The organism is Paenarthrobacter sp. JL.01a, from assembly GCF_025452095.1.
In the GTDB taxonomy this organism is placed as follows: domain Bacteria; phylum Actinomycetota; class Actinomycetes; order Actinomycetales; family Micrococcaceae; genus Arthrobacter.
The window spans coordinates 392,864-448,223 of the sequence record NZ_CP104877.1 but is presented as its reverse complement, the minus strand read 5'-3'; the positions used below and the strand labels follow the sequence as shown (position 1 = coordinate 448,223).

The 55,360-nt window shown below is 63.6% G+C and carries 57 protein-coding genes, 4 tRNA genes and 1 riboswitch (1 of these 62 only partly in view); of the genes, 32 read left to right on the top strand and 29 right to left on the bottom strand.

The window, feature by feature from the left end:
- Positions 1-408 carry the 5' portion of an aromatic ring-hydroxylating oxygenase subunit alpha gene (locus N5P29_RS02250; protein ID WP_262277063.1) on the bottom strand. The gene continues 897 nt to the left of window position 1, outside the view, so the window shows 408 of its 1,305 coding nt (coding positions 1-408); its start codon is at positions 406-408; the stop codon falls past the left edge of the window.
- A gap of 169 nt (positions 409-577) precedes the next feature.
- Here N5P29_RS02250 and N5P29_RS02245 point away from each other — a divergent pair, with 169 nt between their 5' ends.
- Positions 578-1,510 carry a LysR family transcriptional regulator gene (locus N5P29_RS02245; protein ID WP_262277062.1) on the top strand — a complete coding sequence of 311 codons (933 nt, stop codon included), beginning with the start codon at positions 578-580 and terminating at the stop codon, positions 1,508-1,510.
- Between the two features lie 19 nt (positions 1,511-1,529).
- Here the strand turns inward: N5P29_RS02245 and N5P29_RS02240 are convergent, their stop codons facing one another.
- The 3 genes from N5P29_RS02240 to N5P29_RS02230 form a co-directional block, all read right to left on the bottom strand.
- Positions 1,530-1,757, bottom strand: coding sequence for a hypothetical protein (locus tag N5P29_RS02240; protein WP_144661830.1), 228 nt, complete (start codon positions 1,755-1,757; stop codon positions 1,530-1,532).
- A 2-nt stretch (positions 1,758-1,759) separates the two neighbouring features.
- Complete coding sequence (pdxS, locus tag N5P29_RS02235; protein WP_315973391.1) at positions 1,760-2,608, bottom strand: pyridoxal 5'-phosphate synthase lyase subunit PdxS; 849 nt, start codon at positions 2,606-2,608, stop codon at positions 1,760-1,762.
- 232 nt (positions 2,609-2,840) lie between these two features.
- Positions 2,841-3,521, bottom strand: coding sequence for a GntR family transcriptional regulator (locus N5P29_RS02230; RefSeq protein WP_262277061.1), 681 nt, complete (start codon positions 3,519-3,521; stop codon positions 2,841-2,843).
- A 131-nt stretch (positions 3,522-3,652) separates the two neighbouring features.
- Between N5P29_RS02230 and purU the strand changes: the two genes are divergently transcribed.
- The 10 genes from purU (at position 3,653) to N5P29_RS02180 (ending at position 17,129) form a co-directional block, all read left to right on the top strand.
- Positions 3,653-4,570 carry a formyltetrahydrofolate deformylase gene (purU, locus tag N5P29_RS02225; RefSeq protein WP_262277060.1) on the top strand — a complete coding sequence of 306 codons (918 nt, stop codon included), beginning with the start codon at positions 3,653-3,655 and terminating at the stop codon, positions 4,568-4,570.
- A gap of 45 nt (positions 4,571-4,615) precedes the next feature.
- Entirely contained in the window at positions 4,616-7,108 is a 2,493-nt protein-coding gene (locus N5P29_RS02220; protein WP_262277059.1) for a GcvT family protein, read from the top strand.
- Between the two features lie 116 nt (positions 7,109-7,224).
- Complete coding sequence (locus tag N5P29_RS02215) at positions 7,225-7,851, top strand: cyclodeaminase/cyclohydrolase family protein (protein ID WP_262277058.1); 627 nt, start codon at positions 7,225-7,227, stop codon at positions 7,849-7,851.
- Positions 7,848-8,735 (top strand): bifunctional 5,10-methylenetetrahydrofolate dehydrogenase/5,10-methenyltetrahydrofolate cyclohydrolase, encoded by an 888-nt coding sequence (locus N5P29_RS02210; RefSeq protein ID WP_262277057.1) that lies wholly within the window; start codon positions 7,848-7,850, stop codon positions 8,733-8,735. The genes N5P29_RS02215 and N5P29_RS02210 overlap by 4 nt, the downstream gene beginning before the upstream one ends.
- 11 nt (positions 8,736-8,746) lie before the next feature.
- Positions 8,747-11,065, top strand: coding sequence for an FdhF/YdeP family oxidoreductase (locus tag N5P29_RS02205; protein WP_262277056.1), 2,319 nt, complete (start codon positions 8,747-8,749; stop codon positions 11,063-11,065).
- Positions 11,066-11,224: 159 nt separating this feature from the next.
- A complete protein-coding gene (gene fdhA, locus N5P29_RS02200; protein WP_262277055.1) occupies positions 11,225-12,442 on the top strand; it encodes a formaldehyde dehydrogenase, glutathione-independent in 1,218 nt (405 codons plus the stop codon).
- A 122-nt stretch (positions 12,443-12,564) separates the two neighbouring features.
- Positions 12,565-13,800 carry a molybdopterin molybdotransferase MoeA gene (locus tag N5P29_RS02195; RefSeq protein WP_262277054.1) on the top strand — a complete coding sequence of 412 codons (1,236 nt, stop codon included), beginning with the start codon at positions 12,565-12,567 and terminating at the stop codon, positions 13,798-13,800.
- Positions 13,801-13,876: 76 nt separating this feature from the next.
- Complete coding sequence (locus N5P29_RS02190; RefSeq protein WP_262277053.1) at positions 13,877-14,683, top strand: IclR family transcriptional regulator; 807 nt, start codon at positions 13,877-13,879, stop codon at positions 14,681-14,683.
- Positions 14,684-14,862: 179 nt separating this feature from the next.
- Complete coding sequence (locus N5P29_RS02185; RefSeq protein WP_262277052.1) at positions 14,863-16,908, top strand: BCCT family transporter; 2,046 nt, start codon at positions 14,863-14,865, stop codon at positions 16,906-16,908.
- Between the two features lie 47 nt (positions 16,909-16,955).
- The gene (locus N5P29_RS02180) at positions 16,956-17,129 is read left to right on the top strand and encodes a hypothetical protein (protein ID WP_262277051.1); all 174 of its coding nucleotides are present in this window, start codon (positions 16,956-16,958) and stop codon (positions 17,127-17,129) included.
- A gap of 87 nt (positions 17,130-17,216) precedes the next feature.
- On the opposite strand, the gene N5P29_RS02175 is transcribed toward N5P29_RS02180, so the two are convergent.
- Positions 17,217-17,915, bottom strand: a complete 699-nt coding sequence (locus tag N5P29_RS02175) for a fasciclin domain-containing protein (RefSeq protein ID WP_262277050.1) — start codon at positions 17,913-17,915, stop codon at positions 17,217-17,219.
- A 413-nt stretch (positions 17,916-18,328) separates the two neighbouring features.
- Here N5P29_RS02175 and N5P29_RS02170 point away from each other — a divergent pair, with 413 nt between their 5' ends.
- Positions 18,329-18,901 carry a GNAT family N-acetyltransferase gene (locus N5P29_RS02170; RefSeq protein ID WP_262277049.1) on the top strand — a complete coding sequence of 191 codons (573 nt, stop codon included), beginning with the start codon at positions 18,329-18,331 and terminating at the stop codon, positions 18,899-18,901.
- Here N5P29_RS02170 and N5P29_RS02165 read toward each other — a convergent pair.
- Positions 18,898-19,674: an IclR family transcriptional regulator gene (locus N5P29_RS02165; protein ID WP_262277048.1), complete on the bottom strand. Its 777-nt coding sequence runs from the start codon at positions 19,672-19,674 to the stop codon at positions 18,898-18,900. The two genes, N5P29_RS02170 and N5P29_RS02165, sit on opposite strands and share 4 nt — an antisense overlap.
- 173 nt (positions 19,675-19,847) lie before the next feature.
- Here N5P29_RS02165 and N5P29_RS02160 point away from each other — a divergent pair, with 173 nt between their 5' ends.
- Genes N5P29_RS02160 through N5P29_RS02150 form a run of 3 tightly spaced genes read left to right on the top strand, consistent with a single transcriptional unit; the run spans position 19,848 to position 22,514 of the window.
- Positions 19,848-20,564 carry a CoA transferase subunit A gene (locus N5P29_RS02160; protein ID WP_262277047.1) on the top strand — a complete coding sequence of 239 codons (717 nt, stop codon included), beginning with the start codon at positions 19,848-19,850 and terminating at the stop codon, positions 20,562-20,564.
- A 34-nt stretch (positions 20,565-20,598) separates the two neighbouring features.
- Positions 20,599-21,303 carry a CoA transferase subunit B gene (locus N5P29_RS02155; RefSeq protein WP_262277046.1) on the top strand — a complete coding sequence of 235 codons (705 nt, stop codon included), beginning with the start codon at positions 20,599-20,601 and terminating at the stop codon, positions 21,301-21,303.
- Positions 21,300-22,514 (top strand): acetyl-CoA acetyltransferase, encoded by a 1,215-nt coding sequence (locus tag N5P29_RS02150; protein WP_262277045.1) that lies wholly within the window; start codon positions 21,300-21,302, stop codon positions 22,512-22,514. Before N5P29_RS02155 ends, N5P29_RS02150 begins: the two co-directional genes overlap by 4 nt.
- 79 nt (positions 22,515-22,593) lie before the next feature.
- Here N5P29_RS02150 and N5P29_RS02145 read toward each other — a convergent pair whose 3' ends face one another.
- Complete coding sequence (locus N5P29_RS02145) at positions 22,594-23,307, bottom strand: ankyrin repeat domain-containing protein (RefSeq protein ID WP_262277044.1); 714 nt, start codon at positions 23,305-23,307, stop codon at positions 22,594-22,596.
- Positions 23,308-23,339: 32 nt separating this feature from the next.
- Entirely contained in the window at positions 23,340-23,915 is a 576-nt protein-coding gene (locus N5P29_RS02140; protein WP_262277043.1) for a GlcG/HbpS family heme-binding protein, read from the bottom strand.
- 184 nt (positions 23,916-24,099) lie between these two features.
- Here N5P29_RS02140 and N5P29_RS02135 point away from each other — a divergent pair, with 184 nt between their 5' ends.
- Genes N5P29_RS02135 through N5P29_RS02125 form a run of 3 tightly spaced genes read left to right on the top strand, consistent with a single transcriptional unit; the run spans position 24,100 to position 26,485 of the window.
- Positions 24,100-25,269 (top strand): sensor histidine kinase, encoded by a 1,170-nt coding sequence (locus N5P29_RS02135; RefSeq protein ID WP_262277042.1) that lies wholly within the window; start codon positions 24,100-24,102, stop codon positions 25,267-25,269.
- Positions 25,266-25,892, top strand: a complete 627-nt coding sequence (locus tag N5P29_RS02130; RefSeq protein ID WP_262277041.1) for a response regulator — start codon at positions 25,266-25,268, stop codon at positions 25,890-25,892. Before N5P29_RS02135 ends, N5P29_RS02130 begins: the two co-directional genes overlap by 4 nt.
- A 26-nt stretch (positions 25,893-25,918) precedes the next feature.
- Positions 25,919-26,485 carry an HdeD family acid-resistance protein gene (locus N5P29_RS02125; RefSeq protein WP_262277040.1) on the top strand — a complete coding sequence of 189 codons (567 nt, stop codon included), beginning with the start codon at positions 25,919-25,921 and terminating at the stop codon, positions 26,483-26,485.
- Between the two features lie 22 nt (positions 26,486-26,507).
- Here N5P29_RS02125 and N5P29_RS02120 read toward each other — a convergent pair whose 3' ends face one another.
- Positions 26,508-27,641, bottom strand: a complete 1,134-nt coding sequence (locus N5P29_RS02120) for a variant leucine-rich repeat-containing protein (RefSeq protein ID WP_262277039.1) — start codon at positions 27,639-27,641, stop codon at positions 26,508-26,510.
- A 164-nt stretch (positions 27,642-27,805) separates the two neighbouring features.
- On the opposite strand from N5P29_RS02120, the gene N5P29_RS02115 reads away from it, so the two are divergent.
- The 3 genes from N5P29_RS02115 to N5P29_RS02105 all read left to right on the top strand — a co-directional run bounded on the left by N5P29_RS02115 (position 27,806) and on the right by N5P29_RS02105 (position 30,129).
- Positions 27,806-28,336 carry a hypothetical protein gene (locus N5P29_RS02115; RefSeq protein WP_262277038.1) on the top strand — a complete coding sequence of 177 codons (531 nt, stop codon included), beginning with the start codon at positions 27,806-27,808 and terminating at the stop codon, positions 28,334-28,336.
- Positions 28,337-28,401: 65 nt separating this feature from the next.
- On the top strand, positions 28,402-29,208 hold the full coding sequence (locus N5P29_RS02110) for an exodeoxyribonuclease III (RefSeq protein ID WP_262277037.1): 807 nt from the start codon (positions 28,402-28,404) through the stop codon (positions 29,206-29,208).
- A gap of 36 nt (positions 29,209-29,244) precedes the next feature.
- Positions 29,245-30,129, top strand: a complete 885-nt coding sequence (locus N5P29_RS02105; protein ID WP_262277036.1) for a DUF8083 family protein — start codon at positions 29,245-29,247, stop codon at positions 30,127-30,129.
- Here the strand turns inward: N5P29_RS02105 and N5P29_RS02100 are convergent.
- The 5 genes from N5P29_RS02100 to N5P29_RS02080 form a co-directional block, all read right to left on the bottom strand.
- Entirely contained in the window at positions 30,126-31,184 is a 1,059-nt protein-coding gene (locus N5P29_RS02100) for a LacI family DNA-binding transcriptional regulator (RefSeq protein ID WP_262277035.1), read from the bottom strand. The two genes, N5P29_RS02105 and N5P29_RS02100, sit on opposite strands and share 4 nt — an antisense overlap.
- Before the next feature lie 133 nt (positions 31,185-31,317).
- On the bottom strand, positions 31,318-31,551 hold the full coding sequence (locus N5P29_RS02095) for a hypothetical protein (RefSeq protein WP_262277034.1): 234 nt from the start codon (positions 31,549-31,551) through the stop codon (positions 31,318-31,320).
- Between the two features lie 35 nt (positions 31,552-31,586).
- Positions 31,587-32,471 (bottom strand): carbohydrate ABC transporter permease, encoded by an 885-nt coding sequence (locus tag N5P29_RS02090; RefSeq protein ID WP_262277033.1) that lies wholly within the window; start codon positions 32,469-32,471, stop codon positions 31,587-31,589.
- A 1-nt stretch (position 32,472) separates the two neighbouring features.
- Positions 32,473-33,492 (bottom strand): carbohydrate ABC transporter permease, encoded by a 1,020-nt coding sequence (locus tag N5P29_RS02085; protein ID WP_410007890.1) that lies wholly within the window; start codon positions 33,490-33,492, stop codon positions 32,473-32,475.
- 87 nt (positions 33,493-33,579) lie between these two features.
- Positions 33,580-34,872: an ABC transporter substrate-binding protein gene (locus N5P29_RS02080; protein WP_262277032.1), complete on the bottom strand. Its 1,293-nt coding sequence runs from the start codon at positions 34,870-34,872 to the stop codon at positions 33,580-33,582.
- 290 nt (positions 34,873-35,162) lie between these two features.
- On the opposite strand from N5P29_RS02080, the gene N5P29_RS02075 reads away from it, so the two are divergent.
- On the top strand, positions 35,163-35,564 hold the full coding sequence (locus tag N5P29_RS02075) for a helix-turn-helix domain-containing protein (protein ID WP_262277031.1): 402 nt from the start codon (positions 35,163-35,165) through the stop codon (positions 35,562-35,564).
- A gap of 5 nt (positions 35,565-35,569) precedes the next feature.
- On the opposite strand, the gene N5P29_RS02070 is transcribed toward N5P29_RS02075, so the two are convergent.
- From N5P29_RS02070 to N5P29_RS02040, 7 genes are all read right to left on the bottom strand, one after another.
- The gene (locus tag N5P29_RS02070) at positions 35,570-36,256 is read right to left on the bottom strand and encodes a DNA alkylation repair protein (protein ID WP_262277030.1); all 687 of its coding nucleotides are present in this window, start codon (positions 36,254-36,256) and stop codon (positions 35,570-35,572) included.
- 16 nt (positions 36,257-36,272) lie between these two features.
- Entirely contained in the window at positions 36,273-36,884 is a 612-nt protein-coding gene (locus N5P29_RS02065; RefSeq protein ID WP_262277029.1) for a hypothetical protein, read from the bottom strand.
- Positions 36,881-37,534 (bottom strand): DUF6286 domain-containing protein, encoded by a 654-nt coding sequence (locus tag N5P29_RS02060; RefSeq protein WP_262277028.1) that lies wholly within the window; start codon positions 37,532-37,534, stop codon positions 36,881-36,883. Before N5P29_RS02060 ends, N5P29_RS02065 begins: the two co-directional genes overlap by 4 nt.
- Complete coding sequence (locus tag N5P29_RS02055; protein WP_262277027.1) at positions 37,531-37,911, bottom strand: hypothetical protein; 381 nt, start codon at positions 37,909-37,911, stop codon at positions 37,531-37,533. Before N5P29_RS02055 ends, N5P29_RS02060 begins: the two co-directional genes overlap by 4 nt.
- Complete coding sequence (locus N5P29_RS02050) at positions 37,908-38,099, bottom strand: DUF2273 domain-containing protein (protein WP_144661797.1); 192 nt, start codon at positions 38,097-38,099, stop codon at positions 37,908-37,910. The genes N5P29_RS02055 and N5P29_RS02050 overlap by 4 nt, the downstream gene beginning before the upstream one ends.
- On the bottom strand, positions 38,096-38,542 hold the full coding sequence (locus tag N5P29_RS02045) for an Asp23/Gls24 family envelope stress response protein (RefSeq protein WP_262277026.1): 447 nt from the start codon (positions 38,540-38,542) through the stop codon (positions 38,096-38,098). Before N5P29_RS02045 ends, N5P29_RS02050 begins: the two co-directional genes overlap by 4 nt.
- A gap of 76 nt (positions 38,543-38,618) precedes the next feature.
- Entirely contained in the window at positions 38,619-39,137 is a 519-nt protein-coding gene (locus N5P29_RS02040) for a hypothetical protein (RefSeq protein WP_262277025.1), read from the bottom strand.
- 169 nt (positions 39,138-39,306) lie between these two features.
- Here N5P29_RS02040 and N5P29_RS02035 point away from each other — a divergent pair, with 169 nt between their 5' ends.
- Complete coding sequence (locus N5P29_RS02035; protein ID WP_262277024.1) at positions 39,307-39,942, top strand: DUF6318 family protein; 636 nt, start codon at positions 39,307-39,309, stop codon at positions 39,940-39,942.
- Positions 39,943-39,998: 56 nt separating this feature from the next.
- Entirely contained in the window at positions 39,999-40,889 is an 891-nt protein-coding gene (locus N5P29_RS02030) for a PKD domain-containing protein (protein WP_262277023.1), read from the top strand.
- Positions 40,890-41,171: 282 nt separating this feature from the next.
- On the opposite strand, the gene N5P29_RS02025 is transcribed toward N5P29_RS02030, so the two are convergent.
- From N5P29_RS02025 to N5P29_RS02015, 3 genes are all read right to left on the bottom strand, one after another.
- A tRNA-Phe gene (locus tag N5P29_RS02025) sits at positions 41,172-41,247 on the bottom strand.
- A 46-nt stretch (positions 41,248-41,293) separates the two neighbouring features.
- A tRNA-Asp gene (locus tag N5P29_RS02020) sits at positions 41,294-41,367 on the bottom strand.
- A gap of 84 nt (positions 41,368-41,451) precedes the next feature.
- Positions 41,452-41,524: transfer RNA gene (locus N5P29_RS02015), tRNA-Glu, on the bottom strand.
- A 245-nt stretch (positions 41,525-41,769) separates the two neighbouring features.
- Here N5P29_RS02015 and N5P29_RS02010 point away from each other — a divergent pair.
- Positions 41,770-42,711: a DMT family transporter gene (locus N5P29_RS02010; RefSeq protein WP_262277022.1), complete on the top strand. Its 942-nt coding sequence runs from the start codon at positions 41,770-41,772 to the stop codon at positions 42,709-42,711.
- A 64-nt stretch (positions 42,712-42,775) separates the two neighbouring features.
- On the opposite strand, the gene N5P29_RS02005 is transcribed toward N5P29_RS02010, so the two are convergent.
- Positions 42,776-43,699 carry a PfkB family carbohydrate kinase gene (locus tag N5P29_RS02005; protein WP_262277021.1) on the bottom strand — a complete coding sequence of 308 codons (924 nt, stop codon included), beginning with the start codon at positions 43,697-43,699 and terminating at the stop codon, positions 42,776-42,778.
- A 92-nt stretch (positions 43,700-43,791) separates the two neighbouring features.
- Here N5P29_RS02005 and N5P29_RS02000 point away from each other — a divergent pair, with 92 nt between their 5' ends.
- Positions 43,792-44,253 carry a metallopeptidase family protein gene (locus tag N5P29_RS02000; protein WP_262277020.1) on the top strand — a complete coding sequence of 154 codons (462 nt, stop codon included), beginning with the start codon at positions 43,792-43,794 and terminating at the stop codon, positions 44,251-44,253.
- Between the two features lie 10 nt (positions 44,254-44,263).
- Complete coding sequence (locus N5P29_RS01995; protein WP_262277019.1) at positions 44,264-45,184, top strand: cation diffusion facilitator family transporter; 921 nt, start codon at positions 44,264-44,266, stop codon at positions 45,182-45,184.
- Here N5P29_RS01995 and N5P29_RS01990 read toward each other — a convergent pair.
- Positions 45,181-47,838 (bottom strand): PEP/pyruvate-binding domain-containing protein, encoded by a 2,658-nt coding sequence (locus N5P29_RS01990; RefSeq protein ID WP_262278489.1) that lies wholly within the window; start codon positions 47,836-47,838, stop codon positions 45,181-45,183. The genes N5P29_RS01995 and N5P29_RS01990 overlap by 4 nt on opposite strands.
- Positions 47,839-47,888: 50 nt before the next feature.
- Complete coding sequence (locus tag N5P29_RS01985) at positions 47,889-48,926, bottom strand: universal stress protein (RefSeq protein WP_262277018.1); 1,038 nt, start codon at positions 48,924-48,926, stop codon at positions 47,889-47,891.
- Positions 48,927-49,343: 417 nt separating this feature from the next.
- Here N5P29_RS01985 and N5P29_RS01980 point away from each other — a divergent pair, with 417 nt between their 5' ends.
- On the top strand, positions 49,344-50,024 hold the full coding sequence (locus tag N5P29_RS01980) for an NAD(P)/FAD-dependent oxidoreductase (protein ID WP_262277017.1): 681 nt from the start codon (positions 49,344-49,346) through the stop codon (positions 50,022-50,024).
- A gap of 99 nt (positions 50,025-50,123) precedes the next feature.
- Here the strand turns inward: N5P29_RS01980 and N5P29_RS01975 are convergent, their stop codons facing one another.
- Both N5P29_RS01975 and N5P29_RS01970 read right to left on the bottom strand, forming a co-directional pair.
- Positions 50,124-50,909, bottom strand: a complete 786-nt coding sequence (locus tag N5P29_RS01975; protein ID WP_262277016.1) for an NlpC/P60 family protein — start codon at positions 50,907-50,909, stop codon at positions 50,124-50,126.
- 3 nt (positions 50,910-50,912) lie between these two features.
- Positions 50,913-51,101, bottom strand: a riboswitch (cyclic di-AMP (ydaO/yuaA leader).
- 150 nt (positions 51,102-51,251) lie between these two features.
- On the bottom strand, positions 51,252-51,884 hold the full coding sequence (locus tag N5P29_RS01970; protein WP_262277015.1) for a copper resistance CopC family protein: 633 nt from the start codon (positions 51,882-51,884) through the stop codon (positions 51,252-51,254).
- A gap of 114 nt (positions 51,885-51,998) precedes the next feature.
- Between N5P29_RS01970 and N5P29_RS01965 the strand changes: the two genes are divergently transcribed.
- The 4 genes from N5P29_RS01965 (at position 51,999) to N5P29_RS01950 (ending at position 55,168) form a co-directional block, all read left to right on the top strand.
- Positions 51,999-53,441, top strand: coding sequence for an NCS2 family permease (locus tag N5P29_RS01965; protein ID WP_144661785.1), 1,443 nt, complete (start codon positions 51,999-52,001; stop codon positions 53,439-53,441).
- Positions 53,442-53,529: 88 nt separating this feature from the next.
- Complete coding sequence (gene hutG / locus N5P29_RS01960; protein WP_262277014.1) at positions 53,530-54,480, top strand: formimidoylglutamase; 951 nt, start codon at positions 53,530-53,532, stop codon at positions 54,478-54,480.
- A gap of 52 nt (positions 54,481-54,532) precedes the next feature.
- Positions 54,533-55,030, top strand: coding sequence for a hypothetical protein (locus N5P29_RS01955; protein ID WP_262277013.1), 498 nt, complete (start codon positions 54,533-54,535; stop codon positions 55,028-55,030).
- Positions 55,031-55,094: 64 nt separating this feature from the next.
- Positions 55,095-55,168, top strand: a tRNA-Cys gene (locus N5P29_RS01950).
- The last annotated feature ends 192 nt before the right edge of the window (positions 55,169-55,360 follow it).

The window sequence follows — 55,360 nt, the reverse complement described above, 5'->3', positions numbered from 1 at the left end:
GCCTTCCGGCGAGTAGGTCCAGGAGTGGTAGCCACAGACCAGGTTTCCGGTGGAACCGGCGGCTTCGGTAAGGACGCGGGCACCGCGGTGGCGGCATACGTTGTGCAGGACGTTGACGTCGCCGTCGTCGTTGCGGAGGACGATCAGCGAGTACGGGCCGTAGTCCACCGTGATGTAGTCTCCCGGCTCCGGCAGTTCGGCAACGCTTCCGGCGAAGATCCAGTGCTGGCCGAAGATGGCTTCCATGTCGATCTTGAAGATCGTGGGGTCCGTGTAGAAGGGGGCGTCGAGGGAGTAGCCGGTGCGCCGGAACTCGAACAGTGCGCTGATCTCGGCCAGCTGCTCCGCAGGCAATGTCGAGGCGAGTTTTCCGCGTGAATTCAGGGGCGCGTTCACTTGAGCAGTCATGGGTTTCCTCCCGGGAGGCTGGGTAAATGTCTGATTCTTGGGGACCGCGGATGCATCGTCGCAAGCGGCGTTATCGAAGTCTTCGTAGTAAGAGATTAGGGACGATTGAACTGCAACAAAAGCGCAATATTTAGGAGATAACCCTGCACTTTGGGTGCATGATGGTCCCATGATCGATCAGAGGCTGATTACCCTGCGCGTGTTCGCCCGCTGCGGCACTGTTGGGGCCACAGCCGAACTCACGGGATATTCCCCTTCCGCCGTCTCCGCGCAGCTTCGTGAACTCCAGCGCGTGCTGGGAATGCAGCTGCTCACCAAGGACGGCCGGGGCGTGCGGCTGACGGCCACGGGACGCTTTCTGGTCAACGGTTCAGACAGCCTGATCGCCGAATGGGAGAGCCTGCGGGCAGCGGCCATGGAAGCCGGCGACCAGGTGCAGTCGCATTTCGGCCTGGGTGGATTCTCGACGGCGGCGGCCCAGTTGCTCGCGCCCCTCGCCGCTACGCTGCGCGCCAGCCGCCCTCATTTGGAGGTGCAGGTTCTGGAGGCAAATCCGTCACGGTGCTTCGACTTGCTGGTGGCAGAGCGCATTGACCTCGCCGTCATAGTTGCCATGCAGTCCGACACATACGGCGAAGACGACCCCCGCTTCGAACAAACGGTCCTCCTGGACGATCCCTTGGATGTCATCATTCCCGGAGACCACCCCTTGGCAGCACGCCAAACCGTGACGCTTGAAGAGTTGGCGTCGGAGCCTTGGATCACGGAGGCCGCAGGGTCTACTTACCACTCGCTGTTCACCGCGGCCTTCACCGCCGTCGGCGTGACACCACGGATCGCTCACGAGGCCGTTGAGTGGGAAACCCAGATCGCCTTCGTAGGGGCAGGGCTCGGCGTCGGCCTGCTGCCGCGGTTGGCGCCGCTGCACAACGCCGAAAATGTGGTCCGGTTGCGCATAACCGGCAAAGGAAAACCGGCCCGCCGCATCGTGGCGGCCGTACGCAGGGGCAGCATCGCTTCGCCCCTTATTAAGGAGTCATTGGAAATCCTGCAGAAGAGGGCCCAACGCATCCTCACTGCCAGGCCGGAAGACGAGGCCTGAGTTTGGCAGGCGTGCAGGGCTACACCCACACCTCGTACCCCGTGGACTGATCGAAAAGCTTCCGCCGGTCCGCCCCGTGAGCCGCAATCCAGAGGACGGAGTCATCGGCCGCCGCCTGCTCCACCACCCCGGTCATGACCCGGTCACCCTTCAACCACACTTCGACCACGTGGCCCGTCAGCTGGGCCCAGTCCTTGCGCAAGGCCCGTCCTTCTACGGTCCTGGCCGGCTTTGTCTGTCCGAACACGGCTACCACCCCCGCTCTGCGAGGCGGTGCGGCTGTGGGATGTCGTCGACGTTGATGCCGACCATCGCTTCGCCCAGGCCGCGGGAGACCTTGGCGATCACGTCAGGATCGTCGTAGTAGGCAGTGGCCTTGACGACGGCGGCGGCGCGCTCTGCCGGGTTGCCGGACTTGAAGATTCCCGAACCGACAAACACACCGTCCGCGCCGAGCTGCATCATCATCGCAGCGTCAGCCGGGGTCGCGATGCCACCGGCGGTGAACAGCACCACCGGAAGCTTGCCCGTCGCGGCGACTTCCTTCACCAACTCGTACGGGGCCTGCAGCTCCTTGGCCGCAACGTAGAGCTCGTCCTCGGGAAGGGCCGAAAGCTTCGCGATCTCAGCGCGGATCTTGCGCATGTGACCGGTCGCGTTGGACACATCGCCGGTACCGGCCTCGCCCTTGGAACGGATCATCGCAGCACCTTCGTTGATGCGGCGCAGCGCCTCACCGAGGTTGGTGGCACCACAAACGAAGGGAACGGTGAAGTTCCACTTGTCGATGTGGTTGATGTAATCCGCCGGGGTCAGGACCTCGGACTCATCGATGTAGTCCACACCCAACGATTGCAGGACCTGGGCCTCAACGAAGTGACCGATACGGGCCTTGGCCATCACCGGAATGGACACCGCGGCAATGATCTGATCAATCATGTCCGGATCGGACATGCGGGACACGCCACCCTGGGCGCGGATATCAGCCGGAACACGCTCCAGCGCCATGACAGCCACGGCACCGGCGTCCTCGGCGATGCGGGCCTGCTCGACGTTAACGACGTCCATGATGACGCCGCCCTTGAGCATCTCCGCCATGCCCCGCTTAACGCGGCTGCTGCCCGTGAGCGGAATGTGTTCGAAAAGAGGGTGTCGTGTAGTCACGTGATACTCCGGAGACTTGGGGGTGATCGCATCAAAATCGCCGGATCGGACGCTGGCCTGTTGCCAGGGAAGCCCTGATATCCGGATGATATATTAGTGAGGTCAAGTATGCAATCGCCCCGCGCCGGCGTCAACCACCCCGCCCACCCCGGAGGGAAGCGGTCAGCTAGGCCGCGAACAGCGCCTGACGAACCGCCTGCTCGAATCCGCTGACGTGGACCCGGGCAAGCTCCGCGGCCTCTTCTTCATTGCCGTCGATGACTGCACGCAGCAGGTCGAGGTGCTCGCGCACATGGTGTTCGAGGTTCGGCAAGCGATCCAGCACCATGCACCAGATACGCGTAGCCAGGTTGTCGTAGCGGATAAGGATGTCCTCGAGGTGAGGGTTCGCAGCCGCAGCGTAGATGCCCTGGTGAACGCTGGCATCCAGGCGCAAGGTCTCCACAACTGAGGCGGCTTTGACGTCAAAGCCCTCCACCGCCCGCATGACACCCCGCAACTGCTCCCGGGTGGCGGCAGAAGCGACCCGCGCGGCCCGGGCCGCCGCGAGCGGCTCGAGTTGGGCCCGGATTTCGGAGATAAAGGCCAGGTCCGTCACTTCAACCCGGGTGGCGAACGTTCCGCGCCGCGGATAGGTAATGACCAGACGATCGAGTTCCAAGCGCTTCAGTGCCTCGCGGACAGGCGTCCGCCCGACCTCCAGTTCCTTGGCAAGCTGATCGTCATTGAGGATGTCGCCGGGCTTGATATCAAGCATCAGGAGTCGGTCGCGCAACCGTTCATAAGCCACGTCAGCCAGGGATTTCCTGGTGGCATCGCCGATGTTCGCAAGAGTTCCAGTAGCCACAGCGCCAACTCCTTCTTCAAACCCGGGAAATCTATTGACCTGCCCGGGACACCAGTATACGCTGATTTCCAATCCTAATATATCAGTTCATATCCTAGGAATATATCTAGGCAAATACCTAAGGAGGACACATGACCCTCGTGGCTTCAGACTCACACCTCAGCACTCTTCCAGCTGAACGCGGCCAGCTCAACGGCGAGCAGGCGCAGAAGTTCGTACTCACATTGTCGTGCGTCGAACAGCCGGGCATCGTGCAGGCAGTCACCACCTTCCTCTTCGAACGCGGCTTCAACATCGAAGAACACCAGCAGTTTGACGACAGCCTGCGCCAGACGCTGCACCTGCGCACCGCATTTTCAGGTTCCCAGAGCTCCTCCCCGGAGCGGCTGGAGGACGAGTTCGCTTCGATCGCAGAACGCTTCGACATGAAGTTCAGCTTCCACGACGAGACCAAGCCACGAGTCCTGGTGATGGTCTCCAAGTTCGGGCACTGCCTCAACGACCTCATCTTCCGCTGGCGCGGCGGAAGCCTCGGCGGCGAACTGGTGGCCGTGGTTTCCAACCACGAGACCCACCGCGCCATGGCAGAGGCTGCCGGGCTGCCCTTCATCCACGTTCCGGTCACCCCGGACACCAAGGCCGAGGCAGAGCAGAAGCTCCTGGACCTGGTTGACGAATACCAGGCGGACCTGGTGGTCCTGGCCCGCTACATGCAGGTCCTCTCGGACGACCTCTGCCGCAAGCTCGAAGGCCGCGCCATCAACATCCACCACTCCTTCCTTCCCGGCTTCAAGGGCGCACGCCCCTACCACCAGGCCTATGACCGCGGCGTGAAGCAGGTAGGCGCAACGGCCCACTACGTGACGGCAGACCTGGACGAGGGCCCGATCATCGAGCAGGAAGTCATCCGCGTGGACCACAGCTACGGCCCCACGGCCCTTTCCACCGTCGGCCAGGACGCGGAAGCCCTCGCCCTGTCCCGAGCCGTCCGCTGGCACTGCGAACACCGCGTCCTGCTGGACCAGACCAGCACCGTCGTCTTCCGCTAAGCGCCCCGCACAAGCCCCGCCCGAATCACCGCAGGAGAAACTTTCATGGCATCCACGCCCCGCATTGTCATCATCGGAGCCGGGATCGTCGGCACCAACCTCGCCGACGAACTGGTCACCCGTGGCTGGAACAACATCACCGTCCTGGACCAGGGTCCCCTGAACATGCCTGGTGGTTCCACCTCGCACGCACCCGGACTGGTTTTCCAGACGAACCCCTCCAAGTCCATGGCCCTTTTCGCCAAGTACACGGTGGAGAAGCTCCTGTCCCTGACCGAGGACGGCCAGAGCTGCTTCAACCAGGTGGGCGGCCTTGAAGTCGCAACCACGGAAACCCGCCTGGCAGACCTCAAGCGCAAGCTCGGCTACGCCCAGGCATGGGGCATTGATGGCAAGATCCTCTCCCGGGAAGAGTGCAAGGAGCTCTACCCGCTCATCAACGAGGAAGACATCCTCGGCGGCCTCCACGTACCCACTGACGGACTGGCCCTGGCTGCCCGCGCGGTCCAGCTGCTCATCAAGCGCACTGAAGCTGCCGGAGTGAAGTACATCGGGAACACTGAGGTGACCGGTATCGAGCAGTCCAACCGCCGCGTCACCGGCGTCGAAACTGCCGACGGCGTGATCCCCGCGGACATCGTGGTGTCCTGCGCCGGTTTCTGGGGCGCAAAGGTGGGCGAGCTGATTGGCATGTCCGTTCCCCTGCTCCCGCTGGCGCACCAGTACGTCAAAACCACCCCGGTTCCCGCCCAGAAGGGCAAGAACGAACTGCCCAACGGCGCCCGGCTACCTATCCTGCGCCACCAGGACCAGGACCTTTACTACCGCGAGCACGGCGAGCGCTACGGCATCGGCTCCTACGCCCACCGCCCCATGCCCGTGGACTTGGACGAGCTCGGCACGTTCAAGCCGGAGAGCATCAGCGAACACAACATGCCCTCCCGCCTCGACTTCACTCTGGAGGACTTCCTGCCAGCGTGGGAGGCCACCAAGCAGATCCTCCCGGCACTGCGCGAAAGCGAAATCGAAGACGGCTTCAACGGCATCTTCTCCTTCACCCCGGACGGTGGCTCCCTGGTGGGCGAGTCCAAGGAGGTAGACGGGTTCTTCGTTGCCGAGGCCGTGTGGGTGACCCACTCCGCAGGCATCGCCCGTGCCGTGGCCGAGCTTCTGGTGGACGGCAAGTCCAAGATCGATCTCGGCGACTGCGACATCCACCGCTTCGAAGAGGTCCAGCTGACCCCCGAGTACGTCAGCGAAACTTCCCAGCAGAACTTTGTGGAAATCTACGATGTCCTGCACCCGCTCCAGCCCAAGCTGTCCCCGCGGAACCTTCGCGTCAGCCCGTTCCACGCCCGCCACAAGCAGCTGGGTGGCTACTTCCTTGAAGGTGCCGGTTGGGAGCGTCCGTACTGGTTCGAAGCGAACGCCGAGCTTCTGAAGGAAATGCCGGACGAGTGGCAGCCGCCGGCCCGCGACTCCTGGTCCGGAATGTTCAGCTCCCCCATCGCGGCAGCCGAAGCCTGGAAGACCCGTACGGCAGTGGCCATGTACGACATGACCCCGCTCAAGCGGCTGGAAGTCTCCGGCCCCGGCGCGTTGAAGCTCCTGCAGGAATTGACCACCGGTGATCTCGCCAAGAAGCCCGGCGCTGTCACCTACACCCTGCTCTTGGACGAAGCCGGTGGCATCCGAAGCGACATCACCGTGGCACGCCTGAGCGAGGACACCTTCCAGCTCGGCGCGAACGGCAACATCGACACCGCCTACTTCGACCGGGCTGCCCGCCACCAGACCGCCAACGGCGGCGCCGAGGACTGGGTCCAGGTCCGCGACACCACCGGCGGCACCTGCTGCATCGGCCTCTGGGGTCCCCTGGCCCGCGATCTCGTCAGCACCATCAGCAATGACGATTTCACCAATGACGGCCTCAAGTACTTCCGTTCCAAGGAAGTAGTGATCGGCGGAATTCCGGTCACGGCCATGCGCCTTTCCTACGTGGGCGAACTCGGCTGGGAGCTCTACACGAGCGCCGACAACGGCCAGCGCCTGTGGGATGCACTGTGGAAGGCCGGCCAGCCGTTCGGTGTCATCGCCGCTGGCCGCGCAGCCTTCAGCTCGCTGCGCCTTGAAAAGGGCTACCGCTCCTGGGGCACGGACATGACCACGGAGCACGACCCCTACGAATCCGGCCTTGCTTTCGCGGTGAAGATGACCAAGGAGAACTTCGTTGGGAAGGCAGCGCTGGAGGGCCGCAGCAAGGAAACCTCCAAGCGCCGCCTGCGCTGCTTGACGGTCGACGACGGCAGGAGCCTCGTGCTGGGCAAGGAACCGGTGTTCTACAAGGACCAGGCAGTGGGTTACGTCACCAGCGCGGCCTACGGTTACACGGTCCGCAAGCCCATCGCCTACGCGTACCTGCCCTCGGCTGTCTCACTGGGAGACTCCGTGGAAATCGAGTACTTCGGCCGCCGTATCCAGGCGACCGTCACCGAGGATCCGCTGTACGACCCCACCATGAGCCGCCTCCGGGGCTAGTCAGTCCTGCTGCCGCAACCGCGGCGTCCAAGACACACGGCCCGGACCCCCTTTCCCTCGCAACCGGGTCCGGGCCGTTGTCTTTCCCCTTATCTTTCTCCAGCCCAGGAAGACACATGATCAGTTCAGAAACAGTCAACGATTATCTGGCCAGGCTCGCCGCCCGCCAACCCACACCAGGCGGCGGAGCGGCGGCGGCGTTGCATGCAGCCCAGGGTGCAGCACTGGTTGCCATGGTTGCCCGGTACACCACCGGCGAAAAGTACGCAGAGCATGAAGGACTGGTCGCCCGTATCACCAGCGCAGCCGACCGGCTGGTAGCGGAGGCTTTGGGCCTTGCCGACGCCGATGAGCAGGCCTTCCAGGGCGTCATCGACTCCTACAAACTTCCTTCCGACACCGCTGAGCTCAAGGCCGCGAAGAAGGCGGCGATCGACGCTGCCTTGGTCCAGGCCGCACAAACACCGGCCCAGCTCATCAGGGTTGCCGGCGACATCGTGGACCTCGCTGCCGAACTTTTTGGCGCCGCCAACCCCAACGTCATCAGCGACGTCGCTGCTGCCGCTGACGCGGCCCGGGCGGCTGCCACTACCGCGCGGATCAACATCGACATCAACCTCGTTGCCATCAAGGACGATGCTGTCCGGACCGGACTTGCCGGGCAGACCGACGGGCTGGAAGAGAAAGTTGTCCTGTCCGCTGACACCCTGTCCCGCCGCGTCCGCGAAAGGATCCTCGCATGAGCGCAGAAGTGCTGTCCGGAAAGCCGCTGGCGGGCTTGATCAAGCAACGCGCCCAGGAACAGGCCCGCGCCCTCGAAAGCAGCGGACGCCACCCCGTCCTGGCCGTTGTGGTGGCCACGGACGATGAGTCGACTCTCTGGTACGTCCGGTCCATCGAACGCGCCGCCGAACGGGCCGGCATCGGTTGCAGGATCGTGGATCTTGGCCACGACGCCACGGAGCAGGTCCTGGCCTCGGTCCTCAGCGACCTCAGCGTGGAGTCTTCGGTCCACGGCATCATCCTCCAGACTCCCCTGCCTGCCGGGGTGAAGACGGATTCCGTGGTGGGTCTCATCGCCCCCGAAAAGGACATCGACGGCGCCAACCCCCTCAGCCTCGGCCGCCTGGCCGTCGGGCAACCGGCCTTTGCCCCCGCAACAGCACGGGCCGTCGTCGAGCTTTTGGATCACTTTGAGGTGCCGGTAGCGGGACGCAACGTGACCGTCGTCGGGCGTTCAGCAGTGGTGGGCAAGCCGCTGTCCTTGCTCCTTCTGGAGCGGGACGCCACCGTCACCATCTGCCATTCCAAGTCGGGGCCGCTGGAACGCTACACCCAGCCCGCCGACGTCGTGGTGGTTGCCGTCGGCAGGGCCGGGCTGCTGAAGGGAGGGCACCTCTCGCCGGAGACTGTAGTGGTCGACGTCGGAACCAACGTCCTGCCCGACGGCTCACTGGTGGGGGACGTTGACGAAGCCAGCGTCACCGGAGTCGCCGCCGCACTTACGCCGGTTCCCGGCGGCGTTGGTTCAGTCACCACCGCCCTGTTGCTCCTGCACACTGTCGAGGCTGCGAGCCGGCAGGAACCCGCCCAACTGGCCGCTGCCGCTTCCGCAGCCCGGATCTGAAGGGAAACCGCATGGCTACGAAAGCCCCCGACGGAAACATCGACGAGTCAAAGCTGACCGTCACCAAACCCAAGACCAAGGCCGTGGGCATCCCGGCTGTTGCCAACGCGCTGAAGATCTCCCTGGAACAGATGGGTCCGGTGCGCAGCGTTCAGACCCTGCTCGCCGTGAACCAGCTGGACGGTTTCGACTGCATGGGCTGTGCCTGGCCCGAGCATGAAAAGCGCAACGCCGCGGAGTTCTGCGAGAACGGGGCCAAAGCCGTCGCGGAGGAAGCCACCCGCCGACGCGTCACTCCCGAATTCTTCGCCAAGTACTCCGTCGCAGAGCTGAAAACCCGCGACGACTACTGGCTGGGACAGCAGGGACGCCTGACCCACCCCATGGTCTTGGAAGAAGGCGCCACCCATTACACCCCGATCGAATGGGACGCAGCCTACGAGCTGATGGCTGAGGAACTGCGCAGCTTGGAAAGCCCTGACCAGGCCGTGTTCTACACCTCGGGCCGGACCTCCAACGAAGCCGCTTTTGTCTACCAGCTCCTGGTCCGTGGCCTCGGCACGAACAACCTGCCGGATTGCTCCAACATGTGCCATGAGTCCTCCGGCTCCGCCCTGGTGGAGACCATAGGCATCGGAAAAGGTTCCGTCAGCCTGACCGACCTTGAAACGGCGTCGTTGATCTTTGTGGCAGGACAGAACCCCGGTACCAACCACCCCCGGATGCTCAGCGCGCTGGAAAAGGCCAAGAAAAACGGGGCGGTCATTGTCTCCGTCAACCCGCTTCCCGAGGCCGGGCTCCTCCACTTTGAGAACCCGCAGCACGTCCAGGGCGTAGTTTCCGGCATCAGGCTCACCGACGACTTCCTGCAGATCCGCGCCGGCGGGGACCAAGCCCTGTTCCAGGGCCTGGGCAAATACCTGCTGGAGGCCGAAACCGAGGGCCGGGCAACTCCCGGCCTGGAGGCCGTGCTGGACCACGCCTTCATCAATGACCACACAGTGGGCATCGACGAATACCTGCGCTACCTGGAGAAGGTGGAGTGGGACGACATCGTCGAAGCCACCGGACTCACACTCGAGCAGCTGCACGCGACCGGCGAACGCCTTCTGGCCTCCAATACCACGATCGTGTGCTGGGCCATGGGACTGACCCAGCACAAGCACTCCGTCCCCACGCTCAGGGATGTTGTGAATGTGCTGCTGCTCCAAGGCAACATCGGAAAGCCCGGTGCCGGCGTGTGTCCGGTGCGCGGCCACTCCAACGTCCAAGGCGACCGCACCATGGGTATCTTCGAGAAGATGCCGGAAACCTTCCACGACCGTCTGGATCAGGAATTCGAGTTCCGCTCACCCCGGGAACACGGCTTTGACACCGTGGCCGCCATCCGTGCAATGCGGGACGGAAACGTCCGCTTCTTCATGGGAATGGGCGGCAACTTCGTCCGGGCGGCCCCTGATTCGGAGGTTACCGAACAGGCCCTTGCCAACACCCGGTTGACGGTGCAGATCTCCACCAAGCTCAACCACTCACACCTGTCCACGGGCCGTCGCGCGTTGATCCTGCCGACCCTCGGCCGAACCGAAAAGGATGCCCAGCGCACGGGCGACCAGCGGGTCACCGTTGAGGACTCCATGAGTGCGGTGCACGCTTCCCGCGGCAGGCTCAAGCCCGCCAGTGAGCACCTCCACTCTGAAGTCGCGATCGTCTGCAACCTCGCCGACAAGCTGTTCACCGACGGCCACCGTCGCCTGCCCAACACCCCCAAAGCCTCCTGGTTGGCCATGAGGGACGACTACACGCTGATCAGGAAACACATCGAGGCGGTGTTTGACGGCTTCGAGGATTTCGAGGCCCGGATCCAGCACCCCGGCGGCTTCGTACTGCCGCATCCCCCGCGCGACGCCAGGAAGTTCCACACCGCCTCCGGGAAGGCCCACTTCACCGGCAATGAGCTTGAGTACATAAAGGTCCCGCCCGGCAGGCTGGTCCTTCAGACCCTGCGCTCCCACGACCAGTACAACACCACCATCTATGGCAAGGACGACCGCTACCGGGGAATCCACGGTGGCCGGCGTGTGGTGCTCATCAACGCCGAGGACATCCAGGAACTCGGATTTGCCGATGGAGACATGGTCCACCTGATCTCCGAATTCCAGGGGATCGATCGCCGGGCCGAGGACTTCCGCATCGTGTCGTACTCGACGCCGAAGGGCTGCGCCGCTGCGTACTACCCCGAGACCAACGTCCTGGTGCCCCTGGACTCTGTCGCTGACACCAGCGGCACGCCTACCTCGAAATCCGTGATCATCCGGCTGGAGAGGGCCTGAATGCTATAGAAAACGTCCATTTGTCCGTATGACCAATCGTTCAACGGTCCGTGAATGGTGCTTCGGTGTCCTGAAACCTGGGGAGGTATTTCTCATCGAAGCACCGCTTTCGGACCGTTGGGCGGGCAGTTCAACAACAGCAAGGAACAGGGAGTAACCATGTCAGGAAACAAAGCAGTCGCCTACAAGGAACCCGGTGTCGTCGAAATCATCGACACCGACTACCCAACGTTTGAGCTCAAGGATGGGCCCGGCGTCAACCCTGCCAACGTCGGCAGGAAAGTCCCGCACGGTGTCATTCTGCGGACAGTCACCACCAACATCTGTGGTTCTGACCAGCACATGGTCCGCGGGCGCACCACCGCGCCCAAGAACCTGGTGCTCGGCCACGAAATCACCGGCGAAGTAGTGGAGGTGGGACCCGACGTCGAATTCATCAAAGTCGGTGACATCGTCTCGGTGCCGTTCAACATCTCCTGTGGACGCTGCCGAAACTGCAAGGAGCAGAAGACCGGCATCTGCCTCAACGTCAACCCCGACCGTCCCGGAAGTGCCTATGGCTACGTGGACATGGGCGGCTGGGTGGGCGGCCAGGCAGAATACGTCCTGGTCCCCTACGCTGACTGGAACCTCCTGCGCTTCCCGGACCGCGACCAGGCCCTTGAGAAGATCATGGACCTGACCATGCTCTCGGACATCTTCCCCACCGGCTTCCATGGCGCCGTCACCGCCGGCGTCGGAGTCGGTTCCACCGTGTACGTTGCAGGAGCCGGTCCCGTGGGTATCGCCGCCGCCGTCGGCGCCCAACTGTTGGGGGCCGCCGTCGTGATTGTGGGCGACATGAACGAAGACCGCCTGGCCCAGGCACGGTCCTTCGGTTGCGAAACCGTCAACGTTTCGCAGGGCGATCCCAAGGACCAGATCGAGCAGCTCCTCGGCGTGCCCGAAGTGGACTGCGGCGTTGACGCCGTGGGCTTCGAAGCACGTGGACACGGCAAGGACGCTTCGCATGAGGCCCCGGCCACCGTGCTGAACTCCCTGATGGACATCACTGCAGCCGGTGGCGCCCTGGGCATCCCCGGCCTCTACGTCACGGGCGATCCGGGCGGAATCGACGAAGCCGCCAAGCACGGATCCCTCTCGCTGTCCCTGGGCACCGGCTGGGCCAAGTCCCTGTCGTTCACCACCGGACAATGCCCGGTCATGAATTACAACCGCCAACTCATGATGGCGATCCTCCACGACAAGGTCCAGATCGCCAAGGCCGTCAACGCAACAGCCATCCCGCTCGAAGACGCACCGCGCGGGTACGCTGAGTTCGACGCCGGCGCGGCAACAAAGTTCGTACTGAACCCGAACGGCTATGTGAAGAACTAGTACACCGGGTTTAGGTACGTACCCAACAGATGCCGGGGACGGCGCGGCAGCATTACGGGAAGGCCGTGCAGTCCCCGGCATCTGTGCCCCATCACAAAGCACCACCCAGGAAGCGGACACCCATGCTTGCACACAAGGAGTTACCGGTCCGGTCGGACCACGCCACCACCTGGGAAGAAGCGCGGCAACTCGCCTACCGCTGCGCCGTTCCGCTGCCTTCCACGACAACGGGCCTGGATATGGCCGTCGGCTGTGCAGTGGCCCAGGATGTCATTGCGCGCATGGACCTCCCCCACTACGCGTCGTCGGCCATGGACGGCTGGGCCATTAACGGCGTGGGCCCGTGGGCGATCGTCGGGTCCGGGCACTGTTTGTCCGCCGGCGAAGCCAGCATCATCGCCACCGGCGGCCTGATTCCTGCAGGCGCCACCAGCGTGCTTCGCAAGGAAAGCGGACGGATAGACGACGGCGGAGTCCTCACCCTGCTGCCCGACGCACAACCAGGCGAAATACGCCCCGGGCGGCACATCCGTCCGGCCGGCGAAGAAGCCACCGCCGGGGACATCCTCATCCCTGCCGGAACGGTACTCAATCCGGCACACCTTGCCCTCGCCGCTGTGGCGGGACACGACCAGGTCCTGGTGCAGCGCAAGCCGGGGGTCGCCGTCGTACTGACGGGCTCGGAAGTCATCACCTCAGGTGAGCCGGCGCCAGGTCAGGTGCGCGACGCCTTCGGCCCGCAGCTCAAGGCCGTCATTCCACAGCTCGGAGGGATTGCGCTGGGGCAGACACGGATCGGCGACTCGTACGAAGAATGGCTGGCAGCGCTGGCCGGCGCCGGAGCCGGGCAGCGGCCTGACGTGACCATCACCACCGGCGGAACCGGCAAATCCGGGACGGACCACTTCCGTGCGGCCGTCGAAGCCCTCGGCGGGCGGCTCCTGCTGGACGGCCTTGCCATGCGTCCGGGCCACCCTGCGGTGATGGCCGAACTTCCCGACGGCCGCTTCATCCTCGGACTGCCGGGCAATCCGCTGGCGGCCATGTTGTCACTGATGACCCTGGGGGAGCCGCTGCTCGCGGCCCTGGGAAACCGGGCCTTCCGGGAAGCCACACCCCTGCTCTCCGGCGAAGACATCGAGCCCTGCCCCGGTAAGACACGCCTCTTGCCCTGCAACATTGTGCATGGCCTCGTATTCCCCGCCTCCCACACGGGTCCGGGGATGATGCGCGGGCTCGCGTGGGCCGCCGGATACATGGCAGTGCCGCCCGAAGGCGCAGCGGCCGGCGAGCCGGTTCCCGTCCTGCCCCTGCCGTGGACAGCGCCCGGGCAGCTTGGAGAAGTCCGTCTAGGATGAGGAGGGACGAGGGTGCAGGCCGTTCAGGGCTATTAAGCCCAGGGCTGCCTGCCTGGACAACGACACACGAGGCACCATGGCCGCACGCAGCAACCCGGACTTGGACGCGGATTCCCAGGGCGGAGGCGTCCAGTCGGTGGACCGCGCCCTGCAGATCCTGGAAATCCTGGCCCGGGAAGGCGATGCCGGAGTCAGCGAGATCGCCGAGGAAATGGGGGTCCACAAATCCACCGTGTCCCGGTTGGTCGGATCCCTTGTGGGCCGGGACCTGGTCCGGCAGAACAGTGAGCGCGGCAAGTACCAGCTGGGCTTTGGCATCCTCCGGCTGGCATCCTCCATACCCGGAAGGCTCAGCGTGGTGCACGAGGCCCGGGAAGTCCTGGAGTCCCTTGCCCACGACTACAAGGAAACAGTCAACCTGGCCGTTTTGAGGTCCAATTATGCGGTCAACGTGGACCAGGCCATGGGGCCTTCAACACTTGCGACCTACGACTGGGTGGGGAGCCTGACGCCGTTGCACGCCACCTCCAGCGGCAAGGTCCTCCTGGCTGCGCTCACCGCAGACGAACGAACCCAGGTCTTCAAGGCGGTCGGCCTGCCGGCCCGGACACCACGGACCGTGACTAACCGCGGCGAGTTGGAGAAGCAGCTGCTGGAGGTGGCCCGCAATGGGTACGCCGTGGTCCACGAAGAGTTTGAAATCGGGCTCACGGCGGTGGCCGTGCCTATCTACAACCACACAGGCAGCGTGATCGCTTCGGTGAGTATTTCCGGCCCGGCGTTCCGTTTTTCGCCGGAGGACCAGCCCGGGCTTATCGACGGGCTACGTGAGGCCGGACTTACCATCAGCGCCCGGATGGGGTACAGGCACCGCGAGGTGTAGCAACGCTCCACCTCAAGGCCAATTGATATATCAATTTGCCGTCAAAGAGCCGAAAAGCCTTGACTTTGCCGTGTGACGCGGCGCACTCTGTTGCTTAGCGCGAATCGTGTTGATTCATGCGGAACGAAACAATCTCCCTTTCGAATGCAGGCCGTTAAGGCATTCATCAAAGAAAAACCATGACTCGCCGAGCAAAGGACCCGCTCATGGCTACAAACAGTGACACAAAACCCTTAACACCGGAGGAGTTACCAGCCGACGATCGTCCGGCAGGTAGTTCAGCGGCCCACCCCGTCCACGTGGAGGTTCCTGAGGAAATCATCAGCGCCTCCCCCGATTCACGAAATCAGACAGCCCTCAATGGCGAGGACGGGGGCGCAGGAACCCTCCCCGATGCTGAAGAATACGAACAGATCCTGGTGGAATTGCGCCACGCCAGGACCGAGCAGGCCGTGACGGCCCGCCGGAACCAGAAACTTACGCTCGACAAAGTCACCTTCGGAATCACGGGCGCCATCGCCGTCGCCTTCGTGGTCTGGGGCTTTGTGGGACGCGACAGCCTTTCGGAAACGTCCAAAGGTGCCCTGAACTGGGTCATGGAATACACAGGCTGGCTGTTCATGGTCCTCGCCTCCTTGTTCGTCGTCTTTGTACTGTGGCTGGCATTGGGCAAATTCGGCAACATCCCGCTTGGCAAGGACGGCGAGAAGCCTGAATTCCGCACAGTTTCCTGGGTAGCCATGATGTTTGCCGCAGGCATGGGAATCGGCCTCATGTTCTACGGTGTGGCCGAGCCGCTCTACCACTACATCTCTCCCCCACCGGGAACCGTTGACGGCCGCACGCCGGCCGCCATCCAGACCGCAATGGCCACCTCGATCTTCCACTGGACCCTCCACCCCTGGGCCATGTACGCAGTGGTTGGCATCGCCATGGCCTACGGAACGTACCGCCTGGGCCGCAGGCAGTTGGTGTCCGCGGCCTTCACTTCCCTGTTCGGTATCCGGATGGTTGAGGGACCCGTTGGCAAGTTCATCAACATCCTGGCCATCTTCGCGACGCTCTTCGGCACCGCCGCTTCCCTGGGCCTTGGTGCCCTGCAGATCGGCAGCGGCATGACATCGAACGGATGGCTCGGTGAGGTGGGCACTCCTGTGCTGGTGGTCATCGTGGCCATCCTGACCTTCTGTTTCGTGGCCTCAGCCGTCTCCGGGATCAGCCGGGGAATCCAGTGGCTCTCCAACATCAACATGGTGCTGGCCGTTGTGCTGGCGCTCATCGTGTTCGTCGCAGGCCCCACCCTGTTCATCCTCAACCTCATCCCCTCCGCGATCGGCGACTATGCCCGCGACCTCGCTGAAATGTCATCCCGGACAGAAGCCGTGGGCGACGAGGCATTGCGCAGCTGGATGACCAGCTGGACCATCTTCTACTGGGCCTGGTGGATTTCATGGACGCCCTTCGTAGGCCTCTTCATCGCCCGCATCAGCCGCGGGCGCACCATCCGCCAGTTCGTCACCGGCGTGCTGCTGGTGCCCAGCATTGTCAGCGTGATCTGGTTCGGAATCTTCGGCGGAGCCGCTTTCAACATCCAGCAGGAAGCGGACAAGGCCGGCACCCCCGGCCTGGTGACCACGACCAACGGCGTCCCGTCCGTCAACTTCGACGGCGCGCTCTTCGATCTGGTCAAGAACCTCGGTATGCCCGGATGGGCTACTGCCGCTGTCATCGTGCTGGCCATGGTGCTCGTGGCGATCTTCTTCATCACGGGCGCCGACGCGGCCTCCATCGTCATGGGATCACTCAGCTCCAACGGGGCAGAGCACCCGCGCCGCGCCGTCGTCATCTTCTGGGGAAGCCTCACAGGTGCCGTTGCCGCCGTCATGCTTTTGGCTGGTGGTGACGAACCATCCGAAGCGCTGGCCGGGCTGCAAAGAGTCACTATCGTGGCGGCACTGCCGTTCGTGATCGTGATGCTGCTGCTCTGCTTCGCACTGACCAAGGACCTCCGGCGCGATCCGTTGTCGCTGCACAGGCGGCTGGCCACGTCCGTGGTGGACCGTGCCATCCGCACGGGTGTGGAACAACATGGCGGCGTGCAATTCGACCTCGTCACCAAGCACGAGTGCGCGGAGAAGTGCAACGAATCCGATTGTCCGGGCGGAACGGCCACGGGAACCATCCCGCTGGTTGGCAAGCCTCCGCTGAGCTCGGGCAGCAAGTAGCCGGCCCCGCTACAGTCCCAGTTTCCCCACTCACAGTCAGGTCCCCAATGTCCTACGTAACCACCGAAGGAACCGTCCGCCTCAGCAGCCAGTCAAACGATGTGACCCTCACCTTGGACGCTTCCAAGCCCATGACGGTCCGTATCCAGCTTGACCACTGCCCCTGCGGTTCCGAACACAGCCGCCCCGGCTCATACGTCGACAGCGAGCTGAACAACTAGTCCCTTCAAACAACAAAGCAGGCGCCGGAATCCCGGCGCCTGCTTTTTTGTGTGCTGCTGGTTGAGGCTGCTGCGTGAGGCCAGAGCCTACTTGGGCATCAGCACCGAATCGATCAGGTAGACCGTGGCATTGGCGGTCTTGACGCCACCGCAAATCACCTTGGCACCACCATCAACCGTGAGGGCGTCCTTGGTGCCGGCAACCGTCACTTCGCCACCCTGGACAGTCTTGTGGGTGCCGACGATCTTGTCCGGAGTGATCTGGCCGGGGACTACGTGGTAGGTGAGGATCTTGCTGAGGGTGGCGTCATCGGTCTTCAGCGCCTCGATGGTGGCGGGGTCGATCTTGGCGAACGCCTCGTCAACCGGTGCGAATACCGTGAACTCGCTGCCGTTAAGGGTGGAGACCAAGTCCACCTTGGGGTTGAGCTTGCCGGAAACAGCGGCGGTCAAGGTCTTGAGCAGCGGGTTGTTGGATGCCGCAACAGCCACCGGGTCCTGAGCCATGCCCTGTACCGAACCGGCACCGTCCGGAACCTGTGCGGCGTAACCGGCGCAGCCGGGGCCCACAAGGTTGGCGGCCGGGTCCATGGCCGCGCTGCTCATGGCGGACGACGACGGCGACGGCGCCATCGACGAAGGAGCCGCCGACGAGCTCATCGGAGCCGGTGCGGACGAAGAGGAAGCCGAGCTGGAGGAGCCGGATCCACCACAGGCAGTGAGCCCGAGAAGGGTGGCTGCAGTGAGGCCAACGAAGGCGAGGGCGGGGCGCTTTGTGGACAACATGTCATTCTCCTTGTTTTCGGAACCAGGGCGTTGGATCCATCGGGTGGTGGGACACGGGCCGCAAGTACCGCTCTTGCTGTACCTCCGGTTTGTGTCTCACCAGCTATTCGGAGGATGGGACGGGATGGATGGGTGCGGATTGAAAAACTTTTTTGAACACCGGCCGCCATGCTCCGTATTGGTCTCACCTGGCCGGGTCATCTGCGGATCCGCCCAATGTTCGACGCCGGCCCTCACCAGCTGCTGGGTGGAATTGTCGATGGGTTCATCGATCCACAAGGAGGTGCGCGCGCAGCACCCGCGAAGCGCGTCAGTGGTCGGCCGGGTAGTCGATCCGTGCAGGGCCGCGGCCCGATCCGGTCATCACGCTGGACAGTCTGGCGGAGCGTGCGCGCCGGTGACAGGATGGGCTGATGGCTATCGAAGTCCGTCCCGCCACAGAGTTCGACGACGTCAAAACCATGGTGGGACCCAAGCGCCCCGATTCCAACGTGTGCTGGTGCCTGAGCTACAGGATTCCGTCCAAGCTGAACCTGAGCCTGCAGCGCCAGGAGCGTGGAAAGTACGTCGAGAAGCTGGTAGCCGAAGACCCACCTCCCGGTGTTTTGGCGTACGACGGCGACAAAGTGGTCGGGTGGGCGGCCGTCCACCCGCGTGCGGACACAAGTTTCGCGACGAACCGGAAGATCCCGCATGCCGGTGACTCCGATGTCTGGTCCGTGTGGTGCATCCGGGTTCGACCGGGGCATCGGGGGAAGGGGATCTCGCACGCACTCCTGCAAGGCGCCATAGAATTCGCCAGGAGCCACGGCGCCCCGGCCATTGAGGGCTACCCCGTGGACAACAAGGGCAGCAAAGTGGATCTGACCATGGCGTACGTCGGAACGCGAAGGCTCTTTGAGAAAGCAGGCTTCACCAAGGTCGCCGAAACCACGTCCGTGCTCAACGGATTCCCCCGCGTACTGATGCGCCTGCACCTCAGCTAAAGCACCCAACTGGGGGACTGCAAGCGGGCCGTCATCCGGTGCGCTTCCTCGAGCAACAGCTTGCCGAGGAACTCCTGGCGGTCCGGGCGGAAGCGGGGTTCGATTCCCGTGAGCGAAAGAGCCCACGCCGGTCGCCCCTGGGTGTCGAACACAGCCGCGCCCATCCCCCAGCTGCCTTCCAAGATCAACCCGGGATTCACGGAATACCCGGAAAGCCGGGTCTTCTCCAGGTTGCCCCGGACGACGTCGGCAGTGTGCCCCGCAGCGAAGTCACCAGCGTGGGCAGCCCAGTCCCCCAGCAGCGACTCCTGTTCCTCCTCCGGCAGGAACGCCATGATCGCCGTCCCGGCAGAGGCTACCCCCAACGGGAAGCGCACCCCTTCATGCAGCACGAAGGATCGCACGGGGAACGAGCCTTCCTCACGCAGCACACAAACGGTTTCGTTGCCGCGGCGGATGGAGAAGAAGGCACTCTCCCCTGTTTCCGCGGCCAAGCGTCGAAGGGAGGGCCGGGCTATGTCTTCCATGGGAAAACGTGCGGCCGCCACCGAGCCCAGCAGAAAAACTTCCGGCCCCAGCACCCACTTTCCGGTGCCGGAGTCATGTTCCAGCAAGCCTTCCGCAGCCAGGGAGCTCAGGAGCCGGTGAACCGTGGGCCTGGTCAATCCGGATTCCCGAACCAAACCAGCCAACGAGGTCCCTTCGGGCTTGCGACCCACCAGGCGCAGCAGCAACGCCACGCGGCCAACCACTTGGGCTCCCTGTACTGCCACAACAACCCCTCACAAAGATTTCGTCCACAATATGGACAGCTCACAGCGTAGCGTCCACAGCGTGAGTAGCCAAAGATCCGCACCGTTGACGCATGCACTGCTGCAAACCTAGGCTCCAATGCAGAACAAGCGTACGTCCACAAAGTGGATACACACTCAATGAGGAGCCCCACATGTCCAAACTCCACGCGAGCGCAGCCCAAGCGCTACATGACCTTTTGGCAGACGGCCAGACGATCGCCGTCGGCGGTTTTGGCCTCAGCGGCATCCCCGCCGACCTGATCGACGCCGTCCGAGAGTCGGGCGTCAAGGATCTCACCATCGTTTCCAACAACATGGGCATCGACGGCAAGGGCCTGGGCGTCCTCATCGAAGCGGGCCAGGTGCGCAAGGTCATTGCGTCGTACGTTGGTGAGAACAAGCTGTTCGCCGAGCAGTACCTGGCCGGTCAGTTGGAGGTCGAATTCACGCCGCAGGGCACCCTCGCTGAACGACTCCGCGCCGGCGGCGCCGGCATCCCCGCCTTCTACACCCGCACCGGTGTGGGAACCCTGGTGGCCGAAGGCAAGCCGCTGGAAGAGTTCGACGGCGTCACGTACGTCCGCGAGCGCGCCATCACCGCGGATATCGCCTTGGTCCACTCCCACACCGCGGATACCGACGGCAACCTTGTGTACCGCTACACGGCGCGGAACTTCAACCCGGTAGTGGCAACGGCAGGCAACGTGACCATCGCCGAGACGGAGGTCATCGTGGAGCCCGGCCAACTGGACCCGAACCACATCGTCACCCCCGGCGTCTACGTGCAGCGATTGGTGCAGGCCACCGACCGCGTCAAGGACATCGAACAGCGCACGGTCCGCCAGCGCCTCGAAACCGCGGCCGTCTAAACCAGCCGCCCAAGAAAAACCAAGGAGCACAACCATGGCATGGACACGTGACCAGATGGCTGCCATCGCGGCCGAAGAACTCAACGACGGCGACTACGTCAACCTCGGCATCGGCATCCCGACGCTGGTGGCCAACAACCTGCCCGACGGCGTGCGGGTGGTCCTCCAGAGTGAGAACGGCCTGCTCGGCATGGGCCCGTTCCCCTACGAAGGCGAAGAAGACGCCGACCTCATCAACGCCGGTAAGCAGACCGTCACCGTCACCCCCGGCGGCAGCATCTTCGACTCGGCCACGTCCTTCGGCATGATCCGCGGCGGCCACGTGAAGGTTGCCATCCTCGGCGCCATGCAGGTCTCCGGCAGCGGGGACCTCGCCAACTGGACCATCCCCGGGAAGATGGTCAAGGGCATGGGCGGGGCCATGGACCTCGTCGCCGGTACACCCCGCGTGGTGGTCCTGACCGAGCACAACGCCAAGGATGGCTCCGCGAAGATCGTCACCGAATGCACGTTGCCGCTCACGGGCCTGAAGTGCGTCGACCGGATCATCACGGATCTCGCCGTTTTCGATATTGAGTCCGATGAAACGCACGACGGCGGCACGCGCCTGGTGCTGACCCGGCTCGCCCCGGGCGCCACCGTGGAGGAGATCCGGGAGAAGACAGAAGCGGCCTTCGAGGTCGCGCTGGAGAAGGGCTCGGCTGCAGAAGCAGAAGCACTGGAAGGAGCCACGGCATGAGCCTCAAAGAACAGTTCGGGAAGGACATCCTTCTCACGGGCTGGGGCCACAGCAAGTTCGGCAAGCTCACGGACGACACCCTGGAGACGCTGATCGTTGAGGTCGCCGGTGAAGCGATCCGGAACTCAGGCCTGGACCCCAAGGACATCGACGAAATCTACCTTGGCCAGTTCAACTCCGGCATGCAGCCCTTGGGTTTCACCTCGTCGCTGGCGTTACAGCTCTCGGCGGATCTGGCCAACGTTCCAGCCACGCGCACCGAGAATGCTTGCGCTTCAGGTTCTGCGGCTTTCCAGCAGGGAGTGAAGGCACTCCTCGCGGGCACGGCCCGGAATGTCCTGGTGATCGGTGCAGAAAAGATGACCGACGCCGGAGCCGACGTGGTGGGGGCAGCGCTGCTTGGCGCGTCCTATGAGATGGCCGGCAAGCCCTCGACCACCGGTTTCACGGGCTTGTTCGCGGAGGTAGCCCAGCATTACGACAAGCGCTACGGCGAGTCGATCAGTGGTCCTGGGTTCGAGGCGGGCCTCGGCGACGTCCTGGGTTCCATCGCGGCCAAAAACCACCGCAACGGCATGGACAACCCGTACGCCCAGATGCACCGCGACTTCGGCGTTGAATTCTGCCGCACCATCTCGGACAAGAACCCCATGGTGGCCGAACCCTTGCGACGCACCGACTGTTCGCCGGTCTCCGACGGTGCTGCCGCCGTCGTACTTTCCACAAGGCCAACCAACGGCGCAACCGAAGCCGTGCGCCTTGCCGGTTTTGGCCACGCCAACGACTTCTTCCCCGCAGAGAAGCGCGACCCCACCGAATTCGCCGCCACGCGAGCCTCGTGGGAGCGCGCGTTCACCATGGCGGGCGTGGGGGTAAGCGGGCTGGACTTCGCGGAGGTGCACGACTGCTTCACCATCGCCGAACTCATCATGTACGAGGCCATGGGCCTGGTCCCCCGGGGCGAGGGCGCACGGGCCATCAAGGAGGGCTGGGTCTACAAGGAGGGCAAGCTGCCCGTCAACGTCTCCGGCGGCCTGAAGGCAAAGGGCCACCCCGTCGGCGCCACGGGTGTATCGCAGCACGTCATCGCGGCGATGCAGCTCAGTGGCACCGCCGGGGACATGCAGTTGCCCAATGCCCGGCGCGGAGCGGTCCAAAACATGGGTGGCGTGGGCATCGCGAATTACGTCAGCATCCTCGAAGCCCTCTAGGTACCCAAGTAGGGGACAGCAAACGTTCCACTGAGCACTCAGTGGAACGTTTGCTGTCCCCTAGTTGGGTAGGCGGGGCTTAGCGGTTCCGGATCAGGGCCGCGATCTCCCTGAATCCGAGCCGCTCCGCGTTCTGCAGGGCGGTCCGGCCTTCGGGGTCACGGATGTCCGGATCAGCTCCGGCGGCGAGCAATTGCCGGACCACGTCCTGCTGGTTCGGGCCGCCGTTGTTGAGCAGAATGGCCTCCTGCATCGCGGTCCAGCCCAGGTTGTTCACATGGTTCACCGGCACTCCGGCGGCGATCAGGATCCGCACCGTGTCCGTGTGCCCGTGCTCGCTCGCCGGGATCAGGGCTGTACCGCCGTACCTGTTGATGCTGCGGACGTCCGCCCCGGCGTCCAACGTCAGCTGCAGGACCTCGTTGAATCCTTCGGCCCCTGCATAGAGGAAGGCGGAATCCTGGATGGCGTCTTTCGCGTTCACGTTCCCGCCCGCAGCGATCAGTTCCCGGACCCGGGCAGGATCGTTGGCTTTGGCAGCGAGGATCAGGAGCCGGTCCGTTTCCATTTGCGCCTCCGGTGACAGTGGGGTTGGGGTCACCACGGCAGGGGACGACGACGCCGGGCCGGGGCTCGCGCTGGACGCTGCGGTTGGGCTGGGAGCTCCGGGAGCCGTGGCCGCGCTGGGAGGCGACGGCGCCGCCGTCGAACATCCGGCCAGCAACCCAAGCAACACCACCAACGCCGCGGTTTTTGTACAGATAACGACCCTAAAACGCTCTCTAAAGGGCATTATCTGTACAAAAACTCCATGTGGGGGCATGGTTATTTCGCCGCGGCCAGGGCGTCGGCTCCGGCGGTCGCGCAGGCTTCGTCCAAGGCACCGTCGGGAGCGCCGCCGACGCCGATACCCGCCACGGATACTCCGTTCACCTTCAGCGGCACGCCACCGGAGAGGAAGAGGGTACCGGGGAGGTCGGCGATGGACGGGCCGTTGCCGTTGACGCGCTTGGCCAGCTCGCTGGTGGGTGCACCGAAGGCCGCTGCGGTGTAGGCCTTCTGCTTGGCGGCTTCGATGGTGTGCTCGGCAGCGTTGTCGCCGCGGAGGATCGCCTGGACGGTACCGAAACGGTCAACCAGGGCCACCGTCACGAACGGCAGCTTGTCGGCCTGGCACTTGGCGAGCGCCGCGTTGACGGCCTTGCTGGACGCGCCAACGGTAATGCGGTTCTGGGCTACGACGTTCTCCGGTGCCGGCTGGACGTCGGCGGCAACCTTGACGGGACCAGCAACCTCGGGGGCGGCCGACGGGGCAACGGCATTGGCGACGGCCGTGATCCCGCCGGTGAGCAACAGTGCTCCGGCAGCAGCGGCGGCAAGCATCTTGTTGGGCTTCTTCATGGGTTCTCCTTGGAACGTTATGGGTACAACCCAATACTTCCGGCGGGCACAACAATCCACATCGACCCAAGGCAGTCCCCCACCTCAGCCTTTCCGCCCTCGGTATCAGCCAAAAGGTGGAGAGACCTGCAGCAGCCCGGGACCTAGCATGGAAAGAGCGCCATCAACCGAACGGGAACCATCCATGACACCAGGCACCATGCCGCCAGGCGGCGCTCAGAAGGACGGCCGCATCGATGTAGTGTTGCACCTCGGTTTCGCGGTGCTCATGGTCGCTTCGGGCGTGCGGTACATCATGCGCCACTCCCCCGCGGACAACCTGTGGACCGTGGCCCTGGCCGCAGCAGTCTGCGCACTCTACGCCTTGACGGCAGCGCTGGCGCACCCCCGGAACAGGCACCGGAGGCAACGCCGGAACCAGTGGATTCCGTGGATGATCGCCCTGGTGGCGGCATGGTCCACCCTGGTCATCGTCGCCCCGAGCTTCGCTTGGTGCTCCTTCGCCATCTTCTTCCTGGCGCGCAGGGCATTCCGCGGCTGGGCAGGCTACGCGGCCAGCGGCGTGACCGCAGCGGCCACCGCCGTCGGGCTGTTCCGGATGAGCGGCTGGACGGACGTGGCCATGCTGCTCGGCCCCCTGGCCGCCGGTGCCCTCCTCACCCTGGTCTACGACAAAATCGAGCGCGACCAGGAGCAGCTGGCCGCCACCGAACGGGAAGCCGGAATCATTGCCGAACGCGAGCGCGTGTCCCGGGAAATCCACGACACCGTCACCCAGGGCCTCGCCAGCAGCCTTCTGCTCCTCGAGGCCGCGCAGCGTTCCTGGCCCGACGGTTCAGCCCAAACGGACGTCGCCAAGGCTTCGGAACTGCTCAGGCGGAACCTCTCCGACACCCGCAGCCTGGTGCATGAACTTTCCGCGCCCGGCTTGGAATCGGGGCCTCTTCCGGAGGCTTTGCAGCATGCCGCGCGGCAGTATATGGAAAGCATCGACGTCCACGTCACCGGCCAAGCCCGCCCCATCCCCGTTGAGGTCCGCCATGCCTTGCTGCGCGTGACCCAGAGTGCGACTGCCAACATCAAGCTCCACGCACATGCGGACCACGCCAGCGTGACCCTGGGGTACCTCCCGGAGGCGGTCACCCTGGACGTGTACGACGACGGCCGCGGCTTCGATCCCGGAGCGGTACCTTTACCGTCAACATCCGGAGGGTACGGCCTGCGGGCCATGCGGCAGCGGGTGGAACAGCTGGGTGGAGAATTGTCAGTGGAGAGCTCACCGGGTGAAGGGACGATCATCGCGGCGCAGCTTCCGCTCGGCCCGCGGACCGGGCCATCAGGGGAGGGCATGTGACCACCATTTCCGTGCTGCTTGTGGACGACCACACCGTAGTCCGCAGCGGGCTCAAGGCGCTGCTGGGCACCCAGGCCGACATCGCCGTCGTCGGGGACGTTTCCTCCGGTGAGGAAGCGCTGGAAGCTGTCCAGGAACATTCGCCCGCTGTGGTGCTGATGGATCTATCCATGGGCGCCGGGATGGACGGCATTGAGGCCATCAAAGAGCTGCGGCAACGCAACCCCAAGCAGGCGGTGATCGTCTTCACCACCTACGACTCGGACGCCGACATCGTCCGGGCCGTGGACGCCGGCGCCATGGGGTACCTGCTCAAGGACGCCGCGCCCGAGGAGATCTTCGCGGCCGTTCGTGGTGCCGTACAGGGCAAGAGCGTCATGAGCGCCCCGGTGGCCTCGAGACTGTTCCAGCACATGCGGAACCCCGACGAAGTGCTCACTCCGCGGGAGGCGGAACTGCTGAGCCTGCTGACCCAGGGCCTCAGCAACCGGGACCTTGGCAAACGCCTCTTCATCTCCGAAGCCACGGTCAAGACACACCTGGCCCACATCTACGCCAAGCTCGGGGTGGAGACCCGGGCGGCAGCCATCGCCACAGCCATCCGCCGGGAGGGGATGCGGTAACGGCACCCGTTGGTTACGCTGACCGTATGTCGGACACAACGGGTCGCAGAATGTTCACTACTCCAGGGACGGCTTTGTTGGTCCGCGGAGTCCTCGCCATACTTTTTGGGCTCTTGGTGCTGGTGTTGCCAAATGCCGCGGTGTTCGCAGTCGTGGTGGTGTTCGGTTTCTTCGCGATCATCGACGGCGTCACCAGCGTGGCCCATTATTTTTACGATCCAGCCGGCCGCTCCGTTTGGAGCCTGGTGGGAGGGTTCGTCTCCATCGCCGCCGGCATCCTGGCCATCGCATGGCCCGGTATTACCGCCGCCGCGATCGGCATCCTGATTGGGCTGTGGGCCTTGATGCTGGGAATCTCGCAGATCATCCTGGCGCTGGCTGCCCGCAGCTTTATCCGCGGCTGGGGCCTGTGGCTGCTGACCGGCCTGATCACCACGGTTTTCGGGATCGTTGTCCTGGTCAACCCCGGGATTGGGCTGCTGGGCCTGACCGGAATGCTGGCGGTCTTTGCCATCGTGACAGGGCTGCTGCTGATCGCCTCAGGCGTCGGCCTCCGCAAGCCGGCCACCACACAGCGGCTGTACGGGCACTAAAACCTCGCCGCCGTTGAGGCACTCACCCTGACACCGGGGCTTTGACGTCGGCAGCCCATTCACGGATCGCCTGACGCTCGGTCTCGTTGCATACGTAGCCGTAGCCCATCTCAGTGCCGCCGTTCTCCAGCGTCCACTGGTTGTAGTACGTGAGGGCGTAGCAGTCGGCCATCACCTCCTTGTCGCCCTGGAACAGGCCCTGTGCAAGGAGATCTTTGTAGTCCCCGTGACCGTCTGGGACCCGGGCCGAATCCGCCAGCTGATACATGTGTGCCAGTTCATGTACGACCGTCATCCTCATCGACCACTCGTTGCCATACTCGTTCTCCGGAAGAAGATGCACCGTGGAGAAGTCCTTAACGCAGCCGGACGTTGACCATCCTTGCTTTTCGGCAGCTCCGCAGACGGTGGCCGCATCCCATTGAACGTCAATGTATCCGTTTCCGGCGGCATCGATAAGTCCCTCCGTGAGCGAGCCCGTTGCGTTGACCCTTCGTATGGCAGCCGCGGCGGCGCGGGTTTCCAAACCTTCGCGGAACCTCGTGGCAAAGCTGACCAGTGATCGAGCGGATAAAATGGTGAGATTCGGGTCTGCCAAACGCGCCTCTTCGCGGCGGAACGACGGGAAATCTGCCACGAGCGGCGCTGCGGGATTGCCGTCGAGCTGCGCGGCCAGTTCATTGATTCTGGCCAGCTCCTGTTTGAAGAGCGCCTTTTGCGCTTCCAACTCGGAATTTGAGGGTCTGCTTGCGGCGGACGGTTGCCCGCTGGAGGGGGTGCCCGGTGCCAGTGCCGCGCCGAGGCCACCGAAAATGGCGCCCGCCAGGAACATCGCGACGACGAGGCATCCGCACCCGCCCAGCCACCAACCGATTCCACTGCGTCGGGCGGAGGAGGGGCGTGCCGACGTGTAGGGCACCTGATACACGGGTGCGCGGTTGGCGGGTGCTGCCGGGGTTGGCCGTGCGGGCTGCGATTCCCGCCGGAAGCGCGGATTGATCTGACTCATCCAAGTAATGAGCTCGGGGTAGGCACGGGTATTCGCCGAGATTACGTTGTGCAGATCCCACCGTCGACGGGCGATGTCAGCCAATAACTGCGGCGGCGTTGCAGGGGAACTCGCAACATCCAGGTCCGGATCGCGCGGTGCATTCAACCTGAGTTCTCCTACATCAAGTTCTAGAGGGCGTGATCAGGAAGATTGCCCGGGCCGCGGGAAGAGCCAAGACTATGATAACGGATCATACTACTGCGTATGATCCGTTCGCGGCGCGCATTGGTCCTCGTCGACTGGTCGGTGGAGTCCGGTAGGTTTAGGCCATGAACACGCCGAACCAACTGCCGTATGTCGTCTTCTCCGGGGCCTTCGGTGACAACGGGACCGGCGGCTATTTCCCTGCGCAGGCGGAGGTGAGCAACGGCTTCGTGACCCTCTGGGTCGCCTCACCATCGGGATGGGTACAGTATTTCAGCCTGCCGGCGACCGAAGTCGGCGTAAAGTCGGCTGCCCAGCGCATCACGCTCGTGGCCCACGGGCGGAGTTACCCTATCTTGGCCGATCCCAGGGCCGTGGGCCGCGCACTGGACTACAACATGTTGGGCACCGCAGCCAACATCCTGGACAAGCCGTTGTACGGGGCGAAAGCCGACGTGGGGCGGGGACTGAACCAGCTGTCCGCTGCCAGATCGTGGAACACCGGGAGCGGTCCGGAGTTCATCGCTGCCGCACGGTCCGCGGGCGCCCGTGTCTCGCGTCTTGGATATGGTGCGATTGCCGCTATCGGATGTGGGAGCGCTCTGTTGGTCGTGGTAGCGGTCCTGGTCATCACCGCCTTGATGCTCAGACCCTAGTTACGGGGGACGGTAAAAAGCCGTAGGGGGATGCGCTCAGCGCCAAGTTCGGTAAGTTAGTGGCTGTGAAGATAGCTACCTGGAATGTGAACTCCCTCCGCGCCCGAGCCGACCGTGTGGAAGCCTGGCTTGAGCGCAGCGACTGCGATGTCCTGGCCATCCAGGAGACCAAGTGCAAGGACGAGAACTTCCCCTGGGAACTCTTTGAGCGCATGGGCTACGAGGTAGCGCACTTTGGCGTGAACCAGTGGAACGGCGTCGCCATCGCCTCCCGCGTCGGCCTGGGAGACGTCGAACGCACGTTCGTGGACCAGCCCGCTTTCGGCAAGGCGGGCAAGGACCCGGCCCAGGAAGCCCGCGCCATAGCAGCTACCTGCGGCGGCATCCGCATCTGGAGCCTCTACGTTCCCAACGGCCGGTCCCTGGACGACGAACACATGCCGTACAAGATCAAGTGGCTCGAAGTCCTTCGCGGCCAGGCCGCCGAGTGGGTACAGGCCGACCCCAACGCCCAGATCGCGCTCATGGGTGACTGGAACATCGCCCCCTTCGACGACGACGTCTGGGACATCGACCTCTTCCGCAACAACAACTACACCCACGTCAGCGAACCCGAGCGGGCAGCGTTCCATGCGTTCGAAACCGCCGGATTCACCGACGTCGTACGTCCTTACACGCCGGGTCCCGGCGTCTACACGTACTGGGACTATACGCAACTGCGCTTCCCCAAGAAGGAAGGCATGAGGATCGACTTCTGCCTCGCGTCGGCGCCGCTCGCCGCAAGGGTTACGGGAGCGTCGATCGACCGTGAGGAGCGCAAGGGCAAGGGCGCTTCCGACCACGCTCCAGTGATTGTGGAGCTCGCAGACTAAGCACCACTGACTCGTAATGAAAGGGGCTGGCCGGACATGAGTGGAAAGCTGTACAGGGGCCAGGCCGGTCTGCCCTTTTCTTCGTCGCTGCGCGTTTACGAACCCCTCGAGGCTTTCCCTCCCGAGCAGCAGCGCCAGCTCGTGGCGGAGGGCAGCAAGGCAGGTTCCCGGGCCGCCGTCGAAAATGCGGAGCTCCAGGCCTCGCTGGGACGCATCACGCGCTCGGGCGGTGACCCCTTTCCCACCGGCCGCACCGATCTGGTGCGCATGACCCGGGTCCCGATTGGGCGGCATGCCGCGCCTGCCAATGAAAAGGACGACGCCGGGCGGGTACTTTACTGCCCAAGCCAGCTGGTGATTCGGGCTGGCTTGGCGGCCAACGCACTCATGGACGGAGTTCATAGCCCTCTGGCTGATCTGCTCATCCCGGTCTCGCAACGGGACAAGCACCAGCAGCGGATCGACCGGATCAATGCCCGGGAAGACGCCAAGCGCGTCCATACACGGGCCTCCACGTGGGGAATTCCGTTCAGCTGGTTCTCGCTTTTTGCCGAGTCGGACCGCAAGGACGTGGTCGAATCCGAAGGGCGGATCCTGACCGTTCGGGTGTGGACCCCGTTGACCGAGGCCTTGGAACGGGCGCGGTTTTCCGTGGCCCATCTGGCACTGGCGGCCCCGGACCTGGATATGCTCGACGACCTGACCCAGCTCACCGAATGGCTAGAGCTGTTCCACGTGCAGTCCATGGTGGAACTGGATTACGGCGCTGTGGCGGACAAGGTGTACCCGGACGACTCCCCCATGGATGTCCGGCTGGGCATCGAGTGCCTGGCGGAGGGCGATATGACCGGCGCGGCCGCGGCCTACAGGCGGCTCGCGTCGCGCTGGATTCCGATCCGGCAGCTGGCGCGCGCTTCCTAGTTTGAACTGTACGGCGGCGCGGTTGTCTCGCGGATGATCAGATGGTGCGGCGCCACCTCCGAGTGCACGGCGCCGGGGTTGCCGTCGAGCTCGTCCAGCAGCATCCGGGTAGCCAGTTCTGCCTGGTTGTCAGGACGCTGGCCGACAGTGGTCAGGCCGAGTGAGGACGAAAAGTCGTGATCATCGATTCCGATGACGGACAGGTCCTCCGGGACCCTGACTCCGTGCCGTCCGGCCTCAAAGATCACGCCCATGGCCATCTCGTCGGAGGAGCAGAAAATTGCTGTCGGTTTTCGGCCGGGTTGGCTCCATAGCCGGTTGAAGGCCTGTTGCCCACTGGCCACCGTGAAATCGCCCCATTGGTCCCATTCAGGGCGTACTTCCAAACCGGCGTCGGACATGACCTCCTGGAAGGCGCGGATGCGCACGCGGGGAACGTCGAAGTTCAAGTCCGTTTCGTCGTCGCCATGAAGCAAGGCGATGTCCTTGTGTCCCAGCTCAAGCAGGTGCTTTACCGCGGTTGATGCGGCGTCATAGTCGTTGATGCCGATGTACGCGCAATCTTCGACATGGCCGCCCACCACAACCAAGGGGATGTCGATCTTGTGGAGATGCTCCAGTTCGTCCTCGGTCAAGGACATGCAGAGCACCAGCAGCGCGTCGATCTGCTTGTAGACCATGGTGGAGCTGAAGAGCCGTTCGCGGTTGCTGCCGTGGCCGCCGAGGTTGAATAAGGAGAGGTTGTACTTCCTTGAATGGAGCTCACGGTCGGCGCCTTCGATGGCCTTGGAGAAGAACCAGCGGCTGACGAATGGAGCCAGGACGCCAATGGTGCGGGTGCGGCCCGTCGCCAGCCCCGAGGCCGACGACGACGCCACATAACCCAGTTCACCGGCCACCCGGAGGATCTTCTCCCGCGTTGCAGGAGAGACCCGTGGCAAGCCCCGCACTGCCCGGGAGACAGTCGCAGTTGAGACTCCGGCCGCTACGGCAACGTCTTCGATACTGACACCGGTATGGCCGCCGCGTTGGGACCGCTCGTTCGTCTTTGCCACTGAAGCCCCCTTTTGGTGCATGCCGAAAGCCGAGGGCTCGTTCCCGGACGGCACCTTACAGCCTATTCCGCTTGCCTGCCGATCGCCGACTTCGCGCAGCTTGTTTCGACGTCGGTCAGGTACTGGTCTTCTCCTAACCCAGCCGCCGCGTGGTGCGCCGAGGCAATTTGCTGCGCAGCCGGAGCATGCCCCAGAGGGCCAGGACCACGGCCAGAAGACCCAAAGCCCAGCCCCAGGCCGACTGTCCCGTCAGTTCCATCGAGACAGTCGCTATCAGGAGCACCAAGCCCCAGAAAGCCAGGAACCCGATGATGATGTCGAAATCCTCCGCCGAACGCACCCGTTTGTTACCCGCATCGGGTTTCACTGCGGGAGACGCCCGACGTCGATCATCGTAACTTGTCACTTGACGGCACCCGCCGTGAGGCCCGCCACGATCTTGCGCTGGAAGACCAGCACCAGGACCACCAATGGAATGGTGACCACGGTTCCGGCGGCCATGACAGCTGTGTACGGCTCCTGGTGAGGCTGTGCACCAGCGAAGTAGGCGATGGCGACAGTGACCGTTTTGGTTGAGTCATTCGACAACTGGCTGGCGATGAGGAATTCATTCCATGAAGCGATGAAGGCCAGGATTGCCGTGGTAAACGTTGCCGGCGCTGCCAGCGGAAGGATCACTTTCCGGAAGGCCTGTCCCTGCGTGCAACCGTCGATCCTTGCCGCTTCCTCGAGCTCCCACGGCATTTCACGGAAGAAGGAAGTCAGCGTGTAAACCGTGAGCGGAAGAACGAAGGAGATGTTCGGAATGATCAGCGCCTGGTAGGTGCCGAACCAGCCGATGTTGGTGAACAGCTGGAACAGCGGGGTTACCAAGGCGACGCCCGGGAACATTGAAGCGCCCAGGATGAAGCCGAGGACCACGAACTTGAACCGGAAATTCAGCCGGGCCAATGCGTAGGCGGCAAAGACGCCAACCAGGAGTGCCACCACTGTGGTCACAGCACCAACAATGAGGCTGTTCAACAGGTTTCGGCCGAAGTGGTTGCCCAGGCTCTCGTCGAATACGGTGGCAAAGTTGTCCCACGTGACGTGCGTGAAGAACGGCGTGGTGTCGAAGGTGTATCCAACATCGCGGAAGGCCGTGACGACCATCCAGTAGAAGGGTGCCAGGCACCAGATGAGAATGACGACGGCGCTGATGTAGGTGCGCAGCGACCCCCAGTTGAAGGCGCGTTTGGGCCGTTCAACCGGGTTGGTGGACGTCCTTGAAGCTGTGGCTGTGCTCATCTCACTTGGCCTTTCCGGAAGATGTGGCTGCATCCACGGCGTTCGCCCCAAGGAAACGGACGAAGATAAAGGCCACAAGGAAGATCACCAGGAATGTAATGGTCGATAGCGCCGCCGCTGTATTGAACCCTTGTCTGATTTGTTGGACAACAAGGATGGACAGCGTGGTGGTGCCATTGGCGCCCTGGGTCATGATGGCGGGAAGGTCGTACATGCGCAGTGCGTCCAGGACGCGGAACAGGATGGCGACCATCAGTGCAGGCCTGACCAACGGCAGCGTGATCAAGCGGAAGCGCTGCCACGTGGATGCGCCGTCGACTTTGGCTGCCTCGTAGACTTCATCGGGAATCAGTTGCAGACCGGCCAGGATCAGAAGCGCCATGAAGGGCGTTGTCTTCCAGACGTCGGCGATGATGATGGCCCACTTGGCCGGCCATTCCGAACCGGTCCAGAGGATCTGGGTTCCGAACAGCTTGTTGGCGATGCCTTCGAAGGCGAAGATGAAGAACCAGAGCTTGGCGGTGACGGCCGTCGGAATGGCCCACGGAACCAGGACGGCTGCACGGATCAGGCTGCGGCCACGGAAGGCGCGGGCCATGATGATCGCCATCCAGAAACCAAGGATGGTCTCAAAAGCGACCGTGACTGCCGTGAAGAAGAACGTCGTGCCCATGGAATCCCAGAACTGGGCCCCGAGTGTGCCCGGAGGGCAGGCAACGGATCCGCCGCCGGGGGCCGTGCATTGCTGCAGCAGCCAGTGCGTGTAGTTTTCAAAGCCGGCCGGGCCGCCCTCGGAGAAGAACCCGGTTGCGGGGTCCAGACCCGAGTCCTTCTGGAAGGACATGATGATCGCGTTGAGCACCGGGTAGATGATGACGATGGCCAGAAGGATGAGCGATGGGGCCAGGAGGGTGTAAGCCCAGCGTCCTTGCGTGAGTTGCTTCCGGTCGGCGCTTTCGCGGCTTGGCATCGTATGTTTGGCAGCCGCCGCCGCGTCTGGTTTTTGTAGTTCTGTTGACATGTCAAGACTCCTGTCAGGGAGAAGGCCGTGGCCGGAGTCCGGCCGCCCACCCTTCCGGGACGGGCAGCCGGACTTTAGCCCGGGTGGTTACTTAGCTCCGGCCGACTCAATAGCCGCTTGCATGTCGGAGATTGCCGAGTCCACGGTCTTCTCTCCCTTGAGGGCGGCATAGGCGTTATCCTGCACAGCCTTGGTGACGGCGGGGTAGAACGGCGTCACGGGGCGCGGAACCGCGTTCTCGATGGACGTCTTCAGCACCGGGAGGTACGGCAGCTTGGTCACGAGTTCCTGATCGTCATAGAGCTTGGTCAGGACAGGGGCCAGCGAACCCTGGGTAGCGTAGAAGCGCTGGGTTTCCTCGCTGGTGATGAACTTGATGAAGTCCGCAACCGTTGCCTTGTTCTTGGAGTACACGCTCATGGCGATGTTGTGGCCACCCAGCGAGGAGGCACCGGGGCCATCCTTGCCCGGAAGCGGAGCCATCTTGAACGTGTCCTTCACAGTGGACGAACCATCGGTCTTTGCCAGGTTGTACACGTATGGCCAGTTGCGGTGGAAGAGGAGCTTGCCGGCTTCGAAGGCCTGGCGTCCCTGCTCTTCCTGGAAGGTGATTGCCTCGGTAGGGATGTTGCCATCCTTGTAGGCGTTGACCAGGTTGGTGAGGCCTGCCTTGGCTTCGCTGGAGTTCACGGCAGCCTTGCCGGACTCATCGACAATCTTGCCGCCAGCGGAGTTGATGGCTTCAGCGGCGTTGACGGTGAGGCCTTCGTACTTCTGGAACTGGCCTGCGTAGCAGCCGATGTTGTTCTGCTTGGCGATGTCGCACATCTTCATCATCTCGTCCCACGTCTTGGGCGGGTTGGGCACCAAGTCGCCGCGGTAGTAGAGGATGCCACCGTCCGAGCTCTGCGGAGCTGCGTAGAGGGTGTTGTTGTAGGTGGCGCTCTTGACTGTGGATTCGAGCATGCCATCCGTGGAGATTGCGGTCTTGTCCTTGAGCGGCTGCAGCCATCCCTTGGCAGCGAATTCCGCGACCCAGATAAGGTCTACGCTCATGACGTCGTAGTTGGCGTTCTTGGCCTGGAAGTTCTGCACGAGGTCATCGTGCTGTTGGTCTGCCTGGTCGGACTGCTCCTTGAACGTCACCTTCTCGTTCGGATGCGCGGCATTCCACTTTTCAATAAGAGGCCGGACGACGTTGCTGTTGTCCTTGCCTTGGACATAGGTGATCGGCCCACGGCCGTCAAGGTTGTTGGCGGCATCGCCGCTGGCACCGCCGGAGCTGGTGCCGCCGCCGCCCCCGCCGCCACCACAGGCGGTAAGGGACAGAGCCAGGACTCCGGCGACAGCTGCCGGAAGCAGGAACTTTTTGGATTTCATGCTGGGAACTCCTCGGTGAGTGGACCAGGTTTTTCCGCGGTGCGGTTGATGTGGTGAGGCTCACAATAGTCATGTGGTTACGCAAAATGCAAGCGCTTACACGGGCCGTGACCACAACGATACAAAGTAGGCTGATTATTTTCCCTTCGCGGCCCATGGCGGCGGCTTCCTGGAGCAAGGCCGGCCGCTCTTCGCCCCTTGAGAGCCAGCCCGGCGGAAGGCCCTTTCCGGGGGTTGACAGCGCCAGTTCGATTTGATTGCCCACTATTGCCTATGGAACAGTGGGAAGCGTGGATGAACTCGAAGCACTACAGACCATCGGACGGCTCATCAAAGAGGAGCGCCTTGCCCAGGGTCTGAGCCAGGTGCAGTTGGCCAAACAGGCTGGAACTGCCATCAAGACCGTGCGGACGCTGGAATCAGGCACGCGGCGCACGCAGGAAATCAACCAGCGCAAGCTTGAGCACGCGCTGGGTTGGCGCGCCGGATCGGTGTCCGAGGTACTCAAGGGCAAGTCGAATTTCGCACCGGACATGATTACGCCGGACGATATGCGTTCAAGCGATCAGCCCCGGCAAACAGGGGTCCACATCGCAGTTCCTGCGGCCCCCATAGCGCGGGCCTCGCACCTGTCCGATGAAGAACTCCTGGCCGAGCTCACCTACCGGATGATGCAGCGCAACAGAGACTGAATGGGCTAGCCGCCGGCTTGGCGCTTGACCATCTCATTGATCCAGACAGGGGCAAACGGGGAAGTGCAGTTCGGCGGGGTTGGGTAGTCTTTCAGCACTTCCAGACGCTCGCCGATATCCAGTGCGCGGGCACGATGCTCCGGGTGCTCAATTCCGATCTGCGCCAGGCAATTGTTCATTGCCCACTGCAAACGCTCCGGAGCTTCTTTCATATTCGACTCAATAATGTCCAGCAATTTCCCCAGGTCCAGGCCCTCGGGCTTTTTGACGATGCGTTCTGAGGTTAATGCCCAGCCCGCGCTGGCCACCACAGGATCGGGGTCGGAAAACCAAGCCACCCGCAGATCTTCGGCTGCTGGACTTTTCTTGACCACGTAATTCACCAGCCAATCGTGCACCTTGGGTGTACGGGACTCCCGCAGCATGCCGTCCAATTCGTCTTGTTCATACGACTTTGGCCGGCAGATCAGGAGAGAAAGCAATCGGGCGGCGGTTCCGCCCGTAGCCCACAGTTCCCGGGCCAAGTCGGGCTGGACCTTGAGCCGCTTGGCTATGGCCCGCAGTTTTCCGAGATTTACTCCGTGATCGTCGCCGTGCTTTTCGTTTATTTCGCGGGCGCGGGGATCCTCCAAGGCAGCAAGTTCCGCCAGGATGTCGGCAACCGAGGCTTGCAGCACATTTGTTCCGGCCATTAAATTCTCCTGGTCATCAGCGCACCCGTTCGGCCTTGGTAAACCGCGACCGGGCTCCGGAAACCATGTGCACCAGCACAGGGGTTTTTTGGCCAATAACAAGATCCATTGCTTCGACCAGTTGCGAAACTTCCGCGGCCAGGAGGTGCGGGGCGACTCCTTGCCGGGGTTGAATCCTTATGCGAAGGCCGGGCCGTCCCCTGAACTCATACGTTGCTACAGACGCACCCGCAAGGTCGGTTCTCTCCGCCAACGCTGACCGGAGTGCTTGTTCGGCGACGCCACCACCAATCCTGACTTCGCCGTCGACGTCGCTGTCATCGCTGCTGGCCACCAACAGGTTGGCCCGTCCCTTGCCCTGTTGTGACAGCCAGGCAATCATGACGACGATGATGACCACGAGGACCACACCGGCCACTATCCAAAGCCAGCTCTCGTCGCGGCCCGGGAAACGGGTTTGCCGGAAGGCATTTTCCGCCCCGGCCCATACCCCCGCGGCCCAGCCGTGCCACCAGGTTGCCACCGCGGGAACGGTTGCCAGCAGCAGGAGCAGCAGGCCCACGGCCAGCAGTTTGATCCCGATGATGAACAGCAGTACGCGGTTCAGCGCCCTGGGTGTCCCGTTCAAGCTCCGATCACCCCCGAGGACGCCAGATTGACCCGTACAGCCGGCATGGGCACCGGCGACATGTCTTCGAGCTCAGCCTGGACCGCGGCGAGTACAGCCTCGCGGCTCACCCTGCTCCCGGACGTTGGCCGGACGTTGACCACCACAGTTTGGCGGGAAACCACCACCATGACTTGTTCCTGGGTGACGTTGGCAGCCGCCCGCGCTCGACGGGCCAGCGCCGAGGCAAGTACTTCGTCATCAACCACGACGGCGGTACGCGGGTCGCGCAGCAAATGGCGTGCCCGCCTCCCGGGCAGCACTGCTTGGAGGAGGAAGATGAGGCCGACCATAGCGATAACGGCTCCGCTTGCCCCCAGCAAGAGAGGCGAGATACCCGCAGGAAGGGCGATGATACGTTCCGCTGCAGTGGTAGGGTCAACCAGCCACGGCGGCTGGCCGACGGCACGGACCCCTGCTTCCAGCAACGCGTACACGCAGAGGATGATTACCAGCACGGCGGCAATGACCGCTGCAGCGGCCCGCGACGAGTGGGTTTCCCGCCGCAAGATACGGCTCATGTCGGGGTCTTCGCCTGCGACAGGGGATGCCCCGTGGCTTTGGTCCGGGCCGACAGCCAGGAACTTCTCCGTTTCCTGATCCTGCGTCATTGAACGCGGCCTCCCTCCCTGACATGGGCCCCACTGATCCTGATGTCCACCCTGCTTAGCTGGGACCCGCTCAGCCGGGTCACTGATTCCAGGACAACCGCCTTGGCAGCTACGGCCCGGTCCCAGATGGAGCCACCGAACCCCTGAACGCGCCTCGGATCGCGGAGGACTTCCGTCAGAGCCGGGACGCTGATGGGTGCGACGATCGACAAAGCCAGCAGGCCGTCGTCGTCCGTCCAATCAGCGCGAATGTCGCTGGCCTCGACACCGAGCGCTTCAGCGGCGGCGGCTCGGGCCAACGAAGTCAAAGCCTGGGTACTGATCCGGTTGTGGCCGACCAGGCTGGTGGTGTGTTCCACAGCCTCAGCCACGCTCATGATGAAGAGCGCCGGCCCGTAATGGCGTCGAGGACGCTTCGGAGATCCAGTTTCCCGTCAGCCGCGCGGCCCAGGAGCGCTCCGATTCCCATGAAAAGCAGGGAAATCACGAACCCCCACAGCCCAAAGGAGAACGACATGAAAGCCACGAAGGCTCCGATCGCGATTCCCACTACGGTCATGCTCATTGGAGTGCCTCCCTTTCCACCACGACGGTCTTGGCTCCGGCCTGTTTGGCTGGCGGCGCGATGAAGACATCAGTGATCTCGATGTTCACTTCGATCACCTGGAGGCCCACAAGTTCCTCGACGGCGCGGTATACCGCGGCCCGGACCTGGTTGGCGACGCCATGCAGGGGATGACCGTAGAGGGCCACCAACGTGATGTCCACGGCAACCTGGGTTTCGCCGACTTCGGCCCGGACACCCGCGGCGTGGTCTGAACTGCCCACGGCATCACGGATCGCACCAAGAGCACGGGAAGGACCTGATCCCAGGGAGTAGACCCCGGGCACTGAACGGGCGGCGATGCCAGCCACTTTCGCCACGGCCGCTTCCGAGATGATGGTCCGTCCCGTCCCGGGAATTTCGCCCCCGGGCACAGGTTCCGGCTGCACGTTCTGGACTTCCATGGAGCACTCCCCTTCTCTTGAATACCACCCTAGCGTCTAGCTGCGACGCTTTGGAGGCAAGGGATGCGCGCGGCGCCTAGGCGCAGTTCTTCTCCACCCACGCCGGGATGGGCTTCATCAGTTCCTCGAACTGGCCGTCGCCGTACTTGGTGAGATCCGATCCCGCGGACTCGGTAAAGTTGCGGAGCTTTTCGAAGGCCGGCTTCAGCTCTTCGGGCACCTTGCCTTGCGCCTTGGACAACTCGTCCTTGGCCTTTTGGACTTCCGAAGGGTCGCCGCCGGTAATGGCAGCCATGGGGAGGATCGTGACGCTGAGCAGCGATGCACTCACCGCGATACAAGCCTCGGACATGGACGCGTATTGGCCGTAGGCGCCGCCGGTTCCCGTGCTTGGGCTGGTGGCGCTGCTGGGGCTGGCTGAAGCGGAGCTTGACCCATCTTCCGCGGCCGGTGCCTTGGATGAGGCTGCATTCGATGCCGATGGCGTGCTCTGAGCGGCTGGCGCCGGAGCAGAGCAAGCGCTGAGCGTCAGCATTGCGACGAGCCCGGCAGCGGCAGCAAAGCGACCGGAAGCAGACAGGCGTGAACGTTCCATGATTTCCCCCAAGGATGATGAAAAGACAATTCGATGGGCTAACAATACGTCGAGGATGCAGCGGGGGCCAAAGACGTTATCCACAGGTACCGGTTTCCGGCTGGGAGCCGACCGAATGCGCTGCTTAGACTGGCCGCCACACCGTCGAACAGCTGTTGGGGAGCTCGTCATGTCACGCGTTACGTTTGCCGCTTTACTCGTCGCGGCCGCCGTGCTTCTCGCCGGCTGCCAGGGCGGGCCCGGTCCCTCTCCTTCAGGACAGGGCACGACGCCGGCGCCCACCTTCAGCGTCTCGGTTCCGGCGGCCTCGGCTACTCCTACGGCGGTTGCGGGGGTTTACAAGCCCGCGGATGCGAACGGCAAGGCCCAGAATGTGCCCGTTCCTGTAATGCCTGAGCTGGCAAAGGAGAACTCAAAGGCGGGCCTGGAGGCGTTTATTGGGTACTGGTACGCGACGTACTCGTACGCGACGGAGACCGGTGATCTTGGACCGTGGATTAGGACCACGGACACGTCCAACACGGTGGCGGCCGCATATAAAAAAGCCCTTGAGCGCAACTACTCGGATGGCAGATGGATGGTTGGTGGAAAGATTACAACGCCCGCAATCGACATAGCCTGGACTGCAGGCGCTGCGACCCAAGAGGCTCGAGTTCAAGTCCTTCAAAGCGGAATTCAGTATTTCAACGCGGACGGCACCCAGGGCAGGGAGCCGACCCCCCCGTCAAATATTGCTGAAGCGGTGTTTCTCAAATTCACCGCAGGCTCTTGGCTTGTCACCGACAACGGACTGATCGTCGGTTGAAGGTGAAGGCGGCTCGCATTGGTCTGCTCCTGGCGTTCCTTTTCACAATGTGCGGTATGCCCACTCCTGCGTGGTCCACCAATGACGACGGTAGCCAGCTCAGCGCCGGTCGAGGCGAAACTGCGCTCACCGTCGGCGGCACATTTGTTTTCAACCCTGAAACTGGGAAGTCTGAACCGAAGCCAGGCACGTCCCCGGTCGCGGAAGATCCTTATCAGTACATGGCCGATGTTCATTGCCGTTCAGGCGGGTCCGACACACCGGACCGTGGCTGCCTCACCATGACCTGCCCGCCGAAAACACCAGGCGGCGAAGCAGGCACACCCGTGATCTGGCGGCAAGCCCCAAAGTCAATCACGAACCCGGTGTGGACGGACTACCCCGCCGTCAGCGGCCCCACCTGCCTCTACGGACCGCAGCCCGGGAACGTCCTGGCCGACATCGCCGCCCGCATCCTCACCGACTTCCGGCAACTCCCCGTCAACCCCGGAACCCTCCAAGCCCAGCCCCTCCCCCACACCCTCAAAGGCGCACCCACCAACCTCTACACCAGCACAACCGAGCAAAGCTTCAACGTCACCATCCTCGGCCAAACAGTCCACCTCACCGCCATACCGACCAGCTACACCTACACCTTCGGCGACGGCACCACCCTCGGACCAACCCCCGCCACCGGCTACTCAATCCCCCAAAGCGAATGGCTCACCACCGACACCCGCACCAGCCACGCCTACACAGACACCGGCAACTACCCGGCATCAGTCACCACCACCTTCACCGGCACCTACTCCGTCAACAACGGCCCACCCCTGCCCATCAACGGAACCCTGAACCTAACCACCCCGCCCATCACCATCCAAGTCTGGAAAACAGAACGAGCCCTCGTCGCCGACACCTGCGAACAAAACCCCCAATCCTGGGGCTGCCCCGGCACAGAACCCCAGTAGAGGCCCGAGGCACCGCAGCTTCCTGACCCGGTTTAGAACCGAAACAGCTCGAAACCACCGGAAAATCACGCCCTCCGACCTCAAACAAGGTCAGGAAGCCACACAAGACCCAGCCCGGGCCGCCAGCACCCACTTTGGACGCGCACACCCACACGACACACCCCAACAACGGCATGTTGGCTTCATCACAGCTCCAAAGTGGGTCGCGGCGGCACACGCAAAGTCGAGAACAACGGGTTAAAAGAAGAAAAGCACCAGTTCCGAAGAACTGATGCTTCCCAGTGGTGGCTCCGACCGGCGTCGATCCGGTGACCTTTCGATTTTCAGTCGAACGCTCTACCAACTGAGCTACAGAGCCTAGGTGACTTGTCACCTTGAGAACCGAATTGCTTCGGCGCTCAGAGCGACCCTGACGGGACTTGAACCCGCGACCTCCGCCGTGACAGGGCGGCGCGCTAACCAACTGCGCTACAGGGCCTTGCGTTTGCAGTATCTCTACTGCGTTTTTTTCAAGGCTTCTAGCTTACCAGACTTTTTTCATCTGATTTACCACTTCCTTGCGTACCCCCAACGGGATTCGAACCCGTGCCGCCGCCGTGAAAGGGCGGTGTCCTAGGCCGCTAGACGATGGGGGCCTGAACTCAATTCGGATTTTGCAAAGAAAAGGGACGCTTTATGCGCTCTTTCCGTGTCTCGCTCGTCCGAACTGGACTCTAAAACTTTAGAGCATAGATACCGATATTCCCAAATCGAGGTCTGCGGGCGCTCGTAGACCCCCGCGCAGGCACCGGCAGGCTGGGTCCAAACTTTGGCAGGATCTTGCCCTGACGCGTCCGAAAACCGCCAGCCTGCCAAGGCAATGCCCGGATAGATTTGGCTCATGACAACCACTTCCCCGGCCGAACCCGGCCAGCCGTCCCCGGGCTTGCCTCCGCGCACCACCCCCGCGCCAGGAGCAGCCATCAGCAAAGCCGGCATCGCAGCCGTCGTCGTCACGGTCGTGCTCTGGGCTTCGGCCTTCGTCGGCATCCGCGCGGTCGGCCCAAGCTTCTCCCCCGGATCCTTGACCCTGGGACGGTTGGCGGTTGCCGCCGTCGTGCTTGGTATCGTCGTCCTGCCGACCCTGAAAGTCTGGCCGCGCGGCCGGGAGTGGCTGCCGATCGTGGCCTACGGGGTGATGTGGTTCGGCGGCTACAACCTAGCCCTGAACGCCGCCGAACACATGCTCGACGCCGGCACCAGCGCCATGCTGATCAACGTCTCGCCCATCCTCATCGCCATTCTCGCCGGCATCTTCCTCAAAGAGGGCTTCCCCCGTTGGTTGTTGATCGGCAGCGCGGTGGCGTTCTGCGGCGTCGCGATGATCGCCCTCGGTTCGGGACAGCGGTCGACGGCGGATGTCACCGGTGTGTTGTTGTGTCTCCTGGCCGCTGTGCTCGCCTCCGTGAGCGCCATCCTGCAGAAGCCAGTGCTCCGGAAATTCTCCGCAGGCCAGGCAACCTGGTTCGGCATCATGATTGGTGCTCTGTGCTGCCTGCCATGGGCCGGCCAGCTGGTAAGCGAAGTCCAGGCGGCACCGCTGCCGGCAACGCTTGGCCTGGTGTACTTGGGCGTGTTCCCCACCGCCATCGCCTTCACGACGTGGGCCTACGCGCTCTCGTTGATCTCGGCCGGAAAGTTGGCGGCCACCACGTATCTGGTCCCGGGCACGACAATCCTGATTTCGTGGGCTGTCCTCCAGGAAGTTCCCACCATTTGGGGGCTGATCGGTGGCGTGGTCTGCCTGGTGGGCGTCGGCCTGACCCGGCGAAAGTCGGGCTGACAGGCCGCCTGCCGGGGTGACGGGCCGCCAGCCGGGGGCAGCTAGCCGCCCGGGGTGGCAACAGCTAGCGGGCCATCTCCGCCAGCAGCTCCCGGTGCGTGGGAGGGTTGGCTCCGCGCCGCCTCACCGTAATGGCCGCAGCCATCGACGCGATGTTGCCGATCCGTTCAAGCACTGTGGGCGCAAGCCCGTCGCTGCCACGGAGCAACAGCCCCATGATCAGTGCCGACATGTAGGAATCACCGGCACCAATGGTGTCTGCCACGGTTGATGGCACAGCGCGGACCCGAAGCTGTATGTGGCGTGTGGCCATCAACGAGCCCTTCGCGCCCTCGGTCATGACTGCCAACGTGGTGCCAAGCGCCAAGAGGTGGCTCGCGATGTCTTCCAGGGCCTTGCCGGGGTAGAGCCAATGGGCGTCGGAGGCGCTCATCCTGACAACATCAGTCAGCGGAACAATTTCTTCAAACGTGGTCAGTGCCTCGTGGTGGCTGCCCAGGAGATCAGTGCGGATGTTGGGATCGTACGTGACCATGCATCCGCCCTGCGCCTGCTCCAACAAGCTCCGGACCGACCCCGCCCCTGGTTCCAGGAAGGTGGCGATGGACCCCGTGTGCAGGATCCTCGGTGCATACGGCAGGGCAAGCGGAGCCAGCGCCCACTCGATGTCGAAGGTGTAGGCTGCCGAGCCGTCGGCAGCTATCCGGGCTGTCGCCGTCGCGGTTTTTCCCATCGACTGGGAGCCGGGCAACAGCACCACGCCGGCGCTGTGCAGGTGGGCGGCTACGGCGTCCCCGCGCTGGTCCCGGCCGATCGCTGTCAGCAGGCCGGCTTTCACATCCAGCCGGCCCAAGCCATAGGCGACGTTGGTGGGCGATCCGCCGGGGTACTCGGCCTGCCCGTCGGGCGACTGCACAATATCGATCAGCGCCTCACCCACCACGACGACGTCGAGAGGTTCAGACATGGGGGAAGCGGTGGAAGTCATGCGGTTCCTGTGTCTATGCGAAAGGGACTGAGTTCAGTATCCCTCATCACCCATGGGGCCCCAATACTGCCGCAGCAGACTAAAGTCGAGTCATGCCCGCGAATCTTCCTCCCGGACTCCCCATAATTCCCGACGGCGAGCGCCCGTTTTCGCCGTTGCCGGAACGAAGCGCTGATCACCGCGCGCCCTTCGAGATGTCGCCCGAGGATTTCGAGGAGGCCGTCAGCGATGCCCTGCAGCTGATTCCCGCGAAGGCAGCAAGCGCCATGGACAATGTGGCCATCTTCATTGAGGACGACTACACGCCGCAGCCGGGCGAGGACCCGGACACCGTGCTGCTGGGTCTCTATGAGGGCGTGCCGCTGACGGAGCGCGACTCGTGGTGGGATGCGGGTTCGCTTCCTGACCGGATCACCATCTTCCGCCAGCCCATCCTGAATATCTGCACCAGCCGCCAAGAGGTCATAGACGAGGTGGCCATCACCGTTGTCCACGAGATCGCGCACCACTTCGGGATAGACGACGACCGCCTGCACGAGCTCGGCTGGGGCTAGCCTTTTAACCATGGGGCATGATCACAACCACTCGCATGGCGTCACTGCAACCGGCAAGCACCGGAAACGCCTGATCGCTGTCCTGTGCATCACCTTGGGCGTGGTGGGCATCCAGGTGATTGGCGCCGTCGTCTCCGGCTCCCTCGCACTGCTGGCGGACGCCGGACATATGCTTTCCGACGCCGCAGGCGTCTTCATTGCGCTGATGGCGGCGTGGATCGCCACCCGGCCGGCCAGTGACCAGCGGACCTACGGGTACCAGCGCGCCGAAGTGCTCGCTGCATTGGCCAACGCGCTGATCCTTATCGTGATCGCCGTTGTGATCATGATCGAAGCCATCCGCCGATTCGGCGAAACCACCGAGATCCATACCGACGTGATGTTGTGGGCCGCCATCCTGGGCGCGGTCGCCAACCTGGTTTCCCTGCTGATCCTGCAAGGAGCACAAAAGGAGAGCCTCAACGTTCGCGGCGCCTACCTTGAGGTGCTGGGCGACCTTCTGGGCTCCATCGCCGTCATCGTGGCCGCCGTCGTGATCATGACCACCGGCTTTTCCGCGGCCGACCCCATTGCCTCGGTCCTCATTGCACTGATGATCATTCCGCGAGCCTGGCATCTGCTCCGCGACGTAGTGGACGTGCTCCTTGAGGCAACTCCCAAGGGCGTGGACGTGAACATGATCCGCGAACACATCATGGCGGTTGACGGCGTGGTGGAGGCCCACGACATCCACATCTGGACCATCACCTCCGGCGTGCCGGTGTTCTCAGCCCACGTGGTGGTGGAGGACGACGTTTTGAACGCCACGGGGGCCGACAGCATCCTGGACCAGTTGGGATCCTGCCTCGGCCGGCACTTCGACACCGAGCATTGCACGTTCCAATTGGAGCCCGTCAGCCACTCCGAGCACGAGTCCCACCAGCACGCCTAGGAGGTTTCTCCTTCCACAGTGACCGTGCCCGCCGCGCCGTCCACGGTAATGGACTGGCCGCTGCGTAGTTTCGTGGTCGCATCCGGCACGCCCACCACCGCCGGGATTCCATATTCACGGGCCACTACGGCGCCATGCGAGTTGGGTCCGCCCATCTCCATGACCAGGCCTCCTGCCGTGAGGAACAGCGGCGTCCAGCCCGGATCCGTGGACGGCGCCACAAGAATCTCACCGGGTTCCAGGTGGGCTCCGACAGGATCCATGATGACCCGCGCAGGCGCTGTGATGAGACCTGACGACGCCGGACTGCCGGACAAAGTGCCCGGGCGCTGTTCCGCGTGGGCTGCAGCTGTGGCCTCCGGTTCCGTGCCGTCGGACAGGAGCATTCGGGGAATGTGCCTCCGGCGGAGTTCTTGTTCGTAGGCAGTCTTGTGATCAGCCACTACGCTACGCAGATCCTCGCCTGCCAACGCGTTTTCCACTCCGTCCAAGTCCAGGAAGAAGATGTCCTCGGGCTGCTCGATCCGCTGTGATGCTGCCAGCTCGTTTCCGACCAGCATCAACTGCTCACGCGCCGCGGCCAGCCCCAGGACCAGGTTGTATTTGGGCGACTCCCGTAAACCGGCAAACCTCCGCGTGCGGTCCAAGGCTACGCGTACCACCAACGCATGGAGCGGGCTGATGGCCCTGGCCCGCGCCACGAACCTTGCCACTTGCTCGTCGGCCTCCCTGGCAGCCTTCCGGAACTGCTCGTCGGGGGCGCCGGATCCTGGCTGAAGCCTGAGGTAGTTGGTGAGGACCCCCAGAATGTGGGTTGGATCATCACCCCAACGGGGCATGCCAAGATCAATCTCCGCCACGGCACGGTGCCCGTACACGTGCAGGAATGCGTCCAGGCCTCTTTGGGCCACGGCCGGCAATTCGGCGTCACGGTATTGAGCAGCCAACGCTTCGGCCGTCTGACCCGCCATGGAGGCAACGGCGTGGGGATCTTCCCGGATCTGCGAGGCGAGCTGCCATAGCGCCAGGTCCATCTCGGTGGTGACATTGTTTGGCAGGCCCCGGATCACGGTCTGAAGTTCTTCGTAGGATGCCTGCTTGCCGAGCATCCGGCCCACCAATGCCAGCATTGCAAACCCGAGCAAGGGAAGCGGCAACAGCTGGGGCACTGAGGCAAAGAGTTCCCGTCCAAGGATCCTTTGCACGTGCGCTATCCGCTGATGGGACGTGGCCTGAGCGGGCACCTCCAGGGCTTTCCGAAGGTCCGAGTTGAGTCGCTCCGCCCTCTCCTTGGCGGCCTCCGGACGGAACAGGGCCCGGAGGAGCGACTCCGGAACACGATACTTGGCCGCCACGGGGGCAACGTGGCGGATGAGTTTCAGCGGAGTCTTGATGGTTACCGAAAAGCGTGGGTCATCGAACAAGCCCCGCATCAATTTGGCGGACCGGGCTTCCATGACATCAAAAACCCGGGGCACAATTCTTCTCCCGACCCGGCTCCGCAGCACCGAGGTCAGATCGAAGAAGATGCGCTGCCCGGCTTCGTAATAGGGTGGCGGCCCTGAACGGGGATCCGGGACGGCGAAGCCCGCAGTTCCAGCAACGCACGAGGCTATGAGACGAATTCCAGCCAGACCCATGGGTGTCAGTGGCCGAGTGAGCCCCTGCGCGAGGCTGAAGTTCAGGAAGGCATGGACACCAGGAACCGGAGGGGTACGGGTGGTCTGGGGGTACAAGGTGGTGATGGGCCGTGCCTGGGTCAGCCACAGTTTCCCGTTGGCATCGAGCGCCCACTCTGTATCCTGCGGAGCTCCGTAGTGTTTCTCCACCAAGCGGGCCAGCCCCGCCAACTCCCTGATCTGCAGGTCACTAAGACAGGGTTGAATGCCGGTATCGCTGAGCTGCACCTGGCTGCTCCGTTCCCGCCGCTCAGTCCCGCCTCCCGGGACAGAACGGATCTCCACCTGGCGGTCGCCCACTGTGCGTTTCAGAATGGCGCTGTTAGTCAGGTCCACAACGTACTGATCCGGATTCACAGCCCCGGACACCACTGCTTCCCCCAACCCCGGGCTGGCATCGATCACTGCCTCGGACCTTTTGCCCGTCACCGGATTGGCTGTGAACATTACGCCCGCCACGACAGAATCGACCATCACCTGGACCACGACGGCCAAAGCCGCCGATGCGTGATCGATGCCGTTGGTAGCCCGGTAAGTCACAGCCCGGTCGGTCCAGAGCGAAGCCCAGCAGCGGCTCACCGCGTCCAGGACTGACTCCACGCCTACGACGTTCAGGTAGGTATCTTGCTGGCCAGCGAAACTGGCGAAAGGCAGGTCTTCCGCTGTGGCCGATGACCTGACAGCCACTGGGACATCGTTCCCAAGTTCCTGGTAGGCCGACCGCACCGCTGAAGCGATATCGGCCGGCAGTCCCGCATCGAGCACCAAGGAACGGGCTTGGCCTGCGAGCACGTTCAACCCGGCGAGATCCGCCGTGTTGGTGGATTTCAGGGCCTCGTAGACGTCATCGAGGCCGCTGCCGGCGAAGGCCCGCCGATAGGCCGCTGTGGTCAGGCAGAAGCCCGGCGGCACAGGCAGGCCGGCGCTTGCCAATTCCCCCAGGTTCGCTGCTTTGCCGCCCACGTCGGGAAGCATGGGTCCACGAATATCCCTGAGGTCCAGCGTGAACACCGACGGCCCGTTTCCTAAGCCGCGCCGAGCATCGGGCCAAACTTGTCACGGTCCGCCAGCCGGGGATCCTCACGGTCCGGAACCACCAGCACCGGCCCCTTGGCGTGGTGAAGGACGCCATCTGAGGTGGAGCCCAGCAGCATGCCCGCGAATCCACCGCGTCCGCGTGTACCCAGAACCACCAGTTCCACGCTGCGGCTTGCTTCCACCAGGACGTCGACGGGCGAGCCGTCCCGGAGGTCCGTTTCGATGGGCAGCTGCGGGAAATGGCTCCTCAACCACGCGACACCGGCTTCAAGCTGGACCTTGATATCTGCAAACAGGGCGTCCCGGTCCAATGGCGCGGGCACCCAGGCAAGCGAACCGCTGTACTGGGGGACGGCACAAATGACGCGAAGCCTGGCTCCCACACGCTGTGCCTGTTCGGCCGCTTCGAGCACAGCTACACGCGCCTGCTCGGAGCCGTCCACACCCACTGCGATGACGTTTTCCACGACACGGGGACCGGCTTTGGCGTGTTCAGCCTTGATGTGTTTGTCCTCGGTATTCTCGCCGAGGCGGTCGGCGCAGTAGAGCGGGACTGTAACCGTGGGGCACTTGGCGTGGGCAGGCAAAGCACTGCTGACAGATCCCAGCAAGCGGCCAACGAAACCACCGCGTCCGCGGCTGCCGAAAACCAGGAGTGCCGCCTCCGACGAGAGATCCAGCAGTACGCCGGCGGCGTCCCCGTTTTCGACCGAAGCATCGACGTCGATGGAGTATCGGGCCACCTTGTCCATGGCCTGGCGGACAATGGCTTCGGCGCCTTCGCGAATGACCGAATCGTCCACGGTGGCATATCCGCCGTCCAGCCCGGAGGCGGCGAAGATCGGCACCGAGTAGGCAGTGACGATATGCAGCGGAAGCTGCCTGCGTTCTGCCTCGCGCGCGGCCCAGACCAAGGCACACTGCCCGTGCTCCGAACCGTCCACTCCCACGACGATGCCGCCCGGTGCTACCGTCAGGCCCTCGCCGTCCTGTGGCTCTTCACTGTGTCTGCCGTGCTGGTCCATTTGGGGCCCGCCTCTCCACCTACTGCTTGATGTTCCGGCCATTCTGCCAGAGGTTCTCCGGATCGGATTCCCGGATGGCTCCATTGTCAATGGCCAGGGTTGGTGAAATGTTAAATTTCTCCCTCCAGTGCTCACTATTCTCGGTCGGGAGGACCGAATCAAGGTGGGTTGACGCTATGTGTATAACGGTCAGGGCTCGGTTCCGGGACACCGGTTTAATGCTGCCGACGAACGCGCAAAACACGCTGCCCCGGGAGGCTATCCACGGGCGAAAAAGTTAGGTAATGTTCGAGTCACCGAATGGCCGGCCAACGTGTCCAACAACACAAACCGGCCATTTGTTTGCGGCCGCTTGGGGAACTCGGACGCGATCCCACGCGATGCCGGAAGGCACACACGTCAAGGAGGAACCAAGCAGTGTCACACGCGCCTGATTCCGGCACCGAACGCACTACCACCGTGGTCATAGGTGCCGGCCTGTCCGGCTTGGCCGTTGCCAGCGAACTTAGCCGCTACGGCGTGGGCTCCATCGTGGTGGATGGCTTCGGCGCCTTGTCGGCCTCCGGCCCCGCCGTCCACACAGGTATGTTGCAACGCTGCGAGGTAGCCGATCCCGCCTCCATCCAGGAACGCAACGAGATCCTCCGCCACCTGCGCAATTACGCGGCAAGCCACCATCTGGATGTTCGCAACACCACGCGGGCCGTACGCCTCGATTTCCTGGGCGCCGACGCATCCCAACACATTGGCTACGGACTTGCCGCGAGCATGACCCGGAACGGGCTCCTCGCGTCAGGCCCCCTTGAATCAGCACCTCGCCAATGGGCAGTGCACACAGCCAATGGAATCCTCCTGGCGGACCATGTGGTGGTGACGCGTTGCGCGCAGAGCCAACTGCGGCGGATGCTGGCCGAACTGGGCATCGCCGTGGGGCAGAACCTCGTGTCCGCCATGCGCGCCGTGGGCATGCATCTGGTGGGCGTGGGAGAACTCATCACGCCGACGCCCAAGGAAGTGCTCCGGCAGGCCAAGGCGGTTGGCCAGGCAATCTCCTCAAAGGTTGCACTGCCCGGCGGCCCTGGCATCGCCATTGCCTAGCTGCGCAGGCGCTGCAAACCCATACTTAAAGCCCAAAGGCCGGTGTCCTCGAAGAATCAATCTTCGGAAGACACCGGCCTTTGCGTTGATGCGTGAGGCTTATGCGCCAGCGCGTACGTAGGTGATGGGACCCGTCGCGGTCAGCCAGCTGATCGGGTGGATGCCCGTCTGGTTGCCGTTGATGCCACCGCTGATGGCCTGGCCGTTGCCGATGTAGATGGCAACGTGGCCCGACTGGACGATCATGTCGCCCGGCTGGGGGTCACTGACAACCTTGCCGTAGTTCATGAACTGCATGGGTGCCAGGTCGCCAACAGGGATGCCTGCGGAGCCGAGGGCCCGCTCAACCATGGCGGTGCAGTCCTGCATGATGCCGATCTGGGCGTAAGCCGAGGCAACCATGGCAGCGTTGACGCCACCAGCGGCAGGAGCCGCAGCTACCGGAGCGGCAGCAGGAGCAACAGCGGCCGGAGCAGCAACTGCAGCCTGGGCGGCGACAGGAGCCGCAGCAGCAGCGACGGTAGCGGTCTTGGGAGCGGGGGCCTCAACGACCGGAGCCGGCTTTTCGATGACCGGAGCCGCAACAGAAGCAACTGCGGGACGCTCGAAGTTGATGGTCGCCGTCGAAAGGGCGGTTACAACCTGGGTCGGAGCCTCGGATGCGGTCTCGGCGACCGTGGCAGGGCTGGAGTCACGCTGGGCCGGAGCCTCGGCTGCGTGGGCAGCTACGGAGCCGGTCAGCACGAGTCCGGAAGCTGCTGCGATAACGGCTGCCTGGCGGCCAGCGCCGGAAGCGTTGCTGGCAACTGCCTTGGAGATGGAGATGAACGGATTAGGACGTACGCTGTCCGCCTTACGACGGCCGCGAAGAATGCGTGAAGACATGAAAGAGCCTCTCCCGATGCCTGCGAGGTTAGCTGTCGGATTCGGATGGGAGTCACCCGGCCACTATCTCCCGCTGAGCGGAAGCTTCGTGACTTCACCCCAAGGCGCGCTCGTAAGCGGCCCAAATTGGGTTCCCCGTCTCTGCCGTAGGTTTGTCTGCGAACGGATTCCGGACTGCGGCAGAGCTAGGCAATCAGGCCGGAAGTGCCTGCTACGTGGAACAGGCACAGGTACCACCGTACGCGATGATCGCTGCGAAGTCACATTTAAGTAACGGGAACCGTTGCCTTGGCGTGTCGCAGTGACCGAACCGAGATATTCGCAGCTATGTAGAAAAGCCCGTCATTCCGCGGATGCGGGGCCTTCCGAGTCATCGGAAGCAGCAAGTTTCTTCCGTGCTGTCACAGCAAGGAAGATCACGAGCCCAACTGCCACTGCTGCGATCACAACGATGCTCCATGGGAAAGGCTGGGACGCGTCAGCCGCGGGAGCGCTGCTGCCGGTTCCCGGAGGTGCCGAACCCACGGACGGGACCGTGGCCGACGTCGCCGATCCGGAAGGTGAGGCCGCTGCGGAGCCGCTGGCCGCCGTCGTGCTTCCAGCGGTGGCCGTGAACTTGAAGGTGCCTTCGATGGGGTGCGAATCGGAGCTGACGACGCGCCAAACCACGGTGTACTCCCCCGCAGGGGCGCCCGCGCGAAGCTTCTGCACCGCCTGGCTGTCGATGATTTCCACGGGTCCGTCAGCCCAGTTTTCACCGCCGGCGGTTACAGTGACGCCCGAACCGATGGCCAGGGGCCGGTTGTTGAACGTAATGGAGACCGACGCCGGAACTTCAGCCACGGTGGCACCGTTCGCCGGCGCCGTGGATTCCGCGACGTCGTGCGCGGACGCCGGTGCCGCGGAAAACAGCAGGGCGGAGGCGAAGGCAAAGGCGGCGACGACGGCGGCCAGAAGCGGGCGGATGGTACGCATGGGGCGGTTTCTCCTAGTGTTGGCTTCCTTACAGACTAGGGGAATGGTCCGAAGCCCCCACATTCCACGGCATAGGATTTGATAGCACACTCCCCCCAAAACCCGGAGACCTTCATGCTTAAACAAGGTTCTGCAGTGGACCGCTACTTCAAGATTTCCGAACGTGGCTCCACGTATTCAAGGGAAATCCGCGGCGGTTTCGCGACATTTTTCGCCATGAGCTACATCGTGGTGCTGAACCCGCTGATCCTCTCGGGCGCCGATTCCAGCGGCGCGTCCCTGGGCTTCACGGCGGTTGCGGCCACCACGGCTTTCGTTGCCGGCATCCTGACCATCCTGATGGGCGCCTGGGCCAAGCACCCCTTCGCTGTGGCCACCGGGCTGGGCGTTAATGCCTTCGTGGCGGTCACTGTCGCCTCCCATCCACAGCTGACCTGGCCGGACATGATGGGCCTGGTGGTCCTGTCCGGCGTCACCATGCTGATCCTGGTCCTCACAGGCTTCCGCACGGCTGTGTTCAAGGCCGTGCCCGAAGCCCTCAAGACCGCGATCGTGGTGGGCATCGGCCTGTTCATCGCCCTGATCGGCCTGGTGAACGCGGGCTTCGTCCGCCGCATCCCGGACGCCGCGGGCACCACCGTTCCGCTGGGCCTCGGCGTTGACGGCAAGCTCATGGGCTGGCCCACGCTGGTGTTCGCCGTCGGCCTGATCCTGACCATCGCGCTGGTGGTCCGCAAGGTCCGTGGCGCGATCCTGATCGGCATCGTGGTTTCCACGGCGTTGGCCGCCATCCTCGAGTTCACCCTTCACATCGGCCCCAGCTTCGACGGCAAGAACGTCAACCCCCGCGGCTGGTCGCTAGTGGCCCCCACCCTGTCCGAATGGGGCGCCCCGGATCTTTCCCTGATCGGCAAGGCAAACCCGTTCGGCGCCTTCCAACACCTCGGATTCATCGCAGCTGCGCTCCTGGCATTCGTGATCCTGCTCAGCATCTTCTTCGATGCCATGGGCACCATGGTGGGCCTGGCAAACGAGGCAGGCACCGTCGACAAGGACGGCAACATCCCCAATGTGGACCGCGTGCTCCAGGTGGACGCCCTCGGCGCGATTGTGGGCGGTGGCGCATCGGTTTCCTCCAACCAGATCTTCGTGGAGTCCGGCGCTGGCATCGGCGAAGGTGCACGCACCGGGCTCGCCTCGATCGTCACCGGCGTTCTCTTCCTCATTGCCATGTTCTTCACGCCGCTGATCAACCTGGTGCCCTTCGAGGCTGTCGCTCCCGCCCTGGTGGTTGTGGGCTTCATGATGGTGTCCCAAGTGGGCAAGATCGATTGGCAGGACTGGGGTGTCGGCATTCCCGCGTTCCTGACCATCGCCCTGATGCCGTTCACTTACTCCATCGCCAACGGCCTGGGTGCCGGCTTCATTTCCTTCGTCCTCATCCGCACGTTCCAGGGCCGAGCCCGCGAAGTCCACCCCCTGATGTGGGCTGTGGCCGCGGCGTTCCTGCTGTTCTTCGGCATTGGAACCGTGGAGGAGCTGTTGGGCGTCAAGTAGTGCTGCGCCGGGTTGGCATTCCGGTATTTCAGACACTCCGGACCCGGAACTGCTGTTTTAAGCAGTCCGGGTCCGGTGTGCTTTAAGCATGCAAACCAGCCACATCACCGTAGATGTCAGCCCCACTCCGTGGACCGGCCGTTTCGATGGCGACGGCCCGGAACACCGCCGCTGGTGGCAGGCCATCACCCCGCACACGCCCGAAGCTGGCGACGCAGCCTCGCGTCCCGCCGTCGTGCTTGGTTTCCGCAGCGACGCCGGCGTCCTCCGCAACAAGGGACGCGTGGGTGCCGCCGCAGCTCCGGCCGCCATCCGTTCGGCGCTGGGTCCCCTTGCGTACCACCTCGACCGCGACATGTTCGACGCCGGTGATGTGGTTGTGGAGGACGACTCACTGGAAGCGGGCCAGGAGCGCGCCGGCCGCGCCATTTCGGAATTGCTCGACGCCGGTAACCTCACCGTGGTGCTGGGCGGCGGCCACGAGACCGCGTTTGCCAGCTACTTGGGCGTTGCCGGGTCGGAAGCGGTGCGGAGCGGCAAGCGGCTCGGCGTTTTGAACCTGGATGCCCACTTTGACCTGAGGGACGAGCCGATACCTAGCTCGGGCACACCGTTCCTCCAGATGGCCCACGCGGAAGCTGCCGCCGGGCGCGGACTGCAGTACGCCGTCGTCGGAATCTCGCAGCCGAACAACACGCCCACGCTGTTCGACACCGCGCACCGCCTGGGTGTGAAGTACCTGCTGGATGAGGACTGCTCCCCCGAAGCCGTGGAGGTTTTCGTTGCCGACTTCCTGGCTGGCATCGATGTGCTCTACCTGACGATTGACCTTGATGTGATGCCGGCTTCGGTGGCCCCGGGAGTCAGCGCGCCTGCGGCGTATGGCGTGCCGCTGCCCGTGATCAGTGCAGTGTGCCGCCAGGTTGCAGCCAGCGGAAAGCTGCTGCACCTGGACGTGGCTGAGCTGAACCCGTCATTCGACATTGATTCCCGTACCGCCAAAGTTGCGGCCCGGCTGGTCAACACGTTGCTCACGTAGGCCTGTTTTTGGCGCCATCCTCCGCTTAGCCTGTGTGGAGGGAAGGATGGCGATGGGCGCAGTTCCTGTGCAGGACAAGTGGGCCTGGGTATCCGGGCTGATCGCCGTTGGCCTGGGCCTGGCAGCCCACATGCTGGCTGGTGGCAGTTCGCCGGCCTTCCCTGTCCTCCTCGGACTCGCCGCGCTGTGCTGCCTGGCGGCGCAGCTCCTGGCGCGCTGGGTTCATGGGCCCTTGATCCTGCTGCTCATCTCCGGCGTGGCCCAGCAGCTGTTGCACTTTGGCTTTGCCGCATTCGGCGGCTATTTCCCCGGCAATGGATGGTTTGAGCATCTCCATGGTGCCGGGCAGGCTCTGGGCGACGCGACGGCGGTGGCAGCCTCCATCGGTGGTTCGCCACACATCATGCTCTACACGCACATGGCGGCAGCCATCCTGACCCTCGTGGCGGCGGCCGGCGTCGCAAGGGTGGCCCGGAGGGCTGCCTCGTCCCGGCGCGCGACGATGTCCCGGCGGGCGTCACCAGCCGCAACCAAAAGCAACACCGCGTAGCGCGGCGAAAGCTCGGGAAACCAACGTTGAACCTGCCGCTGCCGGGCGCCTAGTGTCGTTTGCACGTGGTGTGCCCGAGAGGCCAGGGAGCTGCCTGCAAAGCAGCGTACGCGGGTTCGAATCCCGCCACCACGTCCATTGGGGTCGCGTCGCTCACCGCCGTGTCTCCCGGCCTCGGTCACCGCCGAGTTGGCACTTAATGACAGTGTTTTGTCCAAACATTGGCATTAAATGCCAACTCGCGTGGCTGAGACTCAGATCACGCCCTTGCCAGTCATCTTACAAATATTAGGCCTCCAGCGACTATGATTGATGGGTCGCCCTCGCATG

Excerpts from the sequence above, each read along its gene's own strand:
- N5P29_RS02245 (WP_262277062.1), top strand. The coding sequence starts at position 578 with ATGATCGATCAGAGGCTGATTACCCTGCGCGTGTTCGCCCGCTGCGGC.
- pdxS (WP_315973391.1), bottom strand. The coding sequence starts at position 2,608 with ATGGCGGAGATGCTCAAGGGCGGCGTCATCATGGACGTCGTTAACGTC.
- purU (WP_262277060.1), top strand. The coding sequence starts at position 3,653 with ATGACCCTCGTGGCTTCAGACTCACACCTCAGCACTCTTCCAGCTGAA.
- N5P29_RS02220 (WP_262277059.1), top strand. The coding sequence starts at position 4,616 with ATGGCATCCACGCCCCGCATTGTCATCATCGGAGCCGGGATCGTCGGC.
- N5P29_RS02215 (WP_262277058.1), top strand. The coding sequence starts at position 7,225 with ATGATCAGTTCAGAAACAGTCAACGATTATCTGGCCAGGCTCGCCGCC.
- N5P29_RS02210 (WP_262277057.1), top strand. The coding sequence starts at position 7,848 with ATGAGCGCAGAAGTGCTGTCCGGAAAGCCGCTGGCGGGCTTGATCAAG.
- N5P29_RS02205 (WP_262277056.1), top strand. The coding sequence starts at position 8,747 with ATGGCTACGAAAGCCCCCGACGGAAACATCGACGAGTCAAAGCTGACC.
- fdhA (WP_262277055.1), top strand. The coding sequence starts at position 11,225 with ATGTCAGGAAACAAAGCAGTCGCCTACAAGGAACCCGGTGTCGTCGAA.
- N5P29_RS02195 (WP_262277054.1), top strand. The coding sequence starts at position 12,565 with ATGCTTGCACACAAGGAGTTACCGGTCCGGTCGGACCACGCCACCACC.
- N5P29_RS02190 (WP_262277053.1), top strand. The coding sequence starts at position 13,877 with ATGGCCGCACGCAGCAACCCGGACTTGGACGCGGATTCCCAGGGCGGA.
- N5P29_RS02185 (WP_262277052.1), top strand. The coding sequence starts at position 14,863 with ATGACTCGCCGAGCAAAGGACCCGCTCATGGCTACAAACAGTGACACA.
- N5P29_RS02180 (WP_262277051.1), top strand. The coding sequence starts at position 16,956 with ATGTCCTACGTAACCACCGAAGGAACCGTCCGCCTCAGCAGCCAGTCA.
- N5P29_RS02175 (WP_262277050.1), bottom strand. The coding sequence starts at position 17,915 with ATGTTGTCCACAAAGCGCCCCGCCCTCGCCTTCGTTGGCCTCACTGCA.
- N5P29_RS02170 (WP_262277049.1), top strand. The coding sequence starts at position 18,329 with ATGGCTATCGAAGTCCGTCCCGCCACAGAGTTCGACGACGTCAAAACC.
- N5P29_RS02160 (WP_262277047.1), top strand. The coding sequence starts at position 19,848 with ATGTCCAAACTCCACGCGAGCGCAGCCCAAGCGCTACATGACCTTTTG.
- N5P29_RS02155 (WP_262277046.1), top strand. The coding sequence starts at position 20,599 with ATGGCATGGACACGTGACCAGATGGCTGCCATCGCGGCCGAAGAACTC.
- N5P29_RS02150 (WP_262277045.1), top strand. The coding sequence starts at position 21,300 with ATGAGCCTCAAAGAACAGTTCGGGAAGGACATCCTTCTCACGGGCTGG.
- N5P29_RS02145 (WP_262277044.1), bottom strand. The coding sequence starts at position 23,307 with ATGCCCTTTAGAGAGCGTTTTAGGGTCGTTATCTGTACAAAAACCGCG.
- N5P29_RS02140 (WP_262277043.1), bottom strand. The coding sequence starts at position 23,915 with ATGAAGAAGCCCAACAAGATGCTTGCCGCCGCTGCTGCCGGAGCACTG.
- N5P29_RS02135 (WP_262277042.1), top strand. The coding sequence starts at position 24,100 with ATGACACCAGGCACCATGCCGCCAGGCGGCGCTCAGAAGGACGGCCGC.
- N5P29_RS02125 (WP_262277040.1), top strand. The coding sequence starts at position 25,919 with ATGTCGGACACAACGGGTCGCAGAATGTTCACTACTCCAGGGACGGCT.
- N5P29_RS02115 (WP_262277038.1), top strand. The coding sequence starts at position 27,806 with ATGAACACGCCGAACCAACTGCCGTATGTCGTCTTCTCCGGGGCCTTC.
- N5P29_RS02105 (WP_262277036.1), top strand. The coding sequence starts at position 29,245 with ATGAGTGGAAAGCTGTACAGGGGCCAGGCCGGTCTGCCCTTTTCTTCG.
- N5P29_RS02090 (WP_262277033.1), bottom strand. The coding sequence starts at position 32,471 with ATGAGCACAGCCACAGCTTCAAGGACGTCCACCAACCCGGTTGAACGG.
- N5P29_RS02085 (WP_410007890.1), bottom strand. The coding sequence starts at position 33,492 with ATGTCAACAGAACTACAAAAACCAGACGCGGCGGCGGCTGCCAAACAT.
- N5P29_RS02080 (WP_262277032.1), bottom strand. The coding sequence starts at position 34,872 with ATGAAATCCAAAAAGTTCCTGCTTCCGGCAGCTGTCGCCGGAGTCCTG.
- N5P29_RS02070 (WP_262277030.1), bottom strand. The coding sequence starts at position 36,256 with ATGGCCGGAACAAATGTGCTGCAAGCCTCGGTTGCCGACATCCTGGCG.
- N5P29_RS02060 (WP_262277028.1), bottom strand. The coding sequence starts at position 37,534 with ATGACGCAGGATCAGGAAACGGAGAAGTTCCTGGCTGTCGGCCCGGAC.
- N5P29_RS02055 (WP_262277027.1), bottom strand. The coding sequence starts at position 37,911 with ATGAGCGTGGCTGAGGCTGTGGAACACACCACCAGCCTGGTCGGCCAC.
- N5P29_RS02050 (WP_144661797.1), bottom strand. The coding sequence starts at position 38,099 with ATGAGCATGACCGTAGTGGGAATCGCGATCGGAGCCTTCGTGGCTTTC.
- N5P29_RS02045 (WP_262277026.1), bottom strand. The coding sequence starts at position 38,542 with ATGGAAGTCCAGAACGTGCAGCCGGAACCTGTGCCCGGGGGCGAAATT.
- N5P29_RS02040 (WP_262277025.1), bottom strand. The coding sequence starts at position 39,137 with ATGGAACGTTCACGCCTGTCTGCTTCCGGTCGCTTTGCTGCCGCTGCC.
- N5P29_RS02035 (WP_262277024.1), top strand. The coding sequence starts at position 39,307 with ATGTCACGCGTTACGTTTGCCGCTTTACTCGTCGCGGCCGCCGTGCTT.
- N5P29_RS02030 (WP_262277023.1), top strand. The coding sequence starts at position 39,999 with ATGCCCACTCCTGCGTGGTCCACCAATGACGACGGTAGCCAGCTCAGC.
- N5P29_RS02010 (WP_262277022.1), top strand. The coding sequence starts at position 41,770 with ATGACAACCACTTCCCCGGCCGAACCCGGCCAGCCGTCCCCGGGCTTG.
- N5P29_RS02005 (WP_262277021.1), bottom strand. The coding sequence starts at position 43,699 with ATGACTTCCACCGCTTCCCCCATGTCTGAACCTCTCGACGTCGTCGTG.
- N5P29_RS02000 (WP_262277020.1), top strand. The coding sequence starts at position 43,792 with ATGCCCGCGAATCTTCCTCCCGGACTCCCCATAATTCCCGACGGCGAG.
- N5P29_RS01995 (WP_262277019.1), top strand. The coding sequence starts at position 44,264 with ATGGGGCATGATCACAACCACTCGCATGGCGTCACTGCAACCGGCAAG.
- N5P29_RS01990 (WP_262278489.1), bottom strand. The coding sequence starts at position 47,838 with ATGCTTCCCGACGTGGGCGGCAAAGCAGCGAACCTGGGGGAATTGGCA.
- N5P29_RS01985 (WP_262277018.1), bottom strand. The coding sequence starts at position 48,926 with ATGGACCAGCACGGCAGACACAGTGAAGAGCCACAGGACGGCGAGGGC.
- N5P29_RS01975 (WP_262277016.1), bottom strand. The coding sequence starts at position 50,909 with ATGTCTTCACGCATTCTTCGCGGCCGTCGTAAGGCGGACAGCGTACGT.
- N5P29_RS01970 (WP_262277015.1), bottom strand. The coding sequence starts at position 51,884 with ATGCGTACCATCCGCCCGCTTCTGGCCGCCGTCGTCGCCGCCTTTGCC.
- N5P29_RS01965 (WP_144661785.1), top strand. The coding sequence starts at position 51,999 with ATGCTTAAACAAGGTTCTGCAGTGGACCGCTACTTCAAGATTTCCGAA.
- hutG (WP_262277014.1), top strand. The coding sequence starts at position 53,530 with ATGCAAACCAGCCACATCACCGTAGATGTCAGCCCCACTCCGTGGACC.
- N5P29_RS01955 (WP_262277013.1), top strand. The coding sequence starts at position 54,533 with ATGGGCGCAGTTCCTGTGCAGGACAAGTGGGCCTGGGTATCCGGGCTG.